The 41876-nt window shown below is 70.9% G+C and carries 42 protein-coding genes, 1 tRNA gene and 1 pseudogene; 20 read left to right on the plus strand and 24 right to left on the minus strand.

Features of this window, described 5'->3' with window-relative positions; translation table 11 throughout:
- Nucleotides 1–284: 284 nt before the first annotated feature.
- Nucleotides 285–815: an ATP-binding protein gene (locus PV682_RS40660; protein ID WP_319737514.1), complete on the minus strand. Its 531-nt coding sequence runs from the start codon at nt 813–815 to the stop codon at nt 285–287.
- 162 nt (nt 816–977) lie between these two features.
- Here PV682_RS40660 and PV682_RS40665 point away from each other — a divergent pair, with 162 nt between their 5' ends.
- Together PV682_RS40665 and PV682_RS40670 are read left to right on the plus strand one after the other, a co-directional pair.
- Nucleotides 978–1844: a helix-turn-helix domain-containing protein gene (locus PV682_RS40665; protein WP_319737515.1), complete on the plus strand. Its 867-nt coding sequence runs from the start codon at nt 978–980 to the stop codon at nt 1842–1844.
- Nucleotides 1841–2065: a DUF397 domain-containing protein gene (locus PV682_RS40670; RefSeq protein WP_319737517.1), complete on the plus strand. Its 225-nt coding sequence runs from the start codon at nt 1841–1843 to the stop codon at nt 2063–2065. Before PV682_RS40665 ends, PV682_RS40670 begins: the two co-directional genes overlap by 4 nt.
- A 71-nt stretch (nt 2066–2136) precedes the next feature.
- On the opposite strand, the gene PV682_RS40675 is transcribed toward PV682_RS40670, so the two are convergent.
- Nucleotides 2137–2559, minus strand: coding sequence for a winged helix-turn-helix transcriptional regulator (locus tag PV682_RS40675; protein WP_319737518.1), 423 nt, complete (start codon nt 2557–2559; stop codon nt 2137–2139).
- 130 nt (nt 2560–2689) lie between these two features.
- Here PV682_RS40675 and PV682_RS40680 point away from each other — a divergent pair, with 130 nt between their 5' ends.
- Nucleotides 2690–3574 (plus strand): oxidoreductase, encoded by an 885-nt coding sequence (locus PV682_RS40680; protein WP_319737520.1) that lies wholly within the window; start codon nt 2690–2692, stop codon nt 3572–3574.
- A gap of 2 nt (nt 3575–3576) precedes the next feature.
- Here PV682_RS40680 and PV682_RS40685 read toward each other — a convergent pair whose 3' ends face one another.
- The 3 genes from PV682_RS40685 to PV682_RS40695 all read right to left on the minus strand — a co-directional run bounded on the left by PV682_RS40685 (nt 3577) and on the right by PV682_RS40695 (nt 6250).
- Nucleotides 3577–4158 (minus strand): Uma2 family endonuclease, encoded by a 582-nt coding sequence (locus tag PV682_RS40685; RefSeq protein WP_319737521.1) that lies wholly within the window; start codon nt 4156–4158, stop codon nt 3577–3579.
- Nucleotides 4159–4248: 90 nt separating this feature from the next.
- Entirely contained in the window at nt 4249–4560 is a 312-nt protein-coding gene (locus PV682_RS40690) for a hypothetical protein (RefSeq protein WP_319737523.1), read from the minus strand.
- A 10-nt stretch (nt 4561–4570) separates the two neighbouring features.
- Nucleotides 4571–6250, minus strand: coding sequence for a sodium:solute symporter family protein (locus PV682_RS40695; RefSeq protein ID WP_319737525.1), 1680 nt, complete (start codon nt 6248–6250; stop codon nt 4571–4573).
- A gap of 104 nt (nt 6251–6354) precedes the next feature.
- On the opposite strand from PV682_RS40695, the gene galT reads away from it, so the two are divergent.
- Genes galT through galK form a run of 3 tightly spaced genes read left to right on the plus strand, consistent with a single transcriptional unit; the run spans nt 6355 to nt 9528 of the window.
- Nucleotides 6355–7416, plus strand: coding sequence for a galactose-1-phosphate uridylyltransferase (galT, locus tag PV682_RS40700; protein ID WP_319737526.1), 1062 nt, complete (start codon nt 6355–6357; stop codon nt 7414–7416).
- Nucleotides 7413–8378 carry a UDP-glucose 4-epimerase GalE gene (gene galE / locus PV682_RS40705; protein WP_319737527.1) on the plus strand — a complete coding sequence of 322 codons (966 nt, stop codon included), beginning with the start codon at nt 7413–7415 and terminating at the stop codon, nt 8376–8378. Before galT ends, galE begins: the two co-directional genes overlap by 4 nt.
- A 1-nt stretch (nt 8379) precedes the next feature.
- The gene (galK, locus tag PV682_RS40710) at nt 8380–9528 is read left to right on the plus strand and encodes a galactokinase (protein ID WP_319737529.1); all 1149 of its coding nucleotides are present in this window, start codon (nt 8380–8382) and stop codon (nt 9526–9528) included.
- Nucleotides 9529–9604: 76 nt separating this feature from the next.
- Here the strand turns inward: galK and PV682_RS40715 are convergent, their stop codons facing one another.
- Together PV682_RS40715 and PV682_RS40720 are read right to left on the minus strand one after the other, a co-directional pair.
- Nucleotides 9605–10273, minus strand: a complete 669-nt coding sequence (locus PV682_RS40715) for a DedA family protein (protein WP_319737530.1) — start codon at nt 10271–10273, stop codon at nt 9605–9607.
- 50 nt (nt 10274–10323) lie between these two features.
- Nucleotides 10324–10779: a GNAT family N-acetyltransferase gene (locus tag PV682_RS40720; RefSeq protein WP_319737531.1), complete on the minus strand. Its 456-nt coding sequence runs from the start codon at nt 10777–10779 to the stop codon at nt 10324–10326.
- A 253-nt stretch (nt 10780–11032) separates the two neighbouring features.
- On the opposite strand from PV682_RS40720, the gene PV682_RS40725 reads away from it, so the two are divergent.
- The 3 genes from PV682_RS40725 to PV682_RS40735 all read left to right on the plus strand — a co-directional run bounded on the left by PV682_RS40725 (nt 11033) and on the right by PV682_RS40735 (nt 12509).
- Nucleotides 11033–11800: a response regulator transcription factor gene (locus tag PV682_RS40725; protein WP_319737533.1), complete on the plus strand. Its 768-nt coding sequence runs from the start codon at nt 11033–11035 to the stop codon at nt 11798–11800.
- An 82-nt stretch (nt 11801–11882) separates the two neighbouring features.
- A complete protein-coding gene (locus PV682_RS40730) occupies nt 11883–12305 on the plus strand; it encodes a DUF2690 domain-containing protein (RefSeq protein ID WP_319737535.1) in 423 nt (140 codons plus the stop codon).
- 54 nt (nt 12306–12359) lie between these two features.
- Complete coding sequence (locus tag PV682_RS40735; RefSeq protein ID WP_319737537.1) at nt 12360–12509, plus strand: hypothetical protein; 150 nt, start codon at nt 12360–12362, stop codon at nt 12507–12509.
- Nucleotides 12510–12655: 146 nt separating this feature from the next.
- On the opposite strand, the gene PV682_RS40740 is transcribed toward PV682_RS40735, so the two are convergent.
- Entirely contained in the window at nt 12656–13153 is a 498-nt protein-coding gene (locus PV682_RS40740; protein WP_319737540.1) for a MarR family winged helix-turn-helix transcriptional regulator, read from the minus strand.
- 88 nt (nt 13154–13241) lie between these two features.
- Here PV682_RS40740 and PV682_RS40745 point away from each other — a divergent pair, with 88 nt between their 5' ends.
- Both PV682_RS40745 and PV682_RS40750 read left to right on the plus strand, forming a co-directional pair.
- Nucleotides 13242–14036: a trans-aconitate 2-methyltransferase gene (locus PV682_RS40745; protein WP_319737542.1), complete on the plus strand. Its 795-nt coding sequence runs from the start codon at nt 13242–13244 to the stop codon at nt 14034–14036.
- Complete coding sequence (locus PV682_RS40750) at nt 14030–14251, plus strand: VOC family protein (protein ID WP_319737543.1); 222 nt, start codon at nt 14030–14032, stop codon at nt 14249–14251. Before PV682_RS40745 ends, PV682_RS40750 begins: the two co-directional genes overlap by 7 nt.
- Here PV682_RS40750 and PV682_RS40755 read toward each other — a convergent pair.
- From PV682_RS40755 to PV682_RS40770, 4 genes are all read right to left on the minus strand, one after another.
- The gene (locus tag PV682_RS40755; RefSeq protein ID WP_319737544.1) at nt 14226–14477 is read right to left on the minus strand and encodes a type II toxin-antitoxin system RelE family toxin; all 252 of its coding nucleotides are present in this window, start codon (nt 14475–14477) and stop codon (nt 14226–14228) included. The two genes, PV682_RS40750 and PV682_RS40755, sit on opposite strands and share 26 nt — an antisense overlap.
- Complete coding sequence (locus PV682_RS40760; RefSeq protein WP_319737545.1) at nt 14474–14728, minus strand: type II toxin-antitoxin system Phd/YefM family antitoxin; 255 nt, start codon at nt 14726–14728, stop codon at nt 14474–14476. The genes PV682_RS40755 and PV682_RS40760 overlap by 4 nt, the downstream gene beginning before the upstream one ends.
- 375 nt (nt 14729–15103) lie before the next feature.
- Nucleotides 15104–15781 (minus strand): TetR/AcrR family transcriptional regulator, encoded by a 678-nt coding sequence (locus PV682_RS40765; protein WP_319737548.1) that lies wholly within the window; start codon nt 15779–15781, stop codon nt 15104–15106.
- Entirely contained in the window at nt 15778–16797 is a 1020-nt protein-coding gene (locus PV682_RS40770) for an acyl-CoA desaturase (RefSeq protein WP_319737550.1), read from the minus strand. Before PV682_RS40770 ends, PV682_RS40765 begins: the two co-directional genes overlap by 4 nt.
- Before the next feature lie 292 nt (nt 16798–17089).
- Between PV682_RS40770 and ppc the strand changes: the two genes are divergently transcribed.
- Nucleotides 17090–19849, plus strand: a complete 2760-nt coding sequence (gene ppc, locus PV682_RS40775) for a phosphoenolpyruvate carboxylase (protein ID WP_319737553.1) — start codon at nt 17090–17092, stop codon at nt 19847–19849.
- 101 nt (nt 19850–19950) lie between these two features.
- Here ppc and PV682_RS40780 read toward each other — a convergent pair whose 3' ends face one another.
- From PV682_RS40780 to PV682_RS40805, 6 genes are all read right to left on the minus strand, one after another.
- Nucleotides 19951–20463 carry a hypothetical protein gene (locus PV682_RS40780; RefSeq protein ID WP_319737555.1) on the minus strand — a complete coding sequence of 171 codons (513 nt, stop codon included), beginning with the start codon at nt 20461–20463 and terminating at the stop codon, nt 19951–19953.
- A gap of 52 nt (nt 20464–20515) precedes the next feature.
- Entirely contained in the window at nt 20516–21115 is a 600-nt protein-coding gene (pth, locus tag PV682_RS40785) for an aminoacyl-tRNA hydrolase (RefSeq protein WP_319737556.1), read from the minus strand.
- 141 nt (nt 21116–21256) lie between these two features.
- Complete coding sequence (locus PV682_RS40790) at nt 21257–21844, minus strand: 50S ribosomal protein L25/general stress protein Ctc (RefSeq protein ID WP_319737578.1); 588 nt, start codon at nt 21842–21844, stop codon at nt 21257–21259.
- 217 nt (nt 21845–22061) lie between these two features.
- On the minus strand, nt 22062–23042 hold the full coding sequence (locus tag PV682_RS40795; RefSeq protein ID WP_319737557.1) for a ribose-phosphate diphosphokinase: 981 nt from the start codon (nt 23040–23042) through the stop codon (nt 22062–22064).
- 293 nt (nt 23043–23335) lie between these two features.
- Entirely contained in the window at nt 23336–24781 is a 1446-nt protein-coding gene (glmU, locus tag PV682_RS40800; protein WP_319737558.1) for a bifunctional UDP-N-acetylglucosamine diphosphorylase/glucosamine-1-phosphate N-acetyltransferase GlmU, read from the minus strand.
- 122 nt (nt 24782–24903) lie between these two features.
- A tRNA-Gln gene (locus PV682_RS40805) sits at nt 24904–24975 on the minus strand.
- A gap of 161 nt (nt 24976–25136) precedes the next feature.
- Between PV682_RS40805 and PV682_RS40810 the strand changes: the two genes are divergently transcribed.
- A complete protein-coding gene (locus PV682_RS40810; protein ID WP_319737559.1) occupies nt 25137–26432 on the plus strand; it encodes a sensor histidine kinase in 1296 nt (431 codons plus the stop codon).
- 244 nt (nt 26433–26676) lie between these two features.
- Here PV682_RS40810 and PV682_RS40815 read toward each other — a convergent pair whose 3' ends face one another.
- Both PV682_RS40815 and PV682_RS40820 read right to left on the minus strand, forming a co-directional pair.
- A complete protein-coding gene (locus tag PV682_RS40815) occupies nt 26677–27177 on the minus strand; it encodes an SUKH-3 domain-containing protein (protein WP_112477123.1) in 501 nt (166 codons plus the stop codon).
- A gap of 120 nt (nt 27178–27297) precedes the next feature.
- A complete protein-coding gene (locus PV682_RS40820) occupies nt 27298–27924 on the minus strand; it encodes a YwqJ-related putative deaminase (RefSeq protein WP_319737561.1) in 627 nt (208 codons plus the stop codon).
- 325 nt (nt 27925–28249) lie between these two features.
- On the opposite strand from PV682_RS40820, the gene PV682_RS40825 reads away from it, so the two are divergent.
- The 3 genes from PV682_RS40825 to PV682_RS40835 all read left to right on the plus strand — a co-directional run bounded on the left by PV682_RS40825 (nt 28250) and on the right by PV682_RS40835 (nt 33490).
- Complete coding sequence (locus PV682_RS40825) at nt 28250–29230, plus strand: SMI1/KNR4 family protein (protein ID WP_055725206.1); 981 nt, start codon at nt 28250–28252, stop codon at nt 29228–29230.
- A gap of 7 nt (nt 29231–29237) precedes the next feature.
- The gene (locus tag PV682_RS40830) at nt 29238–32429 is read left to right on the plus strand and encodes an SUKH-4 family immunity protein (RefSeq protein WP_319737563.1); all 3192 of its coding nucleotides are present in this window, start codon (nt 29238–29240) and stop codon (nt 32427–32429) included.
- Nucleotides 32430–32605: 176 nt separating this feature from the next.
- Nucleotides 32606–33490, plus strand: a complete 885-nt coding sequence (locus PV682_RS40835; protein WP_319737579.1) for a coiled-coil domain-containing protein — start codon at nt 32606–32608, stop codon at nt 33488–33490.
- Between the two features lie 11 nt (nt 33491–33501).
- Here PV682_RS40835 and PV682_RS40840 read toward each other — a convergent pair whose 3' ends face one another.
- The gene (locus PV682_RS40840; RefSeq protein ID WP_407705825.1) at nt 33502–35046 is read right to left on the minus strand and encodes an MFS transporter; all 1545 of its coding nucleotides are present in this window, start codon (nt 35044–35046) and stop codon (nt 33502–33504) included.
- A gap of 437 nt (nt 35047–35483) precedes the next feature.
- Here PV682_RS40840 and PV682_RS40845 point away from each other — a divergent pair, with 437 nt between their 5' ends.
- The 3 genes from PV682_RS40845 (at nt 35484) to PV682_RS40855 (ending at nt 40606) form a co-directional block, all read left to right on the plus strand.
- Nucleotides 35484–36272: an ABC transporter ATP-binding protein gene (locus PV682_RS40845; protein WP_319737566.1), complete on the plus strand. Its 789-nt coding sequence runs from the start codon at nt 35484–35486 to the stop codon at nt 36270–36272.
- The gene (locus tag PV682_RS40850; protein WP_319737567.1) at nt 36269–38851 is read left to right on the plus strand and encodes an ABC transporter permease; all 2583 of its coding nucleotides are present in this window, start codon (nt 36269–36271) and stop codon (nt 38849–38851) included. The genes PV682_RS40845 and PV682_RS40850 overlap by 4 nt, the downstream gene beginning before the upstream one ends.
- Before the next feature lie 168 nt (nt 38852–39019).
- On the plus strand, nt 39020–40606 hold the full coding sequence (locus PV682_RS40855) for an ATP-binding protein (RefSeq protein ID WP_319737568.1): 1587 nt from the start codon (nt 39020–39022) through the stop codon (nt 40604–40606).
- 46 nt (nt 40607–40652) lie between these two features.
- On the opposite strand, the gene PV682_RS40860 is transcribed toward PV682_RS40855, so the two are convergent.
- Nucleotides 40653–40811, minus strand: a complete 159-nt coding sequence (locus tag PV682_RS40860; protein WP_319737571.1) for a hypothetical protein — start codon at nt 40809–40811, stop codon at nt 40653–40655.
- Complete coding sequence (locus PV682_RS40865) at nt 40808–41152, minus strand: hypothetical protein (protein WP_319737574.1); 345 nt, start codon at nt 41150–41152, stop codon at nt 40808–40810. The genes PV682_RS40860 and PV682_RS40865 overlap by 4 nt, the downstream gene beginning before the upstream one ends.
- A 174-nt stretch (nt 41153–41326) precedes the next feature.
- On the opposite strand from PV682_RS40865, the gene PV682_RS40870 reads away from it, so the two are divergent.
- Nucleotides 41327–41572 carry a GntR family transcriptional regulator gene (locus PV682_RS40870; protein ID WP_319737576.1) on the plus strand — a complete coding sequence of 82 codons (246 nt, stop codon included), beginning with the start codon at nt 41327–41329 and terminating at the stop codon, nt 41570–41572.
- 12 nt (nt 41573–41584) lie between these two features.
- Here the strand turns inward: PV682_RS40870 and PV682_RS40875 are convergent.
- Nucleotides 41585–41876 (minus strand): annotated as a pseudogene (locus tag PV682_RS40875) (FkbM family methyltransferase); the annotation flags it as partial.

Here is a 41876-nt window from a genome sequence, read left to right on the forward strand (position 1 = left end):
GGTGGGCGAGAAGAAGCTCGCGACCTACGGCGAGGGGGGGGGGGGGGGGGGGGGGGGGGGGGGGGGGGGGGGGGGGGGGGGGGGGGGGGGGGGGGGGGGGGGGGGGGGGGGGCCGGGGGGGGGGGGGGGGGGGGGGGGGGGGGGGGGGGCGCGGCGAGCCCGTCGCGGAGTGTGTTGGTCGGTGGGGTAGACCGAGCCGTGCGTTGCGATCGCCGTAAGCGACGGGCTGCGCCGCACCCCCGGCCCCCGCTCCCCGCCGTACGCGGCTCTTCCGCCGCTGGGGGTCACGGTGTCGACTTCGGGTGCTCGGCTTGTAGTTCCACCTCCGCCCACACCATCAGGCCCCGGCGGGTCCTGCATGTGCCCCACCTGGTTGCGATTGCGTCCGTGATCAGGAGGCCCCGGCCGTGTTCCTCGTCCGGGGTGAGGGCGGGGTGGGGCAGGAAGGGGTGGGCTGTGCCTTCGTCCGTGACCGTCAGGACGGCTGTGGTGGGGGTGAAGGTGCAGGTCAGGGTGATTGTCGTGCTCTTGGTGTGCTCCAGGGCGTTGGCGACGAGTTCGCCGGTGACGATCTCCAGGTCGTAGGCGTGGGGTGGGGGGAGGTGGTGGGTTTCGGCCGTCGTGCGGATGTGGTGGCGGGCCTTGCGTGCGGAGGTGAGGTCGGTGCCGGGGAGGGTGAGGGTCGTGGACGGGGGGAGGCGGACGGGGGCGACGGGGGTGAGGCCGAGGCGGGCGGCCATGCGGGAGGCGGGGCCGTCGGGGGTGTCGGTGAGGACTAGGGCGGGGCGGTCGTCGTCGCCGTGGCTGATCAGCACATCAACTCCTGGGGCGGGGTTGGAAGTTGGCGGTCGCCTGGCTAGTAATGTTCCGGAAAGAAAAATGTCTCGCAAGACCCATCACTCTAAAGAGTGCCTTCTGCGAAAAGTGGTCCACCGAGCGCCGTCCGGCGATACTCTCCGCGCCAGGAGGTGGGAAATATGACCGACGCCCAACCCAACCTGCACCGACGGCGTTTGGGACTCGAACTCCGCGCCCTGCGCAAGGCGACGGGGATGAGCCTGACGGAGGCCGCCGAGCGCCTGTGCCTCTCCGGGGCATCGGCACTGAGCAAGATCGAGAACGGCAAGCAGCGGGTGCCGGGTATCGCGCTGGCGGGGTTCTTCGAGGTGTACGGCCTCACGAAGAAGGACCGGGTCGAGAAGATCCGCAAGCTGGCATCGCTGGCGAACTCGAACAAGCGGGTCAACTGGTTCGACCAGTACCGTCACACCGTCCGCGACCCCTTCGCCGAGTATCTCCACCTGGAGGAACTCGCCTCCAAATGCGAGACGTTCGCCTGGATGATCCCCGGCCTGCTCCAGACCCCCGATTACGCCAGGGTGGTCGTGGAGCGCAGCCGCCAGTGGCAGACCACCCGTGAGATCGACAACTTCGTCGAACTGCGCATGGTCAGGCAGCAAGCACTGTTCCGGGAGGAACCGCTCCACTTGTGGTGCGTGCTCGACGAGTCCGCGCTGCTACGGGAGGTCGGGGAGAAGCATGTGATGAAGGCCCAGCTTGAGCATCTGCTCGCCGTGACCGAGGAGCACAAGCATGTGACGCTCCAGATACTCCCCTTCACGCAAGGCGCGCATGCTGGGGTCGATGGACAGTTCCACCTGCTGCATTTCCCCGTCGGGGCACCTGTGGTCGTAGTTGAGTCGATGACAACTGCGCAGTACCTGGAGGAAGATAGTGACATTGGACGTTACGAGATGGCGTTCAACCACCTCCGCTCCGAAGCTCTCGACGTGGGCGCCTCGAAGCGTCATATCCACGACCTGATCAAGGACCGTTACACATGAACAAGAAGATCGACCTCACCGACGCTGTCTGGGTCAAGAGCGACCTCAGCAACGGCGGGGCCAACTGCCTTGAGGTCGCCTTCATCGACGGCGTGGTCGCCCTCCGCGACTCCAAAGACGTCGGCGACCCCGACGCCAAGGTCCTCATCATCTCCGCCGACGACTACCGCGCCTTCACCGGCGGAATCGCCCAGGGCCAGCGCAACCTCCTCCTGCCGTAGGCCGCTCCTGCACAGTCGAGCCTTGCCGCCCGCGTCCCTGCCGGGGCGGCAAGGCTCTGCCGTGTGGGCCGCTAGGAAGACCCCGCGTCGTACGACTCGCGGTTGGCCAGGACGTGGTCCATCTCGGTCTGGGCCCACTCTCGGAGGCCACGGGTCAGGTGGTGGAGGGAGAGGCCGAGGTCGGTCAGGTCGTAGGTGACGGTGACCGGGACCGTGGGGGTGATCGTGCGGGTGAGGAGGCCGTCGCGTTCGAGGGAGCGGAGGGTCTGGGTCAGCATCTTCTGGCTGGCGCCGGCCAGGAGGCGGGCGAGTTCGGAGTGGCGCAGGGGCTTGGGGGCGGGCGGGGTGCCGGTCTCGCCGGCCAGCGCGCACAGGATCAGGACGACCCACTTGTCGGAGATCCGGTCGAGGAGCTGACGGCTGGGGCACAGCTCCAGGAACGCGTTGTACTCCGCTTTCGCCCGCGCTTTCTCGTCGGCCCGCGTCGTCGTCACTGGTCTCGCTTCTCACCTTCTGGATCGTTGGGCACTTCGAAGTGCCCACTTCCCGGCCGGAAGTTCCTCGCCAACCCTGGTGCACGGGGGACGGAGACACCACCCCCGGCATGAAGTGAAAGGCACGACGATGAACACGCCCTCCCCATCCCTTCCCGGCGGAACCTGGACGTTGGGTGACGCGACCGTGTCCCGGTTCGGGTACGGCGCCATGCAGCTCGCCGGACCGTGGGTCATGGGACCGCCCGCCGACCGCGACGGCGCGCTGGCCGTCCTGCGTGAGGCGGTCGGCCTCGGGGTCACCCACATCGACACCAGCGCCGCATACGGTCCGCGCAGCACGAACGAGCTGATCCGCGAGGCGCTGCGGACCTGTCCGGAGCGGCCGTTCGTCGCCACGAAGGTGGGGGCGACCCGGGACGCACAGGGCGGCTGGCCCACGGCCCGCCGTCCGGAGGACCTGCGCGGGCAGGTCCACGAGAACCTCGAATCCCTCGGCGTCGAGGCCCTCGACCTGGTCAACATGCGCATGGGCGACGCGCAGGGCACCCGGCCCGGTTCGATCGCCGAGGCGTTCGAGACGCTCGCCGGGCTTCAGCGGGAGGGGCTGATCCGCCACCTCGGTGTCAGCAACGTCACGGCGGAGCAGGTCGCCGAGGCGCGCGGTATCGCTCCGCTCGTGTGCGTGCAGAACATGTACAACCTCGCCCACCGCCACGACGACGCCCTCGTGGACGACCTCGCCGCCGCCGGTATCGCCTACGTACCCTTCTTCCCCCTCGGCGGTTTCACGCCGCTCCAGTCCGAGGCGCTCACGCGCGTCGCGACCCGGCTGGCGACGACCCCCATGTCGGTCGCCCTGGCCTGGCTGCTGCACCGCTCACCGAACATCCTCCTCATCCCCGGCACGTCATCCATCACCCACCTGCACGAGAACATCAGGGGCGCCGGCCTCCCCCTCTCCGACGAGGACATGACCGAACTGGACACCATCGCCCACGAGCACCACGCCTGACGCTATTCCGACCCGCCGTAACGGGGAAGGCCCCCGGTCCCGACCTCCCAGACCCCGAACTCCGTGACCACACCGACCGGTTCGCCGTACGACAGACGCAGCCGGTTGCCGTACGCCGGACGCTCCTCGCCCGGGACTATTCCCCACTGGTAGGTCCAGGTGCCGTCGCGGGGGTCGAGGATCAGGTAGCGGGGGATGCCCATCGCGGGGTAGTCGCGGGCCTTGTCCCGGTAGTCGTTCTCCGGGTTGGACGGGGAGACGATCTCGACCGCGAGGAGGATCTCGCGGGGATCGAGGGGCCCGTCCGAATCCATCGCCGCCTCACGGCACACGTGGAGATCCGGGACACGCAGGACGCCCAGAGCCTCGGCGTCCGTGTCCGTCGCCTCGAACACCCCCAGCCCCTCGGGGAGTTGCGCGTCCAACTGTCTCCGCACCAGCATCGCGGTCAGCTGATGGCGCGGCCCCGGACGCAGCATCATGACGAGCTTGCCGTCGCTGATCTCGGGCCATGTGAGGCCGGGCGGTGGCGTGAAGCCGTCACGCAGCGCGCGCAACCGTCGGTACAGGGTCTGCTGAGTCACGGGTCCTCCCACGCCCAGTGTGAGACAGACACCGACCCGTACGAGAAGAAGGGTGCCCACCCCCCAAGGGCCGGGCACCCCCGCGTCACCTCACTCCTTGCCCTCCTCCTCCGGCAGCGGCGGCGTAGGCGCCGGTGTGGGCCGCAGCCACAGCCACGCCAGGAAGAACACCCCCAGCGCCAGCATCCCGAGCCCCGTCCAGAGGTTGATGTTGATGCCCTGGGCCTTGTCGATCTCGGCGTCGCCGTCGGTGAGGCCGGTGATGGTGATGATCACGCCGTAGAGGACGAAGAGGCCCCCGATGATCCGCCGTAGATCGAAGATGCGCGCGGCGGTCGTGGACTTCCCCTCCAGTTCCGTCACCTCGCGATGGACGTCTTTTTCCGAGTAGTGGTCGGACATGGCGAGCCTCTCAGAAGGAGAACGGGATGTAGCAGGCGGCGGCGATGATGACGGCGCTCCAGCCGAGCAGCGCCGGGCGGCGGTACCACGCGTTGTCGCCGGCGGCGGGCGCCTCGGACATGCCGGGGGAGCGTGTGCCGTAGACGAGGCCCTGGAGTTCCGCCTCCGGCTTGGGCGCCGTGAAGAGGGACACGGCCACCATGACGACCGCGCCCGCCACGAACCCGGCGATCGCGGAGACGAAGTTCGCGCCCTGGTCGGACGGGATGCCGATGACGTCCTGCTTGTAGAGGACGAAGTAGTTGATCATCGCGGCCGTCGTGCCTGCCAGCAGCCCCCAGAACCCGGACTTCGCCGAGGCCCGCTTCCAGAACATCCCGATGATGAAGACGACGAACATCGGCACGTTGAAGAAGGAGAACAGGGTCTGGAGGTAACTCATGATGTTGGAGAAGGAGGACGCGAGGAACGCGGTCCCGACGGACGCCGCGACGCCGATGGCGGTGATGAGCCGCCCGAACCGGACGTAGTAGGAGTCCTCGCGGTCCTTGACGACGTACTTCTGCCAGATGTCGGTGGTGAAGACCGTGTTGAAGGACGACACGTTCGCCGCCATGCCCGCCATGAAGGCGGCGAGGAGACCGGTGACGGCGATCCCGAGGACCCCGTTGGGCAGGAGCTGTTCCATCAGGTAGGGGATCGCGTCGTTGTACTGGAGGTCGGAGCCGGACGTACCGATCTTGGGGACCAGGACCGCCGCGACCAGCCCCGGGATCATCACCAGGAAGACGATGAAGATCTTCGGGAACGCGGCGATGAGCGGCGTCCGCTGGGCGGCGGAGAGGTTCTTGGCGGAGAGAGCGCGCTGCACCTCGGCGAAGTTCGTCGTCCAGTACCCGAAGGACAGCACGAACCCGAGCCCGAGGACGATGGTGAGCCAGTTCGCGCCGAGGGGGTTGTCGGAGCCGATGCCGGTGCCGCCCCAGGCGGTGACGAAGTCGTCCCCGTGGGTGGCCTTCAGGGAGTCGGTGAGCCCGTCCCAGCCGCCGACCTTCTTCAGGCCCAGCACGGACAGCGGGATCAGCGCGGCGAGGATCACGAAGAACTGGAGGACCTCGTTGTAGATGGCCGAGGACAGCCCGCCCAGCGTGATGTACGCGAGCACGAAGAACCCGGCGACGAGGATGGCGACCCACTCGGGCCACCCGAGGAGCGCCTCGACGACGATGGCGAGGGCGTACAGGTTGACCCCGGCGATGAGGATCGCGGCGAACGCGAACAGCGCCGAGCTGAGCAGGTGCGCCCACTTGTCGAAGCGCAGGAGCAGCATCTCGGGGACGGAGCGGACCTTGGAGGAGTAGTAGAAGGGCATCATGACCAGGCCGAGGAACACCATCGCGGGGATGGCGCCGATCCAGTACCAGTGGACGGTGTACGCCCCGTACTGCGCGCTGTTGGCCGCCATGCCGAGGATCTCGGTCGCGGCGAGGTTCGCGGAGATGAACGCGAGCCCGGTGATCCAGGCGGGCAGCGAGCGCCCGGAGAGGAAGAAGTCGAGACTGGTCTTCACGGAGCGCCGGGCCGCGAATCCGATGCCGAGGACGACGACGAAGTAGATACCGAGGATCGTGTAGTCGAGCGCGTTGACGGGGAGCCGCAGCTCGGCTGCCAGAGACGTGGGGGGATACACAGGGGCCCTTCCAAGGGTGACCGGATGTGTGTGTTTGTGGTTTGATGTGTTCGGTTCTGTTTGGATGCTTCTAGCTGTGCTGGTGCACGGATGGGGAGTCGAAGGTGAAGAAGACCTCGACCCGGCTGGCCGACGGTCGTGAGCTGATCTACTACGACCTGCGGGACGACTCGGTGCGCGACGCGGTGGACCGCCGTCCACTCGACCGCACCGTCACCACTTCGGAGGTACGCAGGGACCCCCTGCTCGGTGACGAGGTCGCCATCGCCTCGCACCGGCAGGGGCGGACGTACCACCCGCCGGTCGACCAGTGCCCGCTGTGCCCGACTCACGGCGACAACCTGAGCGAGATCCCGGACTCGTCGTACGACGTCGTCGTGTTCGAGAACCGCTTCCCCTCGCTGGCCGGCGACTCGGGCCGCTGCGAGGTCGTCTGCTTCACGTCCGACCACGACTCGTCGTTCGCCGACCTCACCGAGGAGCAGGCGCGCCTGGTCCTGGAGGCGTGGACCGACCGGACGTCGGAGCTGTCGCATCTTCCTTCCGTCCAGCAGGTCTTCGCCTTCGAGAACCGGGGCGAGGAGATCGGGGTGACCCTCGGCCACCCCCACGGGCAGATCTACGCCTACCCCTTCACCACGCCCCGCACCACCCTCATGCTGCGCCAGGTCGCCGCGCACAAGGACGCGACCGGCGGCGAGAACCTCTTCGACGCCGTGCTGGAGCGTGAACTCGCGGACGAGCGCGTAGTCCTGGAGGGTGAACACTGGGTCGCGTTCGTGCCGTACGCCGCGCACTGGCCGTACGAGGTACACCTCTACCCCCGTCGTAGGGTCCCGGACCTGCTCGGACTCGACGAGGGCGCGCGCACAGAGTTCCCCAAGGTCTATCTGGAACTGTTGAGGCGCTTCGACCGGATCTTCGGCGAGGATCAGCCGGTGACGCCGTACATCGCCGCCTGGCACCAGGCGCCGTTCGGCCAGCTGGAGGAGTTCGACGGGGTCAGCCGCGACGACTTCGCGCTGCACCTGGAGCTTTTCACGATCCGCCGTACGTCCGGCAAGCTGAAGTTCCTCGCGGGCTCCGAGTCGGGCATGGGCGCGTTCATCAACGACATCGCCCCGGAGCGCGCGGCCGAGCGACTCCGAGAGGTAGCGAGTTCATGAGCAAGTACCTGGTCACGGGCGGTGCGGGTTACGTCGGCGGCGTGGTCGCCCAGCACCTTCTTGAGGCCGGCCACGAGGTGACGGTCCTCGACAACCTCTCCACCGGGTTCCGCGAGGGCGTCCCGGCGGGCGCGACGTTCGTCGAGGGCGACATCCGCGACGCCGGCAAGTGGCTCGACGCCTCGTACGAGGCGGTCCTCCACTTCGCCGCCAGCTCCCAGGTAGGGGAGTCGGTCGTACGCCCCGAGAAGTACTGGGAGAACAACGTCGGCGGCACGATGGCGCTGCTCGGCGCGATGCGCGAGGCGGGCGTACGCAAGCTCGTCTTCTCGTCGACGGCCGCCACGTACGGCGAGCCCGACGTGGTCCCGATCCCCGAGACCGCCGTCACCAAGCCGACCAACCCCTACGGCGCCACCAAGCTCGCCGTCGACTACATGATCACCAGCGAGGCCCACGCGCACGGCCTCGGCGCGGTCTCCCTGCGCTACTTCAACGTCGCGGGCGCGTACGGCGCACAGGGCGAGCGGCACGACCCCGAGTCGCACCTCATCCCCCTGGTCCTCCAGGTCGCCCAGGGCCGCCGCGAGGCGATCTCGGTGTACGGCGACGACTACCCGACGCCGGACGGCACCTGCGTCCGCGACTACATCCACGTCGCGGACCTGGCCGAGGCGCACCTCCTCGCGCTGAAGGCGGCCGAGGCGGGCGAGCACCTGATCTGCAACCTCGGCAACGGCGAGGGCTTCTCCGTACGCCAGGTCATCGACACCGTCCGCAAGGTCACCGGCCACCCGGTCCCCGAGATCGTGGCCCCCCGGCGCGGCGGCGACCCCGCCGTCCTCGTCGCCTCCGCCGCCACCGCCCGCGAGAAGCTGGGCTGGCAGCCGTCCCGCGCCGACCTCGCCGGTATCGTCGCCGACGCGTGGGAATTCGCACAGCAGATTTCGAAGGAGAGCTGAGTTGTCCGCACAGCAAGTCCGGGACGGCTTCGAGGAGTTGTACGGTGCCGCCCCGGAAGGCGTCTGGGCGGCGCCCGGCCGCGTCAACCTCATCGGCGAGCACACGGACTACAACGACGGCTTCGTGATGCCGTTCGCTCTGCCGCACACGGTGATCGCGGCGGTGTCGCGGCGCGAGGACGACGTCCTGCGCCTGCACTCCGCCGACGTGGACGGCGGTGTCGTCGAGCTCTCGACGCTGGAGCCCGGCACCGACACCGGCTGGACCGCGTACCCGGCGGGTGTGGTCTGGGCGCTGCGCGAAGCGGGCCACGCGGTCCGGGGCGCGGACATCCACCTGACGTCCACGGTCCCCTCGGGCGCGGGCCTCTCCTCCTCGGCGGCCCTCGAGGTCGTCGTGGCCGTCGCCCTGAACGACCTCTACGAACTCGGCCTCCAGCGCTGGCAGTTGGCCCGCCTGTGCCAGCGCGCCGAGAACGTCTACGTCGGCGCCCCCACCGGCATCATGGACCAGACCGCGTCCGCCTGCTGCGAGGAGGGCCACGCCCTCTTCCTCGACACCCGCGACCTCTCCCAGAAGCAGATCCCCTTCGACCTCGCGTCCGAGGGCCTGCGCCTGCTGGTCGTCGACACGCAGGTCAAGCACGCCCACAGCGAGGGCGAGTACGGCAAGCGCCGGGCGGGCTGCGAGGAGGGTGCCGCGCTCCTGGGCGTCACCGCCCTGCGCGACGTCCCCTACGCGGAGCTGGACTCGGCGCTCGCGCGCATCGACGACGAGGAGATCCGCCGCCTGGTCAAGCACGTCGTGACCGAGGACGAGCGGGTGGAGCGGGTGGTCGCGCTCATGACGTCCGGCGCGGACGCGCGGGAGATCGGGCCGGTTCTCGTGGAGGGGCACGCTTCGCTGCGGGACGACTTCCGGATCTCCTGCCCGGAGTTGGACCTCGTCGTCGACTCCTCCCTGGCGGCCGGCGCCCTCGGCTCCCGCATGACCGGCGGCGGCTTCGGCGGCTCGGCGATCGTCCTGGCCGAGGAGTCCGACGTCCCCGGCATCACGAAGGCCATCGATGAGGCGTTCACGGCAGCCGGCTTCACGGCCCCCCGCGTCTTCGAGGCCATCCCGGCACCGGGGGCACGGCGCCTGGTCTGAGCGGTACGGAGAGCGGCCCTGTGCGTTCACGCGGGGCCGCTTTGCGTTGTCAGGGGCGCGGAGTGGCGCCGCGAGGTCACGTCGTACGGCGATGCCGGGCCTTGGGACCCCGGCTGCGGACCCGTACCGTCACGAACAGTGCCACCCCCGCCACCGCCAGTCCGAGGACCACCTTCGACAGGACCCCCACATACGCCTCCACCACCTCCCACTGGTCGCCCAGCCAGTAACCCGCCATGATCAGAACCGAGTTCCACATCAGGCTGCCGAGGGCCGTGAGCGCGACGAACGTGGGCAGGCGCATGCGTTCCACGCCGGCCGGGACGGAGATGAGGCTGCGGAAGACGGGGAGCATGCGGCCGAGGAAGATCGCCTTGGTGCCGTGGCGCGCGAACCACTCCTCCGTGCGGATCAGGTCGGCCGGCTTGACCAGGGGCAGCTTCGCCCAGATCGCGTGGACGCGGTCGCGCCCGACCAGCATGCCGATCCAGTAGAGGACGACCGCCCCGACCGTCGCCCCGAGGGTCGTCCAGAACAGCGCGGACGGCAGGCTCAGCACCCCCTGCCCCGCGGCGAACCCCGTGAGCGGGAGGATCACCTCGCTGGGGATCGGCGGGAAGAGGTTCTCCAGGGCGATCGCCAACCCCGCACCGGGACCCCCGATCGTCTCGATGAGGCCGGTGACCCACCCGGTGATCCCGTCCGAGGGTGCTGCGGGCTGGGTGGCGAGGTGCGCGGAGGTCATAGGGTAAAGGTAATGCAAAGTGCAGGGTGGTCCGGCGGCCGGGCCGGGGGTCAGGCCAGGCGCTTCGTGAACGTGAACTCCGTGACCCCCGGCGGGTAGTCGGGGATCGCGCAGACCTCCTCGTACCCCTGTTTCCGGTAGAAGCCCGGCGCCTGGAAGTCCCACGTCTCCAGGCGTACGGCCGTACAGGCGCGGTCGTCGCGGGCGATGCGTTCCGCCCGCGCGAGGAGGTCGGTGCCGAGGCCGGTGCCGCGGAGGTCGGGGTCCACCCAGAGGAACGTCACGTGGAGCCAGGAGGCCCAGGTGTGGCCGACCAGGCCGCCGCAGAGGGGGTTGTCGGGGGTGGTGGCCCAGATGTGCAGCGGGGACTCGGTGGCGTCCGGGGTGAGCTGGAGGGCGCGCAGCCCGGGTGACGCGGAGAGGTTCGTCGCCCGGAGCCTCGTACGGAGCAGCGCGCGTCGGGTGTTGTCCACTTCTGTCTCAAAGCCGAACATGCGGCACACCATAAACGCCTCGGCCGACCAGTTCTGCGAAACCGCTTCCGCTCCGTGCTCCCGGCCCTACTCTGTGAACAGCACCGGCGGGGGGCCGGTGCCGTTCAGGGGGCGAGACAGTCGGGTACGGCGCTCGCGGCGCGGGTGCCGCACGGCGGCGGCCGTGCGGCACCCGCGCCACGGGCGTCGTACCCGCAGCCGTCGTTCTCCGGCCTTTTCTGGGGTATCCCCTGCTCCGTCGAGGAGCATCGGGGAAGGGGGTTTCGTGGTTCGTATCCGAGTTCTGGTCGTCGACGATCACCGGATCTTCGCGGAGTCGCTGGCGGCGGCGCTGGCCGCCGAGCCGGACGTCGAGGTGTCCGCCGCCGGGAGCGGCCCCGCGGCGCTGCGGAGTCTGGAGCGGGCCGCCGCGGAGGGGCGTCGCTTCGACGTGCTTCTCGTGGACGCCGATCTGGGCGCCGTCGCCCCCGGGCTGAGGCCCGCGGTGCCGGTCCACGAGGTCAGCGAGAACGGGCACGTGGACGGGATCTCGCTCGTCTCCGGCGTCCGGTCGTCCCAGGCGCACGTGCGGGTCGTCGTGCTCGCCGAGAAGGACGATCCCCGGCGGGCCGCGCTGGCGTTGCAGGCGGGGGCGTCCGGGTGGGTCGCCAAGGACTGCTCCCTGTCGCGGCTGCTGACCGTCATCCGGGGGGTGCTGCGCGACGAGACGCATCTGCCGCCGGCCCTGCTGACCGGTGTGCTGCGGGAGCTGACGGCCGCGCGCAAGCACCGGACGGAGAGCGAGCGGCTGGTCGAGTCGCTGACGCCCCGGGAGCGGGAGGTGCTGCGCTGCATGGTGGCGGGGCTGGGCAGGAAGGCGGTGGCCGAGCGCCTGTTCCTGTCACCGCACACGGTCCGCACCCACATGCAGAACGTCCTGGGCAAGCTGGGTGTGCACTCCACCCTGGCGGCGGTGGCACTGGCCCGGCGGGCGGGCGTCGGCCCGGTGGACCTCGCCGGCGACGTCGTCGAGCGGGGCGGGCAGTTGGCCTAGCGTTCCCGGAGCCTTCAACTCCGTTTTCCCGGTGTGCGGTTCGCCCGTCGGCGGGTGGTGCATGTCACAGGCGGATCCGGCCATGTCGTCCGGATCCGCCGCCGCGACCGCCCTCACCGTCGGACTCGCGGGCAGCGCCGACGCCGCCTACGACGGCCAGGACCCGATCTCCAGCGGCTGCGCGAACAGCGCGATCACGGCCAGATCGAACGCCATCTACGTCGGCGGCACCCAGGCCGGCACGATCGAACTGCGCTACAGCACCTCCTGCCGTACGGCGTGGGCGCGCGTGCGCTCGACCGGCCCGTACGGCGGCGCCACCGTCACGCGCACCTCGAACTGGGACTGGTACCGCTGCGACAGCCTGTCCTGGAACTCCTCCATGGGGCAGTACACCTGCTACACCCCGATGCTGAACGACACGGGCGTCGAGTCCTTCGCCCGCGGCTCCGCCTCCACCTCCGGCGGCTTCAACTCGGACGACGTGGAGACCGGCCGCTACTGAGCCCGTGCCTCACCGGCCGGCCTCCCCTTCCCCAGGACCGCAAGGACTACAGCAATGAACCTCAAGAAGATCGTCGGCGCCGCCGCCGGCGTCGTCATGCTCGCGGGTCTCGGCACCGTGGCCACCGCCACGAACGCCTCGGCGAGCTCTCCTACGCCCCCGGCAGCCATGACGCCTGCGTCGAGATCCTCCAGCAGGAGCTGAACGAGGCGTACGGCGCGGGCCTCGCGACGGACGGCTACTTCGGCCAGAACACCCTGAACTGGGTCACCGGGCACTACCAGGTGTGACGCCGTGAGTTCCCGGCTCCGGTACCACCGGGGCCGGGGGCTCGTGTGCGGGCCCGGCCGTCAGCCGGGGACGTTGTCGAAGGGGGCCGTCAACTGCCGCAGCAGCGCGGCCAGTTCACCCCGCTGGGCCGTCGACAGCTCCGCCAGGATCGCCCGCTCCTGCGCCAGCAGCCCCGCCAGCGCCTGGTCCGCGCGGTCACGGCCCTCGGCGGTCAGGCGGACCAGGACGCCTCGGCGGTCCGTCGGGTCGGGGAGGCGCTCCACCAGGCCCTTCTGGGTGAGCCGGTCGATGCGGTTGGTCATCGTGCCCGAGGTGACCAGGGTCTGCGTGAGGAGCTGGCCGGGGGAGAGCTGGTAGGGGGAGCCCGCCCGGCGCAGCGCCGTGAGGACGTCGAACTCCCACGGCTCCAGCTGGTGCTCGGAGAACGCCAGCCGGCGTGCGCGGTCCAGGTGGCGGGCCAGTCTGCTGACCCGGCTCAGCACTTCGAGTGGCTCCACGTCGAGGTCCGGGCGTTCCCGACGCCACGCCGCGACCAGCCGATCGACCTCGTCCTCCATGGCGATCAGTGTAGTGGTTGTGTCGATGTGAAGTCTCTTGATGTCGAGTCTCTTGACGTCGAGATATATTGCCGGGCATCGTGGAACCATGACCAGCCCCTCCTGGGACCCCGCCCAGTACCTGCGCCACGCGGACCACCGCGCCCGCCCCTTCACCGACCTCCTCGCGAGGGTCCCCCGCCTCCCCGCGCCCCGCCCCCGCATCGCCGACCTCGGCTGCGGCCCCGGCAACATGACCCGCCTCCTCACGCAACGCTGGCCCACGGCCCGCGTCACCGGCTACGACAACTCCCCGCGGATGCTGGCCGACGCGGCGGCGTACGCCACCCCGGACCTCGACTTCGCCCACGCGGACCTCACGGCCTGGGTCCCCGCGGAGCCGTACGACCTGCTGATCTCCAACGCGGCGCTCCACTGGGTACCCGGCCACCTCGACGCCCTCCCCGCCTGGCTCGACGCGCTCACCCCCGGCGGCACCCTCGCCTTCCAGGTCCCCGACAACATCGACGCGCCCCTCCACGCGCTGATGCGGGACTTGGCGGACACGCCCCGCTGGAGGCCCCGCCTCGCCGGCGTCCTGCGCCCCGGGAACTCCGTCCACACCCCGGAGACCTACCTCGCCCGCCTCGGCGGCACGGCCGACGTCTGGCGGACCACGTACCTCCACGTCCTGCCCGGCGACGACCCCGTCCTCGACTGGGTCAAGGGCACCGGCCTGCGCCCCGCCCTCGACGCCCTCGCCGACGACCCCGAGGCCCGCGACGCGTTCCTGACCGAGTACCGCGACCTCCTCCGAGAGGCGTACCCGAAGCAGCCGCACGGCACGGTCCTGCCGTTCCGCCGCCTGTTCGCGGTGGCGACGAAGGGGGCGCAGGAATGCTGACGTCCATCGACCACGTCCAACTCACGGCACCACCGGGCAGCGAGCCCCTGCTGCGGGTGACGGACATCGAGGCGTACGCGGCCCGCTTCGGGGACGTCGCCTGGGACGACGGGCTTCCCGGCCATATCCGGTTCTACGCGTCGGACCCGGTGGGGAACCGGCTGGAGTTCCTGGCGGCGATGCCGACCGCTACGGCGTGCGGCCCAGGTGGGTGACGAGGATGTGGATCACTTCGTCATCGATCACGTACAGGACCCGGTAGTCGCCGATGCGCAGTCGGCGGAGGTTGGGCGAGCCATACGCGAACGACCCGGTCGGCCGGGGATCGTCGGCCAGCTTGTCGATGGTGTCCAGCACCAACGCCAGACCGCTCGGGTCTTCTTCGAGGAAACGAGCGGCGGCGTTCAGGGCGTGCGGCTCGAAGACGATCTCGTAGGTCACTTCTGTTCGAGCCCCAGCCGCTTGCGCACCTCCGCCATGGGGATACCCGGCTCAAGGGTTCCCTCCGCCTTGCGTCGCTGATAGTCGGCGAACACCAGCGCGTCCTCGAGGTCCTCGATCACCTGCGGGGAAACCAGCAACGCCGCCACATGTCCATGATCCGTGAGGGCGATGGTCTCGCGGCTGTGAGCCGCGCGCCGGACCAAGTCGCCCAACTGTGCGCGGGCCGCGCTGATCGTGATCTCAGTCATGGCGCCATGGTGGCACAAGGTTAATGTTCCCGCCTATAGATTGCGTAGGTTGCGCATCTTCAGGCGGACCTCAGCCGTTCCGCCGCCGCCCCCGCAGGCACAGGGCCACGAAGCCCGCCGGGAGCAGTGCCGCCAGGGTCCAGCCCAGGCGGGACGGGAACGCGTGGGTCACCGCGACCCATGTGCCCCACGGCTCGCGCGCGACCAGGGCGGCCGTTGCCCGGCAGATTCGGGAGGGGGCCGCAGCCCGTGATGTGCATGACCTGGGCGTGGAGCAGGCCCAGGTGGGCGAGGGCCGCCGCGCCCGTGGCGAGGGTGGCCAGGGAGCCCAGGGCGATCAGGGACCAGGGAAGACGGGGTGGGTGCGGAGCAGGGTCACGACTTGCGGCGCCCTATCAGGTGCGGCTTGGCCTCCATGCCGTCCAGCCCGTGCCAGGCGATGTTCACCAGGTGCGCGGCGACCTCCGCCTTCTTGGGGCGGCGGACGTCCAGCCACCACTGGCCCGTGAGCGCGACCATGCCGACCAGCGCCTGCGCGTACAGGGGAGCCAGCTTGGGATCGAAGCCCCGGCTCTTGAACTCGCGCCCCAGGATGTCCTCGACCTGCGTCGCGATGTCGGAGATCAGGGAGGCGAAGGAGCCGGTGGACTGCGGGATGGGGGAGTCGCGGACGAGGATGCGGAAGCCGTCCGTGTACTCCTCGATGTAGTCGAGGAGGGCGAACGCGGCCTGCTCGCACAGCTCGCGGGGATGCCCGGCGGTGAGGGAGCTCGTGACCATGTCCAGCAGCCGCCGCATCTCACGGTCGACCACGACCGCGTACAGGCCCTCCTTGCCGCCGAAGTGCTCGTACACGACCGGCTTGGAGACCCCGGCCTTCGCCGCGATCTCCTCCACCGAGGTCGCCTCGAACCCCTTCGCCGCGAAGAGCGTGCGGCCGATCTCCAGGAGCTGCTGCCGGCGCTCCGCCCCGGTCATCCGGGTACGGCGGGCGCGCCGGGGCTTCTCATTGCTCGCGGTGCTGCTGGGATCGATGGCCACACCGTCCATCATGCCGCTTCGGCGCTCGCCTTCCGGCGCCGGGACGGGTCCGCGTCGGTGTTGCGGCGGGAATCGATACGGGAGCGTGACGGCCAGCGCACGTCGTACGCCCAGCCGAACGCCTCGAACCAGCGGATCAGCCGCGCCGAGGAGTCGATCTGGCCGCGCTCGACGCCGTGCCGCGCGGACGTCGGGTCGGCGTGGTGCAGGTTGTGCCAGGACTCGCCGCAGGACAGGACGGCCAGCCACCACACGTTCCCGGAGCGGTCACGGGACTTGAAGGGGCGCTTGCCGACGGCGTGGCAGATCGAGTTGATGGACCAGGTCACGTGGTGCAGCAGACCGACGCGGATCAGGGAACCCCAGAAGAACGCGGTGAACGCGCCCCACCAGGACATCGTCACCAGGCCCCCGACCAGCGGCGGGATCGCGAGGGAGATGAACGCCCACACGATGAACGTACGGGAGATCGTCCGGATCGCCGGGTCCTTGATCAGGTCGGGCGCGTACTTGTCCTGCGGTGTCTGCTCCTCGTCGAACATCCACGCGATGTGCGCCCACCACAGGCCCTTGAGCAGCGCCGGGATCGTCTCCCCGAACCGCCACGGCGAGTGCGGGTCGCCCTCGGCGTCGGAGAACTTGTGGTGCTTGCGGTGGTCCGCGACCCAGCGCACGAGCGGCCCCTCGACCGCCATCGACCCGGCGATGGCGAGCGCGATCCGCAGCGGGCGCTTCGCCTTGAACGAGCCGTGCGTGAAGTACCGGTGGAAGCCGATCGTGATGCCGTGGCAGCCCAGGAAGTACATGAACACCATCAGGCCGAGGTCCAGCCAGCTCACCCCCCAGCCCCAGGCCAGCGGCACGGCCGCGAGGATCGCGAGGAACGGCACGGTGATGAAGAGGAGGAGGGTGATCTGCTCGATCGAGCGCTTCTGCTCCCCGCCCAGCGTCGCCGACTGCCCCGGCGGCAGTGGTGCGCCGGGCGTCGCCTCCGGGGCGTCGTCGATCACGTCGGAGCTTGTGGCCATGGGGCGTCCCCTGGGGGGTCGAGGGTGTGGATCGGGTGTCGAGCCGTGGGCGTTTCCTACGGTTCCGTAACCTACGGCGTCGTAAGTATGGCAGCGCGGTCCGGTGCGGCAAGAGCCCGACAGCCTGCGCGTGCCGCTGGACACCTATCCTTGGACTCGGTCGGACAGCGCGGTCCGCTCTGTTTTCTTCCCTGATGTCCGGCCTGTATGCGAAAGTCAGCCGCGTACCCGCCTGACCTCCGGGTTTCCTCCAGATGCCAGAAGAGCTTCACCACTGCAAGGAGCCGCACCTGTGAGCAGTGCCGACGACCAGACTGTTGCCCAGGAGACCACCTCCGCCGAGCTGCGCGCCGACATCCGCAGGCTGGGCGACCTCCTGGGCGAGACCCTCGTACGGCAGGAAGGTCCCGAACTCCTCGACCTCGTCGAGAAGGTCCGCCGCCTCACCCGCGAGGACGGCGAGGCCGCCGCCGAACTGCTGCGCGGCATCGAACTGGAGACCGCCGCCAAGCTGGTGCGCGCCTTCTCCACGTACTTCCACCTGGCGAACGTCACCGAGCAGGTCCACCGCGGCCGTGAGCTGCGCGCCCGCCGCGCCGCCGAGGGCGGGCTGCTCGCGCGGACGGCCGACCGCCTCAAGGACGCCGACCCCGAGCACGTCCGCGAGAGCGTACGGAACCTGAACGTCCGCCCCGTCTTCACGGCGCACCCCACCGAGGCGGCCCGCCGCTCGGTCCTCAACAAGCTCCGGCGCATCGCGGCCCTCCTGGAGACCCCGGTCATCGAGTCCGACCGGCGCCGCTACGACACCCGTCTCGCCGAGAACATCGACCTCGTGTGGCAGACCGATGAACTGCGGGTGGTACGCCCCGAGCCGGCCGATGAAGCCCGCAACGCGATCTACTACCTGGACGAGCTGCACGCGAACGCCGTCGGTGACGTCCTGGAGGACCTGACCGCCGAACTGGAGCGGGTCGGCGTAGTACTTCCGGACGACACCAGGCCCCTCACCTTCGGTACCTGGATCGGCGGCGACCGCGACGGCAACCCGAACGTCACCCCCCAGGTGACCTGGGACGTCCTCATCCTCCAGCACGAGCACGGCATCAACGACGCGCTGGAGACCATCGACGAACTGCGCGGGTTCCTGTCCAACTCCATCCGCTACACGGGTGCTACCCAGGAGCTACTGGACTCCCTCGCCCTCGACCTCGAACGGCTCCCCGAGATCAGCCCCCGCTACAAGCGGCTCAACGCCGAGGAGCCCTACCGGCTCAAGGCCACCTGCATCCGGCAGAAGCTGGAGAACACCAAGCGGCGCCTCGCCGAGGGCATCCCGCACGCCGAGGGCCGCGACTACCTCGGCACCAGCGAGCTGATCGCCGACCTCACGCTGATCCAGGAGTCCCTGCGCCAGCACCGGGGCGGGCTCTTCGCCGACGGCCGCATGAACCGGACCATCCGCACGCTGGCCGCGTTCGGTCTCCAGCTCGCCACCATGGACGTCCGCGAGCACGCCGACGCCCACCACCACGCGCTCGGCCAGCTCTTCGACCGGCTCGGCGAGGAGTCGTGGCGGTACACGGACATGCCGCGCGAGTACCGCACGAAGCTCCTCGCGAAGGAGCTGCGCTCACGCCGCCCACTCGCCGGTACGCCGGCTCCCGTCGACGCGGCCGGGGAGAAGACCCTCGGCGTCTTCCTCACCGTCAAGCGGGCGCTGGAGGTGTTCGGGCCCGAGGTCGTCGAGTCGTACATCATCTCGATGTGCCAGGGCGCGGACGACGTCTTCGCGGCGGCGGTCCTCGCGCGGGAAGCGGGGCTCATCGACCTGCACGCCGGGTGGGCCAAGATCGGCATCGTGCCGCTGCTGGAGACCACCGACGAGCTGAAGGCCGCCGACACCATCCTTGAGGAGATGCTGTCCGACCCGTCCTACCGGCGGCTCGTAGCTCTCCGGGGGGATGTGCAGGAGGTCATGCTGGGGTACTCCGACTCCTCCAAGTTCGGGGGTATTACGACTTCTCAGTGGGAGATCCACCGCGCCCAGCGTCGTCTCAGGGATGTAGCCCACAGGTACGGGGTACGGCTCCGGCTCTTCCACGGGCGCGGCGGCACCGTCGGGCGCGGCGGCGGGCCCTCGCACGACGCGATCCTCGCGCAGCCCTGGGGGACCCTGGAGGGCGAGATCAAGGTCACCGAGCAGGGTGAGGTGATCTCGGACAAGTACCTGATCCCCTCGCTGGCCCGGGAGAACCTGGAGCTGACCGTCGCCGCGACGCTCCAGGCCTCCGCGCTGCACACCGCGCCCCGGCAGTCCGACGAGGCGCTCGCGCGGTGGGACGCGGCCATGGACGTCATCTCCGACGCCGCGCACGCCGCCTACCGTGAGCTCGTCGAGGACCCCGACCTGCCGACGTACTTCCTCGCCTCCACACCGGTCGACCAGCTCGCCGACCTGCACCTGGGCTCGCGGCCCTCCCGCCGCCCCGGCTCGGGCGTCTCGCTCGACGGACTGCGCGCCATCCCCTGGGTCTTCGGCTGGACCCAGTCCCGGCAGATCGTCCCCGGCTGGTACGGGGTCGGCTCCGGGCTCAAGGCGCTGCGCGAGGCGGGGCTCACCGCGACACTGGGAGGAGAGGGCGTCCTCGACGAGATGCACGGACAGTGGCACTTCTTCCGCAACTTCATCTCCAACGTCGAGATGACCCTCGCCAAGACGGACCTGCGCATCGCCGCGCACTACGTCGACACGCTCGTGCCGGACGAGCTGAAGCACGTCTTCGACCGCATCAAGACCGAACACGAGCTGACCGTCGCCGAGGTCCTGAAGATCACGGGCGAGAGTGAACTCCTCGACGCCCAGCCCGTGTTGAAGCAGACGTTCGCCATCCGGGACGCCTACCTCGACCCGATCTCCTACCTCCAGGTGACGCTGCTGAAGCGCCAGCGGGACGCGGCTGCGGCGGGGGAGAAGGCGGACCCGGTGCTGTCGCGTGCCCTGCTCCTCACGGTCAACGGGGTGGCGGCGGGGTTGCGCAACACCGGCTGACATCACGGGAGTCGGAGGGCGCCTCGGGCAACTGGGGCGCCCTTCGGCGTACTTGGGGGCGGTGTGGTTCGGGCGCCCTCATCCCCGTACGAGCCGGAGGCTCACACCGCGAGGAACGCCGCCGTCACCAGCGCGACCCCCGAGCCCGCCATCACCCACGCGAGCCGCGCCCTGCGCAGGCCGCCGGCCACGATGACCGACGCGAGCAGCAGGGCGCCGCCGAACGGCACCCACGCGTACAGGATCCCGGCGGGGCCCGAGCGGACCGCCTCGTTCGAATCCGGCTTCACGACCACGGAGTACGTCTGGCCGACCTCCACCGCGATCGGCTCGGCGATCGTCATGCTCTTGCGCGCGGTCGCCCCCGCGGATCCCGGCGTGAACGGCCCCGTACACGCCTCCTCCCCGCACTCCGCCACCACGACCGTCCCCTTCTCCCGCCCGCCCGGCAGCATCACGTGCTGCGCCGTCCCCCACGACGCCCACACGCCCGCGAGCAGTATCAGAAGAGCGACCAGCCCCATGAACGCGACCCGTCCGACCCGCAGAGCGGCCGACGAACGCCGGGACTTGGCCGCCCGGCGACGACGGGAGGCTGGCATGGCGGGGATCATTGGCCATGCCCCCGCGGTCCGTCAATGTTGGCTGGTCAGGAGCGCCCGCCCGTCAGGAGTTGTACGACTGCTGCGCCCGCTCCAGGCCCTCCGTCACCAGCGCCTCCACCGCGTCCGCCGCGCGGTCCACGAACCAGTCCAGTTCCTTGCGTTCGGTGCCGGAGAAGTCCTTGAGGACGAAGTCGGCGACCTGCATACGGCCCGGGGGGCGGCCGATCCCGCAGCGGACGCGGTGGTAGCCGGGTCCCATGGACTTCGTCATCGACTTGAGGCCGTTGTGGCCGTTGTCGCCGCCGCCGAGCTTGAGCCGCAGAGTGCCGTAGTCGATGTCCAGTTCGTCATGGACGGCGATGACGTTCGACAGCGGGACCTTGTAGAAGTCGCGCAGCGCGTTCACCGGGCCGCCCGAGAGGTTCATGTACGACATCGGCTTGGCCAGGACCGCCCGGCGGTTGGCGGGGCCGGGGGCCCCGAGGCGGCCTTCGAGGACCTGCGCCTGCGCCTTGCCGGCCCGCTTGAAGCGGCCCCCCATCCGCTCGGCCAGCAGATCGGCCACCATGAACCCGATGTTGTGGCGGTTCATCGCGTACTCGGGACCGGGGTTGCCGAGGCCGACGATCAGCCAGGGGTCGGTGGAGGTGGGGGTGGTCATGAGAGGGGTCTCCTTGGTACATGCCGAAGCCGCCGCCCCTGGAGAGGGACGGCGGCTTTGGAGCTTAGAGCCTGTGCCACAGGCTCCTGGGCCGGCCGGCGCCGGCCGGCCTCAGCCGGCGTACACGCCGAAGGCGCGTGCTCAGGCCTCGGCGGCCTCGTCGCCGGCTTCCTCGGACGCCTCTTCCGCCTGCGCGGCGAGGACCTGGAGGACGACGGCGTCGCCGTCGACGGCCAGGGTCGTGCCGGAGGGGAGCTTGATGTCCTTGGCGAGGACGGCCGCGCCGGCCTCAAGGCCCTCGATGGAGACGGTGACCTCGGTGGGGATGTGGGTCGCCTCGGCCTCGACGGGCAGCGCGTTGAGGACGTGCTCCAGGAGGTTGCCACCGGCGGCCAGCTCGCCCTCGGTGTGGACCGGGACCTCGACCGTGACCTTCTCGCCGCGCTTGACGAGGAGGAGGTCGACGTGCTCCAGGAAGCCCTTGAGGGCGTCGCGCTGGACGGCCTTCGGGATGGCCAGCTCGTTGGTCTTGCCGTCGATGTCCAGGGAGATCAGGACGTTCGGCGTGCGCAGCGCGAGGAGCAGGTCGTGGCCCGGGAGGGTGAGGTGCTTGGGGTCGGTGCCGTGCCCGTAGAGGACGACGGGGACCTGGTTGTTGCGGCGGATCCGGCGGGCGGCGCCCTTGCCGAACTCGGTACGGGTCTCGGCGGCGAGCTTGACCTCGGACATGGGGATCAACTCCTCGTAGATGCGGATAACGGACGGGGTCACCCGGCCGAACATCGGCCTGCTACGAAGAGCGCGTCGATAACGGACCGCCGGGCGCTTCCCAAGGAACCCCTTGAAAAGGCACGGCCTCCCTCGCCGAGCAACTCGCGCAGTCTACTCGGCGAGGGAGGCCATCCCCAAAACGATCAGCAACCGCTCACAACCGGTTGCAGAAACCTCACTGCTCGTCGAAGAGGCTCGTCACCGAACCGTCCTCGAACACCTCGCGCACCGCGCTCGCGATGGTCGGCGCGATGGACAGCACCGTGATCTTGTCGAGGTCGGCGGCCAGCTCGCCCGGCGTGGGCAGCGTGTTCGTGAACACGAACTCGCTCACCCGGGAGTTCTTGAGCCGGTCGGCGGCGGGCCCGGACAGCACACCGTGCGTCGCCGTCACGATGACGTCCTCCGCCCCGTGCGCGAACAGCGCGTCCGCGGCGGCGCAGATCGTGCCGCCCGTGTCGATCATGTCGTCGACGAGGACGCACACCCGGCCCTTGACCTCGCCCACGACCTCGTGGACGGTGACCTGGTTCGCGACGTCCTTGTCCCGCCGCTTGTGGACGATCGCCAGCGGCGCCCCGAGCCGGTCGCACCAGCGGTCGGCGACGCGCACGCGCCCCGCGTCCGGCGAGACGACCGTCAGCTTGCCCTTGTCGACCTTCTCGCCCACGTAGTCCGCGAGCAGCGGCAGCGCGAAGAGGTGGTCGACGGGGCCGTCGAAGAAGCCCTGGATCTGGTCGGTGTGCAGATCGACCGTGAGGATGCGGTCCGCGCCGGCCGTCTTCATCAGGTCCGCGATCAGGCGGGCCGAGATCGGCTCACGGCCGCGGTGCTTCTTGTCCTGGCGGGCATAGCCGTAGAACGGCACGATCACGGTGATCGACCGGGCCGAGGCCCGCTTCAGCGCGTCGATCATGATCAGCTGCTCCATGATCCACTGGTTGATCGGAGCCGTGTGGCTCTGGATCACGAAGCAGTCGGCGCCGCGCGCGGACTCCTCGTAGCGGACGTAGATCTCGCCGTTCGCGAAGTCGAAGGCCTTCGTCGGAACGACCCCGACCCCCAGCTGGTGGGCGACCTCCTCGGCAAGCTCGGGGTGGGCGCGGCCGGAGAAGAACATCATCTTCTTCTCGCCGGTCGTCTTGTTCCCGGTCACAGCACTGTCTCCTCAGAGGTGTCTCAGCCGCGCGACGCCGTGTTCACAACTGGGCGTGAGGGAGCGTCTCAGCTGGTGGGTGCGGGTGTGCACTTCGGGCCGACCGGAACATGGGGGGCGGCGTCGCGGGCCTGGGCACGCGCATCTGCGGCGTTGTCGTCGGTCGCCATGGCTCCGCCATGACTCCCTCCTCCGCCTTGCAGCTGCACGCACCCAGACCCGCTCCTTCACCCACCCCCCATGTTCCGGTCGGCCCTATCACGGTACGCCCTGTTCGGCGCAGCCGTTTTCGGTCAGCTTTCGCCTTCGCCTTGCCGGGAGGCCGCCTCGGCCGCCTTCGCCGCGGCGCTTCCCGGACGCTTTCGGGCCACCCAGCCCTCGATATTCCGCTGCTGGCCACGGGCCACGGCCAGCGAACCGGGCGGTACGTCCTTCGTGATCACGGACCCGGCGGCGGTGTACGCGCCGTCCCCGACCGTGACGGGTGCCACAAACATGTTGTCCGAACCCGTCTTGCAGTGCGAGCCCACGGTCGTGTGGTGCTTGCTCTCGCCGTCGTAGTTCACGAACACGCTCGCGGCGCCGATGTTGCTGAAGTCACCGATCGTCGCGTCACCGACGTACGACAGGTGCGGGACCTTCGTGCCCTCGCCGATCGACGCGTTCTTCGTCTCGACGTACGTCCCGATCTTGCCCTTCGCGCCCAGCCGGGTGCCGGGGCGCAGGTACGCGTACGGGCCGACGCTCGCGTTCTCGCCGATCGTCGAGGAGAGGGCGACGGTGTTGTCGACGCGCGCGCCCGCGCCGACCCGGGTGTCGGTCAGCCGGGTGTTCGGGCCGACCTCCGCGCCTTCGCCGATGTGCGTCGTCCCCTGGAGCTGGGTGCCCGGGTGGACGATCGCGTCCTGGCCGAACGTCACCGTCACGTCGATCCAGGTCGTCGCCGGGTCGACGACCGTGACGCCGTCCAGCATCGCCTGCGTGAGGAGGCGGTCGTTCAGGATGCGGCGGGCCTGTGCGAGCTGGACGCGGTTGTTGATGCCGGCGATCTCGCGGTGGTCGCCGGCGACCGAGGCGCCGACGCGGTGTCCGGCCTCGCGCAGGATGCCGAGGACGTCCGTCAGGTACTCCTCGCCCTGGCTGTTGTCCGTACGGACCTTCTTGAGCGCGTCCGCGAGCAGTTGCCCGTCGAACGCGAACACCCCGGAGTTGATCTCCCGGATCGCCCGCTGGTCCTCGGTGGCGTCCTTGTGCTCGACGATCGCCGTCACGGCGCCGTGCGCGTCCCGCACGATCCGGCCGTACCCGGTCGCGTCCGGCACCTCCGCCGTGAGCACCGTCACCGCGTTGCCGTCGGTGTGGTGGGTGGCGGCGAGCGCCGTCAGCGTCGTACCGGTCAGCAGGGGGGTGTCGCCGCAGACGACGATCACCGTGCCGTCGACGGTCCCGCCGAGCTCCTCCAGCGCCATGCGGACGGCGTGACCGGTGCCGTTCTGCTGCTCCTGGACGGCCGTGCGGACGGCGCCGTCGCTCTCGGCGAGGTGCGCCGTCACCTGCTCGCGCGCGTGGCCGACCACAGCGACGAGGTTCTCCGGGGTCAACTCCCTTGCCGCGGCGAGCACATGACCCACCAGGGTCCGGCCGCACAACTCGTGCAGGACCTTCGGTGTGGCCGACTTCATACGGGTGCCCTCACCCGCTGCGAGAACGACGACGGCTGCCGGGCGGATGGCGCTCACGGGGTTGCCCTTCGGCTTTGTGTGGGTGGGGACACCCGAAGGATACCGGGGCGTTTCCGGGGCGACATGGGAGCGGGCCCCGACCGCGCTTCCGGTCAGGGCCCGTCGTTGTTCCGCTGTTGCTCCCCCGCCAGGACTCGAACCCGGACAAATGGCACCAAAAGCCACGGTGCTGCCAATTACACCACAGGGGAATGTTTACGGCTGAACCGGACAAAGGACCCGGGTCGCCGAGTGGCGCTTCCTACTATGCCGTACCGAACCGCCTCCGTGCGACGGTACAAGTGCGCCGAGGCGGGGCCCTGTCGGGGAAAGTTTCCGGAAAACCGGGTAGGGGCGCCCGTAGGGTGGACGTATGACCAGGACGGGGGAAGAGGCGGCTGCGGGGCGGGCCGGGCCGTGGTGGTGGGGGCGATGGCGCAGCGCCGCGCTCGATCTGGGGCTCGGGCTCGCGTCGGTCGTCGAGTGCGCGCTGGAAGGGTGGCCGTTCGCCCACGACGCGGGGGTCCCCGTGTGGGCGGGGATGGTGTTCGGGGCGGTCGCCGGGAGCGTCCTCGTCGTACGGCGGAAGTGGCCCATCGCCGTCGTCCTCGTCTCCATCGCCATCACCCCGGCGCAGATGGGGTTCCTGCTCGCGATCGTCGGGCTGTACACCCTCTCCGCGACCGAGCTGCCCCGGCGGATCATCGGGTCCCTCGCGGGGATGTCGTTCGTCGGGATGCTCGTCGTCACGTTCGTCCGGCTCAAGCAGGGGCTGTCGCCCGGGGACCTGCTGGCCGGGAACTGGTTCGTGCCCTTCGCCTCCATCGGGACCGCCCTCGGGGTGACCGCGCCGCCCGTCCTGCTCGGGCTGTACGTCGGGGCCCGGCGGCGGCTCATGGAGTCCCTCCGCGAGCGGGCCGACAGCCTTGAGCGCGAGCTCCAGCTGCTCGCCGAGCGGGCCGAGGAGCGGGCCGAGTGGGCGCGCGGGGAGGAGCGGACGCGGATCGCCCGGGAGATGCACGACGTCGTCGCGCACCGGGTGAGCCTGATGGTCGTCCACGCCGCCGCGTTGCAGGCCGTCGCCCGCAAGGACCCGGAGAAGGCGGTGCGCAACGCGGCGCTCGTCGGGGACATGGGGCGGCAGGCGCTGACCGAGCTGCGGGAGATGCTGGGGGTGCTGCGGAGCGGGACGGTGTCGGCGGGCGGGGAGCTGCCGCTGGCGGCCGTCGGGGTCGCCGCCGCCGCTGCCGCGTCCCGGGCCGTCGAGGAGGGCGACGGGCCCTGTCTCGCGGACGTCGAGGAGCTGGTCGGGCAGTCCGCCGCCGCGGGGATGGTCGTGGATCTGTCCGTGGAGGGGGAGGCGCGGGGGTATCTCGCGGTGATCGAGCAGACCGCGTTCCGTGTGGTCCAGGAGGCGCTGACCAATGTGCACAAGCACGCGGCCGGCGCGAAGACGTACGTCCGCCTCGCGCATCGGGGCGAGGAGATCGCCATGCAGGTCGAGAACGAGCCGCCTCCGGAGGCGGCGTCGTCGGCGCGGCTGCCCTCCGGGGGGAACGGGCTGGTCGGCATGAAGGAGCGGGTGGTGGCGCTGGGCGGGGTGTTCGTCTCCGGGCCGACCGAGGCGGGGGGGTTTCGGGTGTCGGCGGTGATTCCGGCGGGGCGCTGAGCTGGGGGGGCCGGGGGGTGGGGTGGAGGCCGGGTGCGGGGGGGGGTGCGGGGGTGCCGGGGTGCCGGGGGTGTGGGAGTGCCGGGGTGCCGGGGGTGCGGGAGTGCCGGGAGTGCGGGAGTGCCGGGGGCTTTCCCGTCGTGGGGGGTTCGGGTTCCTTTCCGCCGTACCCGGCTGTCCCGTCGTGGGGCCTGTGCCCTGGGCCTGGCCGTCTGGTGCCGGCCGTCTGGTGCCGGCCGTCCGGTCAGGTTGCCGCTGTCAGGCGGGTCGGGGTGGTGCCCGATATCAGGGTGGCCAGGGCCTGGTCGATCGTGGGGGCCAGGTACCAGTCGCCCGTGTGGTCCAGGGCGTAGACGCGGCCCGCGGTGTCGATGGCCAGGAGGGTCTGGGTCTGCGGGTCGGCGCCCAGGGGGGAGAGGTCGGCGGCGAGGGCTCTGCCCAGGTCCGCGAGGGTTCTCGGCTGGTGGAGGCCGTGGAGGGGGTCCAGGTGGAAGGCCGCGGGGGCGATCTGGCGGCCCGGGCCGGTGGGGGTGATGTGGAGGCCGCCGAATTCGGCCCAGGCCTCCACCGCTGCGGGGAAGACCGCGTGGCGGTGGCCCGCGGGGGAGGCGTGGTCGCGGAGGGTGTCCGCCCAGAACTCGGCTTGTTTGATGTCCCAGCGCCCGGGAAGCCAGCCGGCGGCACGGAGCGCGGCGTCCACGGGTACGGGGAAGCGGGTGGTCGAGGTGCGGTCGGTGTGGTGCATCTGCCGTTCGTTCGTCGAGGTCAGGGCGGTGGTGCGGGAGCGGCTCCCGGTGTTGTCGACGCATTTGGGGGGTGAGTGGTTCTGGGTGACCACCTGCCCCCGCCCCCCTTCCGTACGCGTCTACTCCTCGGACGTCTCGACGATCCGGATGCCGAAGTGGGCCGTGAGGGCGGCGCAGGCGCGGCACGGGGGTGCGAACGTGCCGTGCAGGGGGTCGCCGTCCTCGCGGATGTGGCGGGTGGTCAGCTTGGCCTGCTTGAGGACCTTGCGGGCCTCGCCGTTGGTCATCGGCTTGCGGGCCGCGCGGCGGCTGCGGGCCGCGTCGGCGGCGGCGATGTGCCGGGAGATGAGGAGCGCCTCGGCGCAGCGGCCGGTGAAGCGGTCGCGGCGGTCGCTGGGGAGCGTGTCGAGGAAGTCCTGCACGAGGTGGTGCAGCGGGGGCGGCTGGTCGCCGCGGGCGGCGGTGCCGGTGAGGGTGGCGCCCCGGACGGAGAGCGCGGCGGCGACGGTGGGCAGTATGCCGTCGCGGCGGTGGCGGAGGGTGGGGGCGTGGGGGGTATCGGCGGACCAGCCGACCCGGGGGTCGCCGCCCGCGCGGGGGTCGGCGGGGGCGTGCGGGGCGCCGTCCGTTCTGTGCGGTGGGACCTGCGACGCGTGGGGTGTTCTGCGGACGTCGGGTGACGTTCCGTGAACGGTGTCGCCCGCGTTGCGGTCCGTGCCGTGCGGTCCTGTCTGCGTCGCGTTCATGATCGTCTTTCCCTCCCCGGGCATCCCCCCGGAGGACACAGGGTGCCAAATGGCGTGGCCTGTGCGGAAGCTGGGGCGTGGCGACACGCCCGGGACGGGCCGGGCTGTCACCAGAGGGTGACGGCAGGTCACCGTACTTGAGGGGGACGAAGTGGAGGGCCGGTGACCCGTCCGGCCGTACCGCATAGGCTGTCGGCACCGTGGGTGCGCGACGGACGTGTGCCGGGAAGCGGTGGAGACAGTCGGATACGGGGCGTGTCGGACGGGGCCGGGAAAGCGGAACCGCCGGCGGGTGCCGTACAGAGCGCCGCAGGGGGCAACCGCCATGACGACAGGTCGGCTCGGGCAGACCGCGCCGCCGAACGCGGCATACGCCGGGCAGGTCGTGCACTTTCCGGACCCGGTCCGGGCGGGCCGTCACCCCAGAGGTGTACGGGTCGACGAGCGCGGCTACCCCGACTTCTCGCCGTACGCGCGCGCGGTGGCGGAGATCGCGGACCCCCCGGAGGGGTTCGGCGTCGACGAACTACGCCTCACGGACTACGTGTCGGCGAACGCCGCGCAGGCCGCCGCCGGGCACGAGCTGTGGGACACGGTGTCCCCGGTGGCCACCCCGCACGGCTGGACCTGGCACCACGTCGCCGGGACGCGCCGCCTCGAACTGATACCCGTGGACGTCAAGGCGCTGCTGCGCCACCACGGCGGTGTCGCGACGGCCCGCGTCGACCACGCGAAACGGGGCACCCGGCCGCTCCAGGAGACCCGGCCCACCCACTTCCGGCTGCCGAAGTCGGGCGTCGCGGTGACCGAGGCGCAGGTCCAGGGGGTCGAGGAGGACCTCGGCTACCGCCTGCCCGGCGCGTACCGCTCCTTCCTGAAGGCCGCGGGCGGCTGCGCGCCCGTCGGGACCGCGCTCGACGCCGAGCTCGGGCTCCTCGTCGACCAGCCGTTCTTCACGGTCCGCGACGAGGCCGCCGTCAACGACCTCGTGTACGTCAACAAGTGTCTGCGCGACCACCTCACCAAGGACTACCTCGGCGTCGGCTTCGTCCAGGGCGGCCTGATCGCCGTCAAGGTCAAGGGCGAGCGCCTCGGGTCCGTCTGGTTCTGCGCGTACGACGACGTCCGCGACGCCGACCCGACCTGGCCGCCGGCCGAGCGCGTCGAACGCCTCCTCGTGCCCTGCGGCGACGACTTCGACGCGTTCCTGTCCCGACTCGCCGGTGATCCACCGGAGTTGGAGACGGTGGCCAACCTGATGGTGGACGGCGGCTTCGCCCGCGTCGTTCCGGTTGCTGGGGAGTGATCAGCGCATGGTGACGTTCGCGCAGGCGCAGGAGCGCGCGGAGGAGTGGGTCAACGGGGACGTGCCCGTGTACCAGCACCGCGAGGTGCGCGTACGGGAGTTCGGCCTCGGGTTCGTGGTCTGGGCGGAGGACCGCGCGGAGGGTCCCCGCGGTGACGGGGGTGCCCAGCGGCTCGTCATCGCCCGGGACAGCGGGGAGGCCACACTGTGGCCCGCCCTGCCGGTCGGCGAGGTCATCCGGCGGTACGAGGAGCGGTACGGGGGTGAGGCGGGGGGTGTCGCGGACGCGGTGCCTGCGGCGGCTGCTCGGGTGGATCTGAACCAGACGTCGTTCCTGTTGTCGCCGCCGGAGTGGTTGCAGGATGCGGCGGACAAGTTGGGGATCGGGGAGCGGGGGGATTCTGCGGGGGGCGGGGGAACTCCGGGGGTTGGCGCGGGGGTTGGGGCGCCGGGTTCGGGTTCGGGTTCGGTTTCTGGTGCCGGTGCCGGTGCCGGTGCCGGTGTTGGTGTTGGTGGGGCGCCGGGTGCGGGGGCTGGAGTAACGCCGGGTGCTGGAGCAGGTGTTGGGGCGCCGGGGTCCGGGGCTGGTGCCGGGGTGCCGGGGGCCGGTGTTCCGGGTGGTTCCGGGGCTTCGACTTCCGGTGGGGCTCCGGGTGTTCCTGCCGGGGCTACGCCCTGGGCCGGGACCGACACGAACGGGGACGGCGGCGAGGACCGGTCCGTTCCGCTGCCCGCGACCGTGTTCGCTCCGCCGTTGAGCGACGGGGACCGGGGGCGGGGGGCCGGGGTCGCCGCGGATGCGCCGACCGCGTTGATGTCCGGGGGAAGCCAGCTGCCGCCTACGGCTGTCGCGCCCGCGTTGGATGTGCCGGGGGGACCGGCGGGGGCTTCGTACGGGTATCCCCAGACAGCGGGTGGACCGGGTGGGGCCAACTCGGCTGGTCCGGGCGGGGTTCCGGGGCCTGGCGGGGCCAACTCGGCGACTCCCGGCGGGGGTTCTGGCGGGGGCGGGCCGCAGGGGGGCGGTGCTTCCGGTCCGGGTGTCCCTGGTGAGGGCCCGGGCGGCGGCATGTCCAACTCGGGTGCCGGCGGTGGGGTTCCGGGGGCCGGTGCTCCCAACTCGTCTGCTTCTGGCGGGGGTCAGGGGGCTGGTGCACCCAGCTTTGGTGGTCCTGGCGGAAGTCAGGGGCCTGGTGTTCCTAACTTTGGCGGCCCTGGCGAGGGTCAGGGCGCTGGTGTTCCAGACTTCGCCGGCCCTGGTGGAGTTCAGGGGGCGGGGGCGCCCCATTCCGGTGGTGCTGCCGGAGGTCACGGTTCCGGTGGGCCGCAAGGTGTCGGCCCGGGTGACTCCGCCGCTCGGAACGGGGCTTCGCAGGAACCCACGTCGGCCGGGCGGGGGCTCGCCCCCAACGCCGGGGACATCGCCGATGCCGCGACCAGCCGGGCGGCGCCGCCTCCGCGTCGGGGGAGGGGCGGCGCGGGTGCGCCTCCGCCTCCGCCGGGCGCGCCCGGGGTGCCGGGTCGGCCTGGGGGTGCTGCTCCCGGTGCCGGCGCTGCCGGTCCTGCGGGTGCCGCCGCCGCGTACGTACCCACTCAGTTGGTGTCCGCCCTTGAGGACGGCCCCGGAGCACCCGGCGGACCGGGAGGCGCACCGGCAGCTCCGGGGACGCCCCCGGGTACCCCTCAGGTAGCAGCCCCCGGCACACCTCCGGGCGCCATGCCCCCCGCCGCAGGTCACCCCGGCCCCGGTCGACCGGGTGCCGGACAGGCCCCCGGCGCCGTGCCGCCGCCTCCGCCGGGCGCTCCCGGTGCCCCCGGCGCCCCGCAGCCCCCCGGCGCTCCGGGTACCCCGGGCACCCCCGGCGCCGTGCACCACGCCGAGACGATGCTGGCCGCGCCTCCGCCGGGCGCCCCCGGTATGCCGCCGCCCCCGCCGGGCGCCCCCGGTGTCCCCGGCGCACCTCCGAACGCTCCCGGCACGCCGCCCGGCGCTCCCGGCGCGGCCCCGTTCGCGGGTGCGGCTGGTGCCGCTGGTGCGCCCACGGCACCGTTCCCGGGCGTACCCGGCGCTCCCGGCGTACCGGGTCCCCCTCCCGGCGTACCCGGTGCACCCGGCGCCCCCGGTACCCCTCCCGGCGTACCCGGCGCCCATACCCCGCCTCCCCCTCCGGTGGTACCCCAGGGCATGCCCCCCGCGGCGTACGGGTACCCCAACCCGGCGGGGCAGCCGATCGTGGGCCCCGGCTACCAGGCCGTCCTGCGTTACCGCGCCCAGGACGGCTCCGAGCAGCAGCTCATCCGGCGTTCCGCGCCCGGCACCCCGCACCCGGAGTGGCAGATCTTCCACGAGCTGCGCGGGATGAACGTGCCCCCGGGCCAAGTCCTGGAGCTGCACACGGAGTTGGAGTCGTGCGAGCTGCCGGGCGCGTACTGCGCGCGGATGATCCGCGAGCAGTGGCCCCAGGCGCGGATCACGAGCATCGCCCCGTACGGCACGGACCACGCGAGCCGTCAGCAGGGGATGCAGCAACTCCTCGCGCACCAGGGCGAGTTGCACCAGGTCGCGGACGGCCCGGCGAGGCCCGCACCGGTCCGCGCCCCGTTGCCGCCGGTGCAGCAGGCGCCCGCCGTACCGCCGGAGGCGATCGGGCAGGAGCTGGCCGCCGCGTTCGGGCCTGGCGTGTTCCGGTTCGAGCAGGCGGCGGTGGCGCGGCAGGGCGTGCCGCCGGTGGTCGCGCACACGCTGGTCGCGGCCGGACTCCCGCTGGACATGGGCCCGTTCTTCTGGGCGCAGGCCCAGCCGGGCCGCCCGGTCCCGACGCTGGCGGAGCTCGCGCAGGAGCGCGGCGTGCAGCCCTCGGCGGACGCCGGCTCGTACCTCGTGATGGGCAGCGACTTCGGCAAGGCGATCTGCGTGCAGTACGGGACCGCCAACATCGTCGCCGTACCCGTCGAGGCGGGGCCCGGCGGGGCGCCGGTCGCGCCGCAGTTCGTGAACTCGGGGCTGCCCGAATTCGCGCGCTGTCTCGCCCTGTTGGGGCGGATGTGGCGGCTGCGGTTCGGCCTGAACCCGGAGCAGGCGGGCCGCTGGACCGTCGACTTCCAGGCGCAGATGGCCTCGCTGGACCCGGCGGCGCTGGGCTCGCCGGACAGCTGGTGGTCGGTGCTGCTGGAGCAGATGTGGGACGGGCTGCTGTGACGCGCCCCTGACGGCCCGCCCCGCGCGGAAGGAGTCCGCAACCGGTAGTGAACGGTTGCGGACTTTTTCTGTGCCCAGCCCCGTAACCCCCTCACGGAGTGTCACGTTACGCACCTTTTGATCCGAACCGTCAAGATATGCGCAAAATCGTTCGGATCTCGTGGGGAGTTTCCAGCATGGGCAGCGCGTCGGTGTCGCCGTACGGGTTCGGAACGGTCCGCGGGCGGGGGTACCGTCCCTCGCAGGTAGAGGCGTACGTCGCAGCCCTGTGCGCGGACCGCGACGCGGCATGGGACCGCGCGGCACGCCTGACGGTGCAGGTCAAGGAGGCGGAGTCGGAGGCGACCCGCCTCCGTGAGGCCGTCCTCCGCCTCACTCCCCAGAGCTACGAGACCCTCGGCGAGACCGCCCACCACCTCTTCCGCCTCGCCCGGCACGAGGCGCACACCCTCCGCGAACGCGCCCGCCACGAGGCCCGCGACCAGGCCGCCCGAGCCGACGAGCAGGCCGCCGCCATCCGCGAGGAAGCGGAGTCGGAGGCCCGCCGCACGCTGGCGGAAGCGGAGGAGTGGGGACGCCAGCGAATCGCGCGAGCCCGCGCCGAAGCGGACGAGATCCGCGTGACGGCACGACGCGAGGTGAAGCGGGACCGCGCGAAAGCCCTGGAGGGCCTGCGCGAGGTACGCCGCCGCACCGAGTCCCTCCGCACCCGCCAGGACCAGACCCGCGACCAGCGCAGGGAGGCGATCGAACGAGAAGCCCTGGCCCGCGCCCGCACCCTGGACGCCCACTACGCCACCCTGATCGCCCGAGCGGAGTCCGCCCTCTGCGAGGCCCGCGCCACCCACACCGAGGCCGAGAAATCCGCCACCCGCCTCCAGTCCCGAGCCCACACCCACGCCACGGCCCTCCTCACCGAGGCCCACCACCAGGCCGACCGCATCGCCCGCGAAACGGAACGCGTCCTGCGCGAACACGGCGAACGCTGGGACGACGTACGGGCCCACATGGACTACGTCCGCACCAGCCTGAGCGCCTTGACGGGGCGGGCGGTGGAGTAGCTCTCAGGTAGTCAGGGGGTAGTACTCCCGTCGCTCTCGATCACCGGGAACCGGCGCGGAGCGATCAGCAGCAGGGCCAGGAACGCCAGAACCGCCGCCACCGCCGCCCCGATGTACACCGCGTGGACCGCGTCCGCGACCGCGCGGCGGATGTGGTCGGGGGTGCCGGAGGGGCCCCAGGAGCGGGTGATCGAGTCGAGGTCGCCGCCTCCGCCGAGGCGGGTCGCCAGGACGCCGTTGGCTGTCGCGCCGAAGAGGGAGGCGCCGAGGGTCTGGCCCGTCTGGCGGCAGAAGAGGATCGAGGCGGTGGCCGTGCCGCGTTCGCCCCAGGTGACCGTGGACTGGATACCGACGATCAGGGGGAGCTGGAAGAGGCCGAGCGCCGCGCCCAGCGCCAGCATCAGGAGGGTGGGCTGCCAGGGGGAGCCGGGGTAGGGGAGGAGGGGGAAGGCGAGGAGGATCAGGGCGGCCAGGGCGATGCCCAGGAGCGCCGTGTCGCGGAAACCCATGCGGCGGTAGACGTGCTGGCTGAGCGCCGCCGAGACGGGCCAGCTCAGGGTCCAGACGGAGAGGACGAAGCCGGCGGCCGTCGGGCCCAGGCCGAGGACGGATTGCGCGTACGTCGGGAGGAAGACCGTCGGCGCGACCATCACCAGCCCGAGCGCGCCCAGGGCCACGTTGACCGCCGCGATGGGGCGGCGGCGCCACACCCAGCCGGGGATGATGGGCTCGGCGGCGCGGCGTTCCACGGCCACCACGACCGCCACCAGCGCGAGCCCGGCGCCGAACAGGGCGAGCGAGGGCGCCGAGAGCCAGTTCCAGGCGACGCCGCCCTGGACGAGCGCGGTCAACAGGACGCCTCCGCAGGCGAACACGGCGAGGGCGCCCGCCCAGTCGACGCGCGCCCTGGGCGCCGACTCCCGCGCGGGCTCGTGGAGATGACGGACGATCAGCCACAACGCCACCGCTCCGACAGGGAGGTTGACGAGGAAGATCCACCGCCAGTCGGCGTACGCGGCGAGCAGTCCGCCCACCGCCGGGCCCGCGACGGCCGACACCGCCCACACCGTCGACAACTTCGCCTGGATCTTGGGGCGTTGCTCCAGCGGGTACAGGTCGGCGGCGAGCGTCTGGACCGTTCCCTGGAGGGCGCCGCCGCCGAGGCCCTGCACGACGCGGAACGCGATCAGCGCACCCATGTTCCAGGCGCACGCGCACAGCAGGGAGCCCAGCAGGAACACGGCCGCGCCGACGACGAGGACCGGCTTGCGGCCGAACGTGTCGGACAGCTTCCCGTACACCGGGAGGGTGACGGTCACGGCGAGCAGGTAGCCGGAGAAGAGCCACGAGAAGACCGAGAACCCGCCGAGGTCCCCGACGATCTGCGGGACGGCGGTGGAGACGATCGTGGAGTCGAGCGCGGCCAGCGCCATCGACAGCATGAGCGCGGCGACCACCGCGCCCCGTCGGTCGGGGGTACTACGACCCTCCGTCGCAGGTATGACCGGCCGAACACTCCCCGTCACAGACCCTCCCCGGTCGCGTGCCCCTTGCATCTATCCGCCGCCGGACAGCTTCTCACTTGACCCTCACGTCGCGGCAGGGTGCAGCCTGGGTGGAGCGGGAGGGTGGAGACGGCCCCGAAATCGTCTCCACCCGTCGGTGGACGTCCCCTAGGGGTACCTCCGTACTACGTCTCGGGGAGGGTTCGTCCCGACGGAGGACGAGGGGGCCCGGGGGCGGTCCTTAATCTGGCTTTACGTCGACGGGGGCGACCGGAGCACCGGGTACCCCCCTCGTCGGGGGGTGGGGTTAACCCCCCGGGAAGACGGGGTCCGGCCCCAATGTGCCGTACCCCTCCCGGGGGACAGACTCATCGTCGTACCGCTCAGGGCCAGTACCGAACAGGGCCGGCCGGCGCGGACCGCCGCAGCGGACCAAGAACGCCACGGGCACCCGCGTACTCATTGATGACCGACATAGGAGACTTGCCATGACATCGGCCGTGACCATTCCCCGGCACGGGGGTTCCGGAGGGCGTACGGCCGTCGCCGCGCGGGGGCGGCAGGTCGTGAAGGCGTACGGGTCGGGGGAGACCCGGGTCGTCGCGCTCGACCACGTCGACGTGGACATCGTGCGGGGGGAGTTCACCGCGATCATGGGGCCCTCGGGGTCCGGGAAGTCCACGCTGATGCACTGCCTCGCCGGGCTCGACACCGTCAGCTCGGGGAAGATCTACCTCGACGACACCGAGATCACCGGCCTGAAGGACAAGAAGCTCACCCAACTGCGGCGTGACCGCATCGGGTTCATCTTCCAGGCGTTCAACCTGCTGCCCACGCTCAACGCGCTGGAGAACATCACGCTGCCGATGGACATCGCGGGCCGCAAGCCCGACAAGGGGTGGCTGGCGCAGGTCGTCGAGACCGTCGGGCTCGCCGGACGGCTCAAGCACCGGCCCAATCAGCTCTCCGGCGGCCAGCAGCAACGCGTCGCCGTGGCACGGGCGTTGGCCGCCCGCCCCGAGATCATCTTCGGCGACGAGCCGACCGGGAACCTCGACTCCCGTGCGGGAGCGGAGGTGTTGGGCTTCCTGCGCAGGTCCGTCGACGAACTCGGCCAGACCATCGTGATGGTGACGCACGATCCCGTAGCCGCGTCGTACGCGGACCGCGTGCTCTACCTCGCCGACGGGCGGATCGTCGACGAGATGATCCGGCCCACCGCCGACACCGTCCTGGACCGTATGAAGGACTTCGACGCGCGGGGGCGTACGTCATGACCGTCATGAAGACCTCTATGCGCAACTTCTTCGCGCACAAAGGGCGCATGGCGCTCTCCGCGATAGCCGTACTGCTGTCGGTCGCGTTCGTCTGCGGGACGCTGGTGTTCACGGACACCATGTCCACCACCTTCGACAAGCTGTTCGCGGCGACGTCCTCCGATGTGACGGTGAGCCCCAAGGGCGCCTCCGACACCGGCGAGACGAAGTCCGACAACGGCAAGCCGCTCGTCATGCAGGCGTCGGTCGTCGACACCGTGCGCAAGGCGAAGGGCGTCAAGTCGGCCGAGGGGACGGTCTTCTCGACCTCGGTGACCGTCATCGACGCCGACAAGGACAGCCTCTCGCCCAGCGGCGGCGGCCCGACGATCGTGGGCAGCTGGAACAGCAACGACGCCCGCACCATGAAGATCACCTCGGGCGCGGTGCCCAAGGGCTCCGGCCAGGTGATGGTGGACGAAGACACCGCCGACAAGCACCACTTGAAGCTCGGCGACGAGATCGGCGTCATCAGCGCCCTCGGCACGCACAAGGCGAAGATCTCCGGTGTCGTCGCCTTCCAGGTCACCAACCCCGGTGCGGCGATCTTCTACTTCGACACGAAGACCGCGCAGGAGACGCTGGTCGGGCAGACCGGTGTCTACACGAACGTCAACGTCACGGCGGCGGCCGGGTTCAGCGACGAGCAGGTGAAGCAGGGCGTCAACTCGGCGCTCGGCGCAGGGCAGTTCAAGGTGCAGACCGCCAAGGAGACGGCCGACGCCAACCGCAAGCAGGTCGGCTCCCTCATGGACGTACTCAAGTACGCCATGCTCGGCTTCGCCGGGATCGCCTTCCTCGTCGGGATCTTCCTCATCATCAACACGTTCTCGATGCTGGTCGCGCAGCGCACCCGGGAGATCGGGCTCATGCGGGCCATCGGGTCCTCGCGCAAGCAGGTCAACCGGTCCGTGCTGGTCGAGGCGCTGCTCCTCGGGATCGTCGGGTCGATCCTGGGCGTCGGGGCCGGGGTCGGGATCGCCATCGGGCTGATGAAGCTCATGAGTTCGGCCGGCATGAACCTCTCGACCGACGATCTGACCGTCGCCTGGACCACGCCCGTCATCGGGATCGTCCTCGGCGTCGTCGTCACCGTACTCGCGGCGTACCTCCCGGCCCGCCGTGCCGGGAAGGTCTCGCCGATGGCCGCGCTGCGCGACGCGGGTACCCCCGCCGACGGGCGCGCCGGATGGGTACGGGCCCTGATCGGCTTGGCGCTGACTGGCTCCGGAGGGGTAGCGCTCTACCTCTCAGGTACTGCGGACAAGGCGGGCGAGGGCGGTCTCTGGCTGGGGCTCGGCATCGTCCTGTCCCTCCTCGGGTTCGTCGTCATCGGACCGCTCCTCGCGGGCGGGGTCGTACGGGTACTGGGGGCGGTACTCCTGCGGGCCTTCGGTCCCGTGGGGCGCATGGCCGAGCGCAACGCGCTGCGCAACCCCAGGCGTACGGGGGCTACGGGCGCCGCCCTGATGATCGGGCTCGCGCTGGTCGCCTGCCTCTCCGTCGTCAGCTCCTCCATGGTGGCCTCCGCGACCGAGGAACTCGACAAGACCGTCGGCACCGACTTCATCGTCCAGTCCGACAGCGGGCAGCTCATCACGCCGCAGGCCGTCGAGACGATCAAGAAGACGCCGGGTCTGGAGCGGGTCACCGAGTACAAGTGGACCAAGGCCGACTTCACCACCCCCGACGGCAAGGTCTCCAAGGACACGGCCATCACCGCCGCCGACCCGACCTACCCCGACGACCTGCGCGTCCAGACCGTCCAGGGCAACCTGAAGGACGCGTACAAGCCGGACTCCATGTCCGTCCACGAGGACTTCGCCAAGGACCACGCGATCCGGCTCGGCTCCACCGTCCGCGTCTCCTTCAAGGACGGCCGTACGGCGCCCCTCACCGTCCGCGCCATCACCAAGAGCGACGTCGCCATCGACTCCGGGGCCATGTACACGGCCATCACGACCATGGCGAAGTACGTACCCGCCGACAAGATGCCCCTCGACACGATCCTCTTCGCGACCGCGCAGAAGGGGCAGCAGGACGCCGCGTACACCGCGCTCAAGTCGACCATGCGCGACTATCCGCAGTACAAGGTCCGCGACCAGACCGACTACAAGCAGGCGCTCAAGGACCAGATCGGCCAACTCCTCAACCTCATCTACGGGTTGCTGGCCCTCGCGATCATCGTCGCCGTCCTCGGGGTCGTGAACACCCTGGCCCTCTCGGTCGTCGAACGCACCCGCGAGATCGGCCTCATGCGAGCCATCGGCCTCTCCCGCCGCCAGCTCCGCCGCATGATCCGCATGGAGTCGGTCGTCATCGCCCTCTTCGGCGCGCTCCTCGGCCTCGGCCTGGGCATGGGCTGGGGGGCAACCGCCCAGAAACTCCTCGCACTTCAGGGCCTCGGCGTCCTGGAGATCCCCTGGCCCACCATCATCGGCGTCTTCATCGGCTCGGCGTTCGTCGGCCTCTTCGCCGCCCTGATCCCGGCGTTCCGGGCGGGCCGCATGAACGTCCTCAACGCGATCGCCACGGACTGATCCGAGAAGGGGGGTAACTGGACCACCGCATACGGGGGTTGCGGGGGAAGACCCGGTGCCGGGGAGTCTTGGGGGACTCCTCGGCACCGGGTTTTGTGCATGCCCGGGGGCTCGGACGCGGTCTGCTCAAGACCCCGGCTGTCAGTGCGGTCGGCTAGCGTCTGAGGCGTGCGCTACTTCAACACGGCAGGGCCGTGCATCGCTGAACGGCACTACATGCTGTCTTCCGAGGAACGGCTGCCTCAGGCCCACAGGCTGGTGGACGAGGGCCACTACTTCGTGCTGCACGCTCCCCGGCAGACCGGCAAGACCACGGCACTCGCCTCGCTGGCCCGCGATCTGACTGCCTCCGGCCAGTACACGGCACTGCATTTCTCCTGCGAGAACGCGGAAGTGGCCGGGGAGGACTATGAGCGGGCGGAGGAACTGGTCCTTCAGGCGATCCGGTCCGCCGCCAAGATCGCCGGGTTCCCTGCGGAACTCGCGCCGCCGCCGGTCTGGCCCGAGGCCGCTCCCGGGGCCCGGCTCCAGGAAGGTCTGAACCAGTGGGCGCTCAGCTCCCCCCGTCCGCTGGTGCTGTTCTTCGACGAGATCGACGCGCTGCGCGGGGAGAGCCTGCGCAGTGTGCTGCGTCAGCTGCGGAACGGCTTCACGACCGGACGCAGCAGCTTCCCGCACTCGGTGGCGCTGTGCGGGCTGCGGGACGTACGCGACTACAAGGCGGCCTCGGGCGGTGATCCAGGACGTCTGGGAACGTCGAGCCCGTTCAACATCAAGATCGCGTCGCTGCGGTTGGGTGACTTCACCGAGGCCGAGACCACCGAGCTGTACCGGCAGCACACGGCCGATACCGGGCAGGAGTTCACCCCGGACGCGATCGAGCGCGCCTTCTGCTACACCCAGGGCCAGCCGTGGCTGGTCAACGCGCTGGCGTACGAGATCACCCGGCGGATGGAGGTCCCGCCGTCCGAGCCGATCACGGCGGAGCACGTCGACGAGGCGAAGGAGCGGCTGATCCTGGCGCGGGCCACGCACCTGGACTCGCTGGTCGCCCGCCTCGGCGAGGACCGGGTACGCCGGGTGATCGAGCCGTTGATCGCCGGTGAGCTGCCCGACGGCGGTGTCACCTACGACGACGACCGGTCGTACGTCCGCGATCTGGGGTTGATCGCCCCGAACTCACCGGTGCGGGTGGCCAACCCGATCTACCGGGAGGTCATCGTCCGCGTCCTGGGAAGCAGCACCGAGGACTCGGTCACCGACACCCCGAGCAGCTTCCGGCTGCCGGACGGCCGGATCGACATGGACAAGCTGCTGCACTCGTTCGCCGCGTTCTGGCGGGAGAACGGCGAGATCCTCGCCTCCGGCTCGACCTACCCGGAGGCGGCGGCTCAGCTGGTGATGATGGCGTACCTGCACCGCATCGTGAACGGCGCCGGCTTCATCGACCGGGAGTACGGGGTGGGTCGCCGCCGCATCGACCTGCTGATCCGCCAGCCCTACACGGACGAGTCCGACGGGTCGCGGGCCGTGCAGCGCGAGGCGCTGGAACTGAAGGTGTGGCGCCAGGGCCGCCCCGACCCCCTGACCGACGGCCTGGCCCAACTGGACGACTACCTGGACCGTACGGAGCTGCCCACCGGCACCCTCGTCGTCTTCGACACCCGCCCCGAGGCGGCCTCCGTCCACGAACGCACCGCCTTCTCGACGCAGACCACTCCGTCGGGGCGCACGGTCACCCTGCTGCGAGCGTGACCAGGCGCCGGGGAGCCTTGGGGGACTCCCCGGACCCGGCATCTGTTCATGCCCGGCGGCTCGCGAGGAGCAGGCAGTCGGGGCACACGAAGACGTCGTCCCTGCTGGTGCACGGGATCGGTACGAGGGTCCGGCGCCCGCAGTGACAGCAGTCCTCCTCCGCCCGCGCGGGCGGGCCGTCCGCGAGCAGCGCTTCCCGGTTCACGCGCTCGTCCTGAACGCGGCGTCGTCGAAGGGGGCGCCGTCGTACGTGTACGGGTGGTCGACGCCCATCGTCGCGAGCTCGGCGGCTCGCCTGCGTTCCCACTGGAGGCGCAACTCCCAGGCGGCTTCCGTCTGTTCGTGGCGTTCGGCCTGGCGGCGGAAGATCTCGGCGGCCTCTTCCTTGCTGATGCTGGTCCAGGGGCGGGACCAAGGGGAGGCGGGGGCCGGGCCGGTGGGGATGGGCTGGGCGGTGAGGTAGGCGGGGGAGTGGCGGCCGGGGCGGGGGCGGGGGGTGAGGACGAGGCGGGCCCAGGTGAGGGCTCGGGCGATAGCATCGCGCATACGCCGGTCAGCTCCTTGTGTTAGCTGTCTTGGCCAGCCCCGTTGGACCGATTAGGCCCGGTCCTTCGGGGCGTTTTCGTTGCTGACGCTAGCTGCCCTCGTAGGCCCCTGTCTACACCTATGGCATACAGCGGCATCTATGAGGTGATGGCTACTCACAGGTAAAGTCGAAGGATGTTCGAGTTCGACCCATCTCGTCCGAAGTGGCAGCAAATCGCCGACGTGGTCCGCCAGCGCATCGCCAGCGGCGAGTACCCGCCGAACCACCTGGTCTCCGAGGTGAGACTCGGCGAGGAGTTCGACGTGGCCCGGGTCACCGTCCGCAAGGCGACCGCCGCCCTCCGCGCCGAGGGGCTGATCGTCACGACGCCGAGCATGGGGTCGTTCGTGAGGAAGCGGGGCGAGGACGGCGAGTCCTAGGCACGGCCTTCGTTACACCAGAATCTCGGCGTCGACGCGGGAGAACACCAGATCGGTCATTTCCATGACGGGCTCGCGCCAGCGGGCTGCCGATGCGGGGTGGCGTAGGGCTGGTGGGTAGCTGGCTGCGTCGTAGTCATTGGTCACGCGGTAGGGGTGGAATCCGTGGTCCCGCAAGGGGTTGAGGATCTCGTCGACCGTCTGCCCTTGCTTGGCCAGCAGCCTCGGCGTCACCTCGACGAGCAGTTCGGCGTCGTCCCGGAGGTGGCCCAGCACGGGCAGCAGTCCGCGTACGGCACCGGCT

The sequence above is a fragment of the Streptomyces niveiscabiei genome (assembly GCF_033794345.1).
GTDB lineage: Bacteria > Actinomycetota > Actinomycetes > Streptomycetales > Streptomycetaceae > Streptomyces > Streptomyces niveiscabiei.

Coding starts and splice junctions, on each gene's coding strand:
- PV682_RS40740 (WP_319737540.1), bottom strand. CDS start 13,153: ATGGAGGACGAGGTCGATCGGCTGGTCGCGGCGTGGCGTCGGGAACGC.
- PV682_RS40870 (WP_319737576.1), top strand. CDS start 41,327: ATGTTCGAGTTCGACCCATCTCGTCCGAAGTGGCAGCAAATCGCCGAC.
- PV682_RS40865 (WP_319737574.1), bottom strand. CDS start 41,152: ATGCGCGATGCTATCGCCCGAGCCCTCACCTGGGCCCGCCTCGTCCTC.
- PV682_RS40840 (WP_407705825.1), bottom strand. CDS start 35,046: ATGCAAGGGGCACGCGACCGGGGAGGGTCTGTGACGGGGAGTGTTCGG.
- PV682_RS40825 (WP_055725206.1), top strand. CDS start 28,250: ATGACGACAGGTCGGCTCGGGCAGACCGCGCCGCCGAACGCGGCATAC.
- PV682_RS40730 (WP_319737535.1), top strand. CDS start 11,883: ATGTCGTCCGGATCCGCCGCCGCGACCGCCCTCACCGTCGGACTCGCG.
- PV682_RS40670 (WP_319737517.1), top strand. CDS start 1,841: ATGAACAAGAAGATCGACCTCACCGACGCTGTCTGGGTCAAGAGCGAC.
- PV682_RS40810 (WP_319737559.1), top strand. CDS start 25,137: ATGACCAGGACGGGGGAAGAGGCGGCTGCGGGGCGGGCCGGGCCGTGG.
- PV682_RS40770 (WP_319737550.1), bottom strand. CDS start 16,797: ATGGCCACAAGCTCCGACGTGATCGACGACGCCCCGGAGGCGACGCCC.
- PV682_RS40680 (WP_319737520.1), top strand. CDS start 2,690: ATGAACACGCCCTCCCCATCCCTTCCCGGCGGAACCTGGACGTTGGGT.
- PV682_RS40750 (WP_319737543.1), top strand. CDS start 14,030: ATGCTGACGTCCATCGACCACGTCCAACTCACGGCACCACCGGGCAGC.
- PV682_RS40690 (WP_319737523.1), bottom strand. CDS start 4,560: ATGTCCGACCACTACTCGGAAAAAGACGTCCATCGCGAGGTGACGGAA.
- PV682_RS40735 (WP_319737537.1), top strand. CDS start 12,360: ATGAACCTCAAGAAGATCGTCGGCGCCGCCGCCGGCGTCGTCATGCTC.
- PV682_RS40720 (WP_319737531.1), bottom strand. CDS start 10,779: ATGGTGTGCCGCATGTTCGGCTTTGAGACAGAAGTGGACAACACCCGA.
- PV682_RS40760 (WP_319737545.1), bottom strand. CDS start 14,728: ATGACTGAGATCACGATCAGCGCGGCCCGCGCACAGTTGGGCGACTTG.
- PV682_RS40815 (WP_112477123.1), bottom strand. CDS start 27,177: ATGCACCACACCGACCGCACCTCGACCACCCGCTTCCCCGTACCCGTG.
- PV682_RS40850 (WP_319737567.1), top strand. CDS start 36,269: ATGACCGTCATGAAGACCTCTATGCGCAACTTCTTCGCGCACAAAGGG.
- PV682_RS40835 (WP_319737579.1), top strand. CDS start 32,606: ATGGGCAGCGCGTCGGTGTCGCCGTACGGGTTCGGAACGGTCCGCGGG.
- PV682_RS40715 (WP_319737530.1), bottom strand. CDS start 10,273: ATGACCTCCGCGCACCTCGCCACCCAGCCCGCAGCACCCTCGGACGGG.
- PV682_RS40765 (WP_319737548.1), bottom strand. CDS start 15,781: ATGATGGACGGTGTGGCCATCGATCCCAGCAGCACCGCGAGCAATGAG.
- PV682_RS40745 (WP_319737542.1), top strand. CDS start 13,242: ATGACCAGCCCCTCCTGGGACCCCGCCCAGTACCTGCGCCACGCGGAC.
- pth (WP_319737556.1), bottom strand. CDS start 21,115: ATGACCACCCCCACCTCCACCGACCCCTGGCTGATCGTCGGCCTCGGC.
- PV682_RS40845 (WP_319737566.1), top strand. CDS start 35,484: ATGACATCGGCCGTGACCATTCCCCGGCACGGGGGTTCCGGAGGGCGT.
- PV682_RS40830 (WP_319737563.1), top strand. CDS start 29,238: ATGGTGACGTTCGCGCAGGCGCAGGAGCGCGCGGAGGAGTGGGTCAAC.
- galE (WP_319737527.1), top strand. CDS start 7,413: ATGAGCAAGTACCTGGTCACGGGCGGTGCGGGTTACGTCGGCGGCGTG.
- PV682_RS40665 (WP_319737515.1), top strand. CDS start 978: ATGACCGACGCCCAACCCAACCTGCACCGACGGCGTTTGGGACTCGAA.
- PV682_RS40820 (WP_319737561.1), bottom strand. CDS start 27,924: ATGAACGCGACGCAGACAGGACCGCACGGCACGGACCGCAACGCGGGC.
- PV682_RS40780 (WP_319737555.1), bottom strand. CDS start 20,463: ATGATCCCCGCCATGCCAGCCTCCCGTCGTCGCCGGGCGGCCAAGTCC.
- PV682_RS40790 (WP_319737578.1), bottom strand. CDS start 21,844: ATGTCCGAGGTCAAGCTCGCCGCCGAGACCCGTACCGAGTTCGGCAAG.